Source organism: Mucilaginibacter angelicae, assembly GCF_042434235.1.
GTDB lineage: Bacteria > Bacteroidota > Bacteroidia > Sphingobacteriales > Sphingobacteriaceae > Mucilaginibacter > Mucilaginibacter angelicae.
This window is the reverse complement of the sequence record NZ_JBHLTS010000080.1, coordinates 288,358-346,028: the sequence shown is the minus strand read 5'-3', so window position 1 is coordinate 346,028 and position 57,671 is coordinate 288,358. Positions and strand designations below refer to the sequence as shown.

The following is a 57,671-nucleotide window of genomic DNA, read 5'->3' as shown; positions in this document are numbered from 1 at the left end:
ACTGCACCTTTGAAAATTTTAATGGCAACTTCGCTGGTTTCATTGGCATGCCGCCAGGTAGCTTTGGAGATAACGCCCGATGCGCCTTCACCAAGCAGCTGATTAGTTTCCAGCTCCCGGCTGTCAATTGGTGTAAGTGCCTGTACATTTGGTTTATAACTGAACGGGTTGCCTGAAAAGGCCAGCCAGGATAGTTTTGGCATGGACAGTAGCCATTCAGGAAATTCATTTAGTTGATTGGCGGAGATCCGCAGCAGTTCCAGATTGCGGCAATTGCTAAGCGAAGCCGGTAACTCTGTAAGCCTGTTGCCTGCAAGCATCAATTTTTGCATCCTGCTGCAATTACCTGTTTCGGCAGGTAATCCGGTAACCCTGTTATTGGTAAGGATAAGCCAGCGAAGATTTGAATTAATTGAGCCCGGTGGTACGGTTTCTACCTGGTTTGATTTAAACCCTGCAATATCCAGCAGCGGGCAATCGGCCAATACTTCAGGCAAAACCGTAAACTGATTTTCTGAGCAGAAAAAAGTTTTTAGTTTTTGCAGCCGGCCAAAATCTGCCGGTAGCGCGCTCAGGTTATTGAATGACAGGTCGAGATATTCCAGTGTATCTGCCAGCTCAAAAATTTCAACCGGGAAATGGGAAAGCTGTTCGGATAGCTTAAGTGATATGGCCCCTTTTAATTCTCCGCTTTGTAACTGCTTTAATGTTTGCATAGACTGAAAGCAAAGGAACAAAAAAAGCCTAACATTTATGCCGGGCTTCGTATAGGTGGCTATGGCTACCGGGGGGAATATTCAAGATCCGGTTCCTGGCACGAGTAACAAATAGGATAGGTTTTGGATGTTTATTTATGGATGATAATATCCCTGTTAATTTGTCGTTTGTTGCGAAAGCCCATACGTTTATGCATAAAAAAGCGCGGTTAGCACATATCCGGTATAATACGAATAGTAACGGCCAAAACCAATGCTGGCGTCTTGTTCTTGATGGAGAAGAGGTCCTGGTAGAGTCTGTTCAGATTGAGGCACCGGTATTCACCTCAAGGGATTGGATTGAACCCATTGGTCAGTTTAAGCACCATATATCGGTAAAGGATTGCGATGTTGTTGTAAGCGAAGCAGGCGTTGCCCTGATCACACCAATTACTTAGCCGGGATGAATTTGTAAAATAACCTTTTGGTATTTATTGGAGGGGCTGCTTTTGGACAGCCCCTTTTGTAATTGATATATAATAGGGTATAGTTATCAGGCATATTCAATTATAATATTTGAATATGCCACTGGCAATCCCGCCTTTAAAACTCTACGTGTGCCCTTAACGAAAACACATTTACCGGGCCTCTGTCCTTATTATAGGCAGGGTTCAGTAAAAACTGGTAACCGGGCGTAATCCAGAATTTCTTTTGATAAGCGTTTATTTTATAATCAAGCTCGGCAATAAATTCGGTACCGTAATTAAGCTTGCCATCGCCGATGATAAAACCATAGCCGCCGGCTGCAAGATAGTCGCGATGAGCGTTTGAGATGCCGTTAGCCACAAAAGCCAGGCCCAGCTCATCGTCACCACGGTTCCATGAAGTGCCTTTAAGTACACCTCCAAAGCTCAGTGAGCGGTCAATCTCAGTAAAATACCATGTTTGGGTTTTACCATCGTTGTAACTTACCTTGGCAAATACACCAAAATCTTTGGTTAAATACTGGTCGGCACTAATACCGAAACCGTATTTATGCCTGCCATAAGCCTGGGTGGTATCAACATTTGGCGCAACGGGGCTTTGTGCAAGCGCCAGGCGGTAATCGCCCATTTTGCCATTGTTCCGGAAGCCCAGGATCCTGAACGTGCCTTTTTGGCCGTTAAGGGTATAGCGCTTTTCATATTCTAAAGTCTGGGTATTTGCTTTACCTACCTTCTGATCCCAGATGGCGCCGTTAGCAGTAGTGGTCGACATGGTGAAGGCAAAGCGCAATGTCCAGTTAGGCTGGCCCAGTTCGGTATGGACGCCTAAAACATAGCCACGGGTATTGGCCGGATAGTCCCATGCACCGTTATCCATTAAGCTCCAGTTCATGAACTGCGTACGCGGATCATGGCTAAATTCATTGCCGTCATAAAAATCGGCCATGCCAAACTTACCCACGGTAACCGAAAAGTAGCGTTTACTTTTTAGACCTGCCAGCTGGTTGGCATCGTCGCTTATGGTATCCTTTTCTTTTCCCCATTCAAAGTTTTGGGTAAAATACAAACGGGCTATATAAATCTTGGGTTCAGCGCCGCCAACACGAAAAGTTTCGCCATTAGGGAAACCGGCTGCACCTAACGTTTTGCTCAGGCCCGAACCGCCCGAAAGTTCAGGATTAAAATAAGCTTCGGCACCTTTCCAGAGCCTTGCACCGCCAAAAAGCGTAGTAGTGATAGAGCTTTGTGTTTCCTCACCTGTAAGCAAACTGTTATCGCCTGTATAATCGGCATGAAACGATGGTTTGTATTGAGTAATTACCGTTTGCTGGAAATGAAAATTAAATCGCTGGCGTTTAACCGTATCCTGCCCAAAAACAATGGCAGCAAGTAAAACAGGTATTATGGTAAGTATAAATTTCTTCATGGGCTGTCAATTTTGGCGCAAAAGTAAACTTTCCGCGTAACTATGAGCCACATTCCTCAAAAAACTGCTTCAAATAATCTTCCATAAAAGCATGTCTTTGAGCGGCAAGCACCTTCCCGGTAGGGGTGTTCATCTTATCCTTAAGTAACAGCAGTTTTTCGTAAAAGTGATTAATGGTTGGGGCCGAAGAGTGTTTATACTCCTCTTTGCTCATGTTAAGATTAGGCTTAATCCCGGGATTATATAGCTCCCTCCCTTTAAAGCCGCCATAGGTAAAGGCGCGGGCAATACCAATGGCCCCAATGGCGTCAAGCCTGTCGGCATCCTGCACTACTTCCAGCTCGGGCGAGTGAAAGACTTTTTCATCAAAACTGGCCTTGAACGACATATGCCTGATGATCTGCTGCACATGTTCAATAACAGCGGCATCAACATTCATACTTTGCAGGTAATTGCCTGCCGTACGCGGGCCAATCTCTTCATCGCCGTTATGAAACTTGCTATCGGCAATATCATGCAGCAAAGCAGCAAGTTCAACTACAAGCTGATCGGTTTTCTCTGTTTGGTTAATGAGTTTTGCGTTTGTCCAAACGCGGTGAATATGCCACCAGTCATGGCCGCCTTCGGCATTTTTGAGGGTATCGCGCACAAAATCAACTGTAGCGCCAATGAGTTTATTATGTTCCATCTTTTGCAAAGATACTAAGCAAAAGATGGAACAACAGGATTGTGTATAAAACGTTATGCCGCGGCTATTTTATCTGTATTTATAATTTCGGCAACTTCAACTTCTAAAATAGAAGCAATCTGAAAAAGCCTTTCAACGGTTATTTTTGTATAACCTAACTCTATTTTGCTATACGCATTTTGCGATATACCCAACTTGGCCGCAAGGTACTCCTGGGTATAATTAAGCCCTTCCCTGGTATGCCTGATGTTAGCGGCGATGGCCTTGATCTTGAAATTTAGCATATCTTTCATCCATTTACATATTGATTCAATTATAACTAACGAGAATAATTAGTGCTTGGATTTCAGATTTTTTAATTTTTTTTTGTGAGCCACCATCAAAGAGGGCGATTCTTTATGATTTTTTAATTAAAAATTAACAACAGCACACAATGTCAAGTATAAACATACAGGTTTTAAACAGTCGCGTTAATTAATAGTAAAGAGTAATTTTTTCTATTTTTTTTATAAAAAAAGCGACAAACCGCAAGATCTGTCGCTTCCAAATGCTTTTTACTTTTAAAACTACTCGCTCAAATCGTAGCTAACCGTCACTGTAGGCAATAAAGTTGCCGTTTCAAGCGGTACCTGGTTATAAGATATAATAGGCCTGCGCTTGCTGTAATAATCAAATGCGGCTTTCATGGTTGCATTACTGGTATTGGCCGGAGCGTTAAAGCTGATAGAAAAGGGCAAAATAAAATCATGCAGCTTTTCATGATCGGGAATGATCCATTTATGATTCGATTTTTTGAGCGCATCAATGATAGGCACTACCAGTATGGCATCATCGGCATAGTAAACAATGATCTTTTTAATGGCACCTTTATCATCAGCAGTAAATTTAAACACTGCTGTGCCGGTTGCTTTCTTTTTAATGATCTCGGGCGATACAACAAGACTGTCTTTAAAAAAGCGCGACATGATAGGGCTGCCGCCCTGAAACGGGAATGCTAATTGTGTTTGCGCCTTAACCAGTACTGATGATAAAACAAGTGTTATAAATAACAGGATCTTTTTCATTTAATTTTCTTCTTTCGGTTCACGTTTGCTGCCTTCGTACAGTTCATACTCAAACAGGCGGCAATCAAGCTTACCATTATAAAATTCAATTTTGCGGGCGGCCTTTAAGCCTATCTTTTTGGCCAGATCAGGATTGCCCGTAAAAACATAACCATTATACCCAAGGCATTTCTTTTTCAGGAAATCGCCTACACGTTTATAGGTGATCTCCAGTTTGGTATGTACACCCAAACGCTCGCCGTATTCAGGGTTAAACATAACTACGCCTGCTTCGGCGGGTACCTCGGTATCTTCAAAGTCACAAACGGCAAAATCAATCAAATGTTCTACACCGGCGGTTCTGGCGTTTTTGCGGGCTATATCAACCGCATCTTCAGAAATATCGGTAGCAATGATCTTAAAGCCGGTTTCTTTTTTTGCTTTATCCTTTAAATTGCGGCGTTCGGCAAAAAATACGGTTTCATCATAACCCAATATGTGCATAAAGCCATAATTCATCCTGAACAAACCCGGAGCCTTGTCTGTAGCCAGCAACGCAGCTTCAATAGCCAGCGTACCCGAACCGCACATGGGGTTAATGAACGTGCTTTTCATATCCCATTTGGTAGCCATGATGGTTGATGCCGCCAGTGCCTCCAGCATAGGCGCTTTACCGGGTATTTTACGATAGCTGTGCTTGGCCAGTGTTTCGCCGGATGTATCCAGGAAAATTTCGGCGCGGTCATCCTGCCAGTACAGGTGCACCAGGGTTTTATTAACCTCGGGCCCCGAGTCAGGCCTGATCCCTTTAATGGATTTAATCCTGTCGGCAATGGCATCTTTTACTTTTACGTTGGCAAACAGCGGGGTAAGGATGTGTTCGTTATTCACGTTTGATGATACCGAAAAATAACCGGTAAAATCAATCAGCTTTTCCCATTCAATGGTTACCAGCTCATCGTAAAGCTCTTTTGGGTCGCTGGCAGTAAAAGTTTTTAACGAATACAGGATCTGGCTTGCGCAACGCAGGTTCAAATTAAGCGGAATGGTATCTGCAACGGTGCCCTTTAGCTCAACCCCTGTGGGGAAAACACGGACAGGCTCAAAGCCTAAAGCCTCAACTTCCTTTTGCAGGTAAGTTGAAAGCCTTTTGTTACATGTAATTATGATTTTACTTTCGGTGTGGAAAACTTGCATATTAATTCGGTAAAATTAAGAATTAAAAAGCCCCTATTTTAATTTCTTAACTATTAACTTTACATTTTAAATTATTTGAAGACTAATTATGGAAGTTAAAGGTAAGGTACATGAAGTATCGGCTACCCAGCAAGTAACCGATTCACTTAAAAAACGCGAACTTATACTTGAATATATTGAGAACCCTCAATACCCTGAATATTTAAAGTTTGAAGCTATACAGGATCGTTGCAATTTATTGGATAACGTTAAAGTTGGTGATGATGTAGAGGTTTCTTTTAACCTTAAAGGTCGCCCGTGGACAGACAAAATGGGTAAAAAAAGTTATTTTAACTCGTTACAGCTATGGAGGGTTACTCCGCTGGCTGCCGCTAATAACGCATCTGCTGCTCCGCAATATGCAGCTCCGTCGGCCGATATCAGCTCATCAGCCGATGATGACGATCTGCCATTCTAAAACAGAAAAGCGCAAGCAAGATATTTCAAAAGGCCCTTCATCAGGGCCTTTTGTTGTTTGTAAGATTTTAAATTACAATATTGATGCAGCATCATCTGTAATAAGACAGATCAAAATAATATGGCAACAACTCAAATTCAAACGCAATCCTTGCTCACATGCCCTTTTTGCGGACATCAAAAGAAAGAAACGATGCCCGCTAATGCCTGCCAGTATTTTTACGTATGTGAAGGTTGCCAAACTATACTCAAGCCGCTTGCGGGGGATTGCTGCGTGTATTGCAGTTATGGAACGGTAAAATGTCCGCCGGTACAGGCGGGCACTTCCTGCTGCCGATAAACCGGTCATACTTCCCTGAAAGTTATTCTTATCCGTTTCGTAACATATCTGCATATTCATTCGGGAGCGGGCTGTCTTCAACCGCTTTTGCCGCTTTCTCGATATCGTAGTTAAAACGGATAAACTCAACCTGTACGCTGTCTTTATCTTTTATCGAACTACTTTCATTGATATGCAGCAGCACATAGCCGCCGCGCGGGTCTTTATCTTTTGGCTTGCCGACCGAGCCGATGTTAATAGCATGGCGATAATGCGTATCCTCGGTAATAACCGATGGCAATATCCTGTGATAAGGCTGATGCGTATGTCCAAAGCACATGATATCCGCATCGGCTTGCTCCATAATACGGATCAGGCTTTTTTCGTCGCGATCTTCAAACAGGTACTCGTTTACTTTACGCGGGCTGCCGTGAACCAGCAGCACATTGAGCTTGTCATGATTTAACTGGAACTCCAAACGGATATGGGCGGGTAGGGTACGCAAATAAGCCCGCTGTTCGTCTTTTACAACCTCATTGGTATATGCGATGGATACTTTACCCAAAGCCTTTTCTTCGTCGGTTTTATAGGCACAGCCGCAATCATCACTGTGGCGGCCAATGCCAAAGTCATAGTTACCGGCAATGGTCGGGATACCGCGTCTGCGGATTTCGTCGATCACCTCGTTCGGCCAGATGTTATAGCCTACCAGGTCGCCCAGGCAGTAAATGGCATCGGTGTTTCGGGTTGCCACATCGGCAAAAAAGGCTTCCAAAGCCGGAAGATTGGCATGGATATCGGAGAAAAGTGCAATTTTCATTATTCTACTGCAGTTATAGTTTTAGAGGTGTAATATTTTTTACGGAAGTAAAAAGCAAGGTTTACCAATGCGATCAGGGCGGGCACTTCCACCAGTGGCCCGATCACCCCGGCAAACGCTTCGCCGGAGTTGATACCGAATACCCCGATTGCTACAGCAATCGCCAGCTCGAAATTATTGCCGGTGGCGGTAAACGCAATCGATGTACTTCTTGAATAATCGGCACCAAATGACTTGCCCAGGAAAAACGCGATCACAAACATGATGGCAAAGTAAATTACCAGCGGTATTGCGATCCTCACAACATCCATCGGTATCTGAACGATCAGGTTACCCTTAAGGCTGAACATCACCACAATGGTGAACAGCAATGCGATCAGTGTTATTGGTGAGATGAACGGCACATATTTGGTTTGAAACCATTCCTCGCTCTTGATTTTGATTAAGGTGTAACGGCTGATAACGCCTGCTGCAAAGGGTATTCCTAAATAAATGCCCACGCTTTTTGCAATCTCGCCAATGGTGATGTTCACAGCTAAGCCTTGCAGCCCGAATAAAGGCGGCAATACAGTAATAAACAGGTAAGCATAAACGCTGTATAACAATACTTGGAAGATGCTGTTCAGGGCGATCAGCCCGGCAGCATATTCACGGTTGCCTTCAGCCAGTTCGTTCCATACCACCACCATCGCAATGCAGCGGGCAAGGCCGATCAATATCAGGCCGACCATGTAAGCCGGATGATCACGCAGTAAGGTGATTGCCAGCACAAACATCAGTATAGGGCCAACTATCCAGTTAAGCACCAGTGAAGCGCTCAGTACTTTGGTATCTTTAAAAACCTGTCCCATATTCTCGTATTTCACTTTGGCCAATGGGGGGTACATCATCAGGATCAGACCAATAGCCAGGGGGATATTAGTCGTTCCGCTTGAAAAGGAATTGATGAAGCCGGAAGATGAGGGAAAGAAATAGCCAATCCCTACGCCTATTGCCATGGCAAGGAAAATCCAGAGGGTTAGGTAACGATCAAGAAAACCTAATTTTTTACGTTCGGCCACGGGGGCGCAGTTGTTTGCTGACATGTGATTTACTGTATTGTTAATTTTTTAATGCGAAGTGGGTATTAAAGTAAAGCCCATTCAATCGCTTATTGCATTAAAGCAATATTGCGATTGATATTGGCAAAAAAAAGCTCAGCAACAGCTATCGTCACAATTTACCTCTACAAAGAAGCTGGCAAGCAGCGTTCTGTATTTTGACCAGGTTTTATTGTTGATACAGTAACACATACTGGTGCCTTCTATTTTTCCTTTAATGATCCCGACATCTTTCAGCTCTCTCAAATGTTGGGAAATAGTCGGTTGTGCAAGCCCGAGCAGATCGACCAGGTCGCTTCCTATACATTCATTGGCTTTAATCAGGTGTTCAATAATTGCAATACGGGCAGGGTGCGCCAATGCTTTTAACATGACCGCCAGCTCATTTTGTGCATCTGTAAAATTTGCTGTTTTTGTTACTCCCATATTGCAATATTGCGATTAATTGGTAAAATAAAAAAGCTTTTGCCTTTTTTATTTTACCAACCTTTCCAATCTCATGCTACATTCTCTTTTACAAAGTCTGTCGAAAAGATTTTTATCATATCCCTCACCTCGCGGAACTTATCCATGATCTCTTCCGGTGTACCTGTCGCTTTTGCAGGATCAGGGAAGTTTTGATGAAAGCGCTTCACATTGCCGGGGAAAAACGGACAGGCTTCATTGGCGTTATCACAAACAGTGATCACCATATCAAACGGGACGGCTGAATATTCGTCCACATGGTTTGAGGTGTGTTTTGAAATATCAATGTGATCTTCGGCCATCACCTGTATAGCTTTGGGGTTTACGCCATGTGTTTCGATCCCGGCGCTGTAGATATTTGCTTTCACTCCGGCATAAAACCGTAAATAGCCTTCAGCCAGTTGGCTACGGCAGCTATTACCCGTGCATAGTACTAAAATGTTCTTCATGTTTTCTCCCTTAATTGATCCCTGTAACTTTACTTCTTCTTTCCAGTAGCAATACATCCCGCCACATACCGTTCATTTTGCCGACTTTTTCCCGGTAACCGATTTGCCGAAACCCGTGCTTTTCGTGTAAGGCAACACTTGCGACGTTTTCAGGAAAGATCCCGGCCTGCAGCGTCCAGATATTTTCTGCTTCGGTATCGCTGATCAGTTTTACGAGCAAAGCCGACCCGACTTTTCGCCCCTGATAGGCCGTGCCTACATAAACACTTACTTCGGCAACGCCTGCATAAACGCAGCGGCTTGAAACGGGTGTCAACGCAACCCATCCGGCAACTTTGCCATCAATTTCCGCAACAAAACGGTGTTTCTCCATGTGCGCTTTATTCCATGCCGGGCCATTTGGTGCGCTGGTTTCAAACGTGGCGTTGCCCGTTGCAATCCCTTCCTGGTAAATGCGCATAACGCTTTCCCAATCTCTGGCGGTCATCGGTCGTATTTGCATCATCGTGTTTTTAATTGATATTTACAGAAATCGGTTTGTCTTTAGCAGCAGCCTGATCCCGGCGCGCAGCTCTGTGCAGCCACTGCAAGGTTTTTCAGTTCAACTTTTTGTTTTGCAGGTGCAGGCGTGCAGCATTCTTCGCCCTTGTCATTCGTGCCACAGCTCCCGCCTCTTGTAATAGCTTTGCATTGAACAGCGTCCGGGCTCAGGTCAACGATCAGGTTATCACCATCGATGATAAACTCGCCGGGGAACATCTGGCGGGTATCAAAGTCTGAGTTCCCAAACTCGATTTTAACCGTTCCAAGCGGATTAAGCGGCAATGATTTTTCGACAATAGCCACAATAGATAAGGCCTTGCTCACTTTCATTGATCTTTCCTGTTGCTCGTTTTCCGGCTCCCAGAGCTGTACGATAATTTCTGTCCAGCTATTCATCACACCGCCGCAATCAACAGAAACAATCGGGGCCTGTTTGATCTCGGTAATGTGGTAAGAGGCATCCACCCATTTGCTTTCTGCATACTGGAACTGCAAATTCAGATCAGGGTTCTTTACCAGTTCTTCTTTGAACTGGCTCCAGTTCAGGCTATCTACTTTGTTCATGGTTACATTCTCCTTTACTTGTTTTATTGTAATATTGCGATTGATTTATTCAAATTTTTTTAGCAGCAGGATTTGGCTTTATTGTACGACTGCATGAACTGGCCCAGCTGGTTTTCCAGCTTTTCCCAGGCTTTCGGCTCGATACAGTAGCAAACGCTTACCCCTTCAATGGTGCCTTGTATTAACCCGGCATTTTTGAGTTCTTTTAAATGCTGTGAAATTGTTGGTTGTGCCAAACCCAGTTCATCAACAAGATCACCGCAAATACACGCATTTGTTTTGATCAGATATTGCAGGATGGCAATGCGGGCAGGGTGTGCCAATGCTTTCAGCATTGTAGCTAAAGCATTTTGCTCATCTGTGAATATTTCGGTTTTTGTGAGTCCCATATTAATCGCAATATTGCGATTAATATTTTAAAATACAAATACTATTTTGATAATCTTTATACAAGCTTCAACATCAGGCGTAATAAAACCGTAGAAAACAACACTTTAATATTAATTACATTTGTTAAATTTTGTTAAATGCAATTTTTGTGTGCGGATTTAGGATAATTTTGTTTGTTAACAAATGAAGAAAAGGAGCATAGGTTTAATTATTGGCTTAATGAGCTTTGCGCTGTTGGGCGTAATGGCCATGCAATTTTATTTTTTGCGGCAAGCCTATCAAATGCAATCCGACTCGTTTGACCGCCAGGTTAGGGAGGCCATGAATAACGTGGTGGACAAGGTAACCCGGCAGGATGCCAATAATTTCCTGAAAACAAAAACCCAGCAGGCAGCAGCTATAACCGATAATGATGAGCAGGGAATCCGCAGCATAAATACCAACAAAAATAATCTTAAAAAGCATTCTACAGCCCGCGAGAGGCGGATAGCCCTGCTGCGCGACAGCCTGCAGCGCATGATCCGGCATAAAAAAATTGATGATGAGCTTAACAGCCTGCTGCAAACAGAAGGCACGGTTGATTTTAAGGTGCATGTTGAGGAGTATACCGACGAGTTTGGTGTTGTACATGAGCAGCTAACGCCCGAAATTGTACATACTAATATCACACGCAGGTTAATCCGGCCTAAAAAGCTCCATAAATATGATACGCTGAGGTATGTTTATGTCGACCCCCAGTTTGGCAAGCAAATGATCTCGGTACCGCGCATCAACCCGTTATGGGTGCAGGAACAAACCCGCAAACAAAAGGAAAGGCAATTTCAGCAGATCAAAAAGCTGGTCGAAACTGATTCGCTTGAAAAAGTGAACAGTGCCGGCGCCAAACCAACCGTTATTGAGAACCTGGCCGAAGAATACCGTAAATCGGGCGAGCCATTAAACAAACGGATCAATCCTTTCTGGATAGATTCGTTGCTGCGTTTTGAACTTCATAATAAAGGGATTTTCCTGCCTTTTAGTTATGAGGTAACAACGGCTAACAGCGATTCGCTTATATTTTCAAATGCCAGCGATAGCCAGGGCGATAAGCTGCCTGTATTTGTAGCGGCAAATACATATCAAACCCCCATTTTTACCAAAGAGGTGATCAATGACCCAGGGAAGATCAGGCTTTCCTTCCCTCAAAAAAACTCACTCATATTGAGTAACATGACCGTCACTATGGCTACTACCGGCGGCCTTACCATGGTGCTGGTGCTTTGCTTCGGGTATACCATATTTTCGATATTGAGGCAGAAAAAGATCTCAGAGATGAAGATCGATTTCATCAACAACATGACCCACGAGTTTAAAACCCCGGTATCAACCATCATGATAGCCAGTGAAGCTTTAAGGGACAATGAAATTGCCGAAGATAAAAGCCGGGTGGCCCGTTTAGCCAACATTATTTTTGAAGAGAATGCACGCTTAGGCAGCCATATTGAACGCGTGCTGAATATTGCCCGGATTGAACGCAATGATTTTAAACTGGAAAAAAAACCGGTTGACGTAAACGAAATGGTTAGCATTGTGCTTGACAGCATGGCGTTAAAACTGCAAAAATGCGATGCTAAGACCACGCTGCACCTTGATGCCGAAAACGCCTACATTATTGCCGATGAACTGCATTTTTCGAATGTACTATACAACTTAGTTGATAATGCCATTAAATACAGTAACGAAGCCCCCGATATAACCATAAGCACTTTTGTTAAAAGCGGCCAGGTTGTTATTAAGGTGGCCGATAAAGGTATAGGCATGAGCCGCGATCAGCAATCAAAAATATTTGAGCAGTTTTACCGCATCCCTACCGGCAATGTACACAACGTTAAAGGTTTTGGTTTGGGCCTAAGCTATGTTAATACTATAGTAAAACGCCTTAACGGCACCATAAGCGTAAAATCAGAAAAAGAAAAAGGCTCGGAGTTTGAGCTGAAGTTTGCGATAGCGTAGATACAGTCCGAAAGTCGGGATGTCCGAAAGTCCGTAAGATAAGCTCAGCCTATCTCTCGATATGAATAAAGAACTTCCGGACTTTCCGACCTCGGACTTCCGGACTAAAAAATAAGCATGAAGAAAATACTACTGGTTGAGGATGATGCCAATTTAGGCCTGTTACTGCAGGATTATCTGCAATTGAAAGGTAAGTTTGATGTAGTTTTATGTAAGGATGGCGAAGAGGGCCTGCGCGCTTTTACCAAACAAACGTATGACCTGCTGATACTGGATGTAATGATGCCTAAAAAAGACGGCTTTACACTTGGTAAGGATGTACGTAAGATCAATGCCCAGGTGCCTATTATTTTTGCTACGGCCAAAGGGATGATTGAAGATAAGACACAGGCCTTTAATTTGGGGGGCGATGACTATATAACAAAGCCTTTCCGCATTGAAGAGCTGCTGCTCCGTATTAATGCCCTGTTAAAACGTACAGACAATATCGGTAAAAAGGAAGAGGAAAAACAAACATCTTTTAAGATAGGAAGATATACTTTTGATTATACAACTCAAATGATCACCATTGCTGAAACCCAGCAAAAGCTCTCAACCAAAGAGGCAGAACTGTTACGCCTGCTGTGCGTTCATAAAAATGAAGTGCTTACCCGCGAGGAAGCCCTGCTGAACATCTGGCACGATGATAATTATTTTAACGGCCGCAGTATGGATGTATTTCTGAGCAAGATCCGGAAGTATTTAAAAGATGATCCTAACGTGGAGATCATTAACGTACACGGCCGGGGATATAAGCTGCTGATCAACTGATATCAGGATTTTATTTTCGTTTTAAAATAACCCCGGAAATAATAGGTATGGGTAAAGTGTGTTTTTGTGGGTCCGGTTATGGTTTCTGTAAATTCCGTATCAATATAACCGCTTAGTACTTTGGCTGTATCATAATCCTGCTGATTGAGAATTAATTTGCTTTTGACAACCCGGTAAGTTGTCTTTTGGCCGGCCACAACGTCAGGATAAACCAGTTCCGGCTCAAAGTAATATTTGTTGCTTTGAATATAAACATGATACTCATTTGCATAGGCAGGTAAGCCATCGGCAAAGTTTAACCTGATGCCGGTTTTGTTTTTGGCAGCAAAACAATATTTCAATTTATAGCCGCCCTGTACATTTGTTTTGCAGTTAGCTGTAAAATATAAGTGTGCAGTATCAGCTTTGCTAATATTATTGCCAAGCGTGTTCTCAAATTTGCCGCCGGCCTGTTTGATAACATGCCAGGGATAAGCCCATTTTTCACTGAAAGCAAAATTAGCTTTGACAGTCTTATCTACTATTACAGGGAATTCGGCTTTCGATTGTGCCATAACGCCCAATGCTGCCATCAGCAGGAGATTTAAAATTATCAGAAACTTCATATTAGCCCGTTAATTCTCTTTTTCTGAAATATCCTCACCAAAATGGATAATATTCCCATTATTATCCAATATACTGAACTCTTTTGTTTTCCAGGGCCGTATTTGCAAGTCGGCATTAGGGTGCACTATGCCCAGCGGCTTATATTCGGCATAAAGCTTATCAACCTCAGTTACAAAAATGTAACAGCCGGTATTTTGAGCAATTTCAGGATTATTACATGGCCATAAGTGAATAAACAGGTTATCGCGGTGCATAATAAGGTAGCCGTCCCAGCTTGCATTAAAAGTAAAGCCAAGCTTTTCGGTATAAAACTTAACGGTTTCCTCTTCGTTAAGGGAAGCCAAAACGGGGATAGCAACTTTGAGCATGGTTTGTAATGTATGATATAAAATTATAAAGATTGTTCAAATCTTTACGTTTCCCGGCCACTTTCAGCCAATCAATATGCAGACAGTAATTACTTTAGTAGCGTATTTAAGCTTCTAATAAAGAATTATTTAACCAATGTTGTTACATCCGTTTTGCAGCAACCGTAATAAATAAACAGTAAACCCATAGCTCTTTTTTCATGTAACATGAATAATACACTTGCTTTAGTGTATTAACAGGCAGGCATTTGGTAATTAGTTGAAAGTCACGTAAATTTCATTTTTATAAAAACCTAAATGACAAAAGCACTACTTCCCGTCTTAATTATCACATGGGGCATAATGGCAGGCAGCCTTGTTTCTGCTCAAACAGGTACCGACAGTATAAGCTTAAACCATGTAATTGCCAATTATAATACTGCCATAGGTCAACAATCACATCTGTATAACGGACCGGAATACGAATTTTACGACCCCATAATAAAAGGTAACGCTTATGTTTTTGATGTTAAAAGCTTTGCCCCCGGTACTGTAAACTATAATGGTACAGTGTACAGTAATATACCAATGATGTATGACATTAATAAAGATGTTGCCATAACACTTTTATACAATCATTTTACAAAAATTTCTTTGCTAAGTATATGGGTGCAGGAGTTTTGGCTGCTTGATCACCATTTTATACGCCTAAATACCGATTCGACGGGTAAGGCCGGCCTGGCTACCGGTTTTTATGATCAATTATTTCAGGGTAAAAAAGTGGGGATCCTTGTAAAAAGAGCAAAAACTATCCAAAACAGAACCGCGAGCCTTGATATAGAAACCTTTTTTAGTGAAACGAAGGACTATTATGTCAGAAGAGGGAACAACTATTTCAGCTTTAGCGGCAAAGGGGCACTGTTAGATATCCTGAAAGATAAAAAGAAGGAGCTGCGGCAGTATATAAAAGCAAACAATATTGACTTTCGCGAAAACTTTGAGCAGGCTATTACCAATGTAGCCACTTATTACGATCATTTAACTAATTAATGTATTGCGCCCTGTAAGCTAATAACAGGCCGTGGGAACACTGCATTTAAAATATACGGCAGGAAAATAAAATAACCGGATGAAAAAAATTTACCTTCTAAGTTTCTGTTTTTTGATTTTAATTAAACTGTGCCATGCCCAGCAGGGGCCGGTAAAATCAATTAGCGTAAACTTTCAGCAAGCTACCATTGATCAGTTTGTAACAGAACTGGAGGCAAAATCAGGCTACCATTTTTTTTACGATCCAATGCAGTTTGACAGCCTGAAGATAACCCTGCAGGTAAGCGATAAGCCAATTGAAACCATATTGGGGCAGGCGTTCAGAAACACCGGTTTTAGTTTTGCCATCACCAAACAGCAACAGGTGTTTTTGACTAAAGGGCGCGAAATACAAACCGGCCTGGCCGTAGGTTACTTCGGCATTACGGCGGCTAATGCAACGGCGGCCAACGTAAGTGTTTCCCCGGCCAATGCTGATTATAGCAGCAATGATAAAGATAAAAAGATCCCTGAAGCAACTACCGAAAACAAGCTTTACGAAATTGGGATCAAAACCAATACTATTGAGCAGGGTACAGCAACACTGTCGGGCTATGTAAAAGAAGCTAAATCGGGCGAATCGGTAACCGGGGCAAGTATTTACGTTACCAATACCAAAACAGGTGTAGCTACCGATCAGTTTGGCTATTTTACCATTAAACTGCCAAAAGGCAGGCAGGTTTTAAGCATAAGGGGTATTGGTATGCGCGATACCCGCAGGCAGATCATCCTTTATTCGGACGGTAAGATCATCATTGAAATGCAGGAACAGGTTACCAGCCTGAAAGAGGTAAAAATATCTGCCGAAAAAGTAGCCAACGTTCGTAATGTGCAGTTGGGTGTAAACCGGCTTGATATCAAAAGCATCAAACAGGTACCTACCGTATTTGGCGAGGCCGATATATTAAGGGTTGTACTTACATTGCCGGGTGTTCAGTCGGTAGGTGAAGCTACAACAGGCTTTAACGTACGCGGGGGCTCGGCCGATCAGAACCTGATCCTGATGAATGATGCCACCATTTATAACCCTTCGCATTTCTTCGGCTTCTTCTCATCCTTTAACCCCGATATAGTTAAGGACATTGAACTATACAAAAGCAGTATCCCCGAAAAATTTGGCGGGCGCTTATCATCGGTACTGGATGTTACTAACCGCGAGGGGAACAAAAAGAAATTTACCGGATCGGCGGGTATTGGTTTAATCACCAGCAGGCTTAATGTTGAAGGGCCTATTATTAAGGATAAAACTTCGTTCTCTTTCGGCGGCCGCACTACTTATTCTGATTGGCTTCTTAAACTTCTTCCCGATGCCTATAAACACAGTTCGGCTTCATTTTATGACCTTAACCTGGATATAAGCCACCAGATAGACGATAAAAACAACCTGTATTTAACCGGCTATCTGAGTAAGGATAAGTTTAAACTTAACAGTGATACCGCTTACAGTTACAGCAACAGGAACATCAACCTTAAGTGGAAGCATAATTTTAATAATAAACTGTTTAGCGTTATTATGGCCGGGATAGACAGGTACCAGTATGATGTTTCAAGTGCCGATAACCCGGTTAATGCCTACAAGCTAAATTTTGATATCAATCAAAGCAATTTCAAAACAGATTTCACTTATTACCTTGATCGTAAAAATACTGTTGATTTTGGCTTAAGTTCCATTTATTACAAGCTCCACCCGGGTAGCTTTCAGCCCCTTGGCGCCCAATCATTGGTAGCGCCTGATGTTGTTGCCACACAACAGGCGCTGGAAAGCGCCTTATACCTGGGCGATAAATTCGATGTAACCGACGATCTGTCGATCAGCGGCGGCATAAGGTATTCCATCTATAATTTCCTGGGGCCGCAAACGGTTTACCACTACGCGCCTAATCTCCCTAAAACAAGCGCCAACCTTTTGGATAGCACCAATTATGCCAGCGGCAAGCTTATTAAAACTTATTCGGGCCCGGAAATCAGGCTTTCGGCCAGGTACCAGCTGGGCGATAACCTATCCATTAAAGGCGGTTATAATACACTGAGGCAGTATATCCACCTGTTATCAAACACGACTGCTATATCCCCTACCGATGTTTGGCAACTAAGCGATCCTAATATCAAACCTCAGTATGGCGACCAGGTATCGCTGGGCCTTTATCATAATTTAAAATCAAATACTATCGAAACCTCGGTTGAGGTTTACTACAAACGGCTAAGAGATTATCTTGACTACAAGAGCGGGGCTAACCTGGTATTAAACCACCATATTGAAACCGATGTGATAGGAACGCAGGGCAAGGCATACGGTATTGAATTTTTAATAAAAAAAGCCACGGGTAAAGCCAACGGTTGGATCAGCTATACCTATTCGCGCACGTTTTTAAGGCAAAATGATCCCAATGCCGGCGATTTGATCAATGGCGGTGCCTACTACCCCGCAAACTTTGATAAACCGCATGATTTTAATTTTATTGGTAACTACAGGTTTTCGCACAGGTTTAGCATTTCTGTAAATGTTACCTATAGTACAGGCAGGCCAATCACGCTGCCTATTGCCAAGTATGAATACGGCGGTTCGGAGCGGGTGTTTTATTCAGACAGGAACCAATACCGCATCCCGGATTATTTCAGGTCGGATTTTTCAATGAACATTGAGGGCAATCATAAAGTACACCAGTTAACACATAACTCATTTACAATAGGCGTATATAACTTAACGGGCAGGCAAAACGCATATTCAACATTCTTTACCGAACAGGGCGGGGCTATTAACGGGTATAAGCTATCCATATTTGCCAGGCCAATTCCGTTTATTAATTATAATATCAGGTTTTAACAGTGATGGGAAGCAGGATATACAGGCGGCATAACAGTAACGGTATCAGCAATTATACCGGCCCGGCTTTTTTAAAAGCGGGGGTTTTGGTGCGCCTTAAAATCAGCTTCTCCTCAAATGGCTTTGCGTGGGCTTTGTTGCTTACCGGCTTATTGCTTAACGAAAGCTGCCGTAAATCATTTACTCCCGCAGTCATTTCAGCTCCCAATAATTACCTTGTTGTTGAAGGTTTGATCAATACCGGCGATGATTCGACATTCATAAAGCTAAGCCGTACGGTTAAACTCAATGATAAGGTAACAGTTAGTCCAGAAAAGCAGGCGCAGGTGGTAATAGAGAGTGATAATGGCAGTACTTACCCGCTTGCCGAAATTGCGGCCGGCACTTATACCACCTCCCCTTTACATCTGCAGGCAAGCCACAAATACCGTATCCGTATCAAAACATCAGGAAACAAAGAATATGCATCCGATTTTGTTGAAGTTAAGATAACGCCGCCTATCGACAGCGTATCCTACCGCATTAAACCCGATGGTTTATATATCAATGCCAATGCTCATGACATTAGCAATAATACAAGATATTACAGGTGGGATTATGAAGAAACCTATCAGTATCACGCCCGGTTCGATTCTAAATATAAATCAAACGGAGATACTGTTTTACCAAGAGACCTGATAAATGATCAGATATACAGGTGCTGGCGCAGCGATACCTCAAGTACGATAGTTTTGGCTTCAACCACAAAACTAACAGCGGATGTACTATCACAGGCGCCTATAACCTTCATTGCATCAAGCTCGGAAAAAGTATCGGAGAAATACAGCATTTTGCTAAAGCAGTATGCATTAACCAAAGAGGCTTTTCAGTTTTGGGAAAACCTTCAAAAAAATACCCAGCAACTGGGCAGTATCTTTGACGCACAGCCATCACAACTGATAGGCAATATCCATAACCTTGCCGACACCTTAGAGCCGGTTATTGGTTATATGAGCGCAGGTACCGTTTCAAAACTGCGTAAATTTATACCTAACAGCAGCCTGCCGCCACAATGGACTGTACTTGACTTAAGTGATTGCCTGCTTGCAAGCTTTTATTTCAGACACATTGAAGGCAGCCTGGTAGTCAACGATGAAAATTTTTATTTTAATTATAATCAACCGGGGCCACATAGCCTATATATACCCATTAGCACAATCGAGGTGCCGTTTCAGGGTGTAGTTGGCCATACGGGTGCATTGCCCCCATGTGCCGATTGTACATTAAGAGGATCAAATAAACCGCCTGCTTTTTGGCAATAAAAGAGAAATGATACGAAAGAAAAAGATATGGTTTTTATTACTTGCAGGCTTTGCTTTTATAACTTGTAAAAAAAGTTATAATCCGAAGATTATCAGCGACCCTAACAGTTACCTGGTAGTTGAAGGGATTATAAGCAGCGGTAACGACTCAACCATTGTTAAGCTAAGTAAAACAGTTAAAATAACGGATGATGTAAAAACTGCCGTTGTTGATAACTGCACTGTATCGGTTGAAGATGAAGGAGGAAACGGTATCGCTTTGAAACCGGAAGGAAACGGGTTATATACATCGCCGGTACTTGGCCTTGATGTTACCAAAAAATATCGCCTGCATATCATCACCAGTGACAGTAAAGAATATGCATCAGATTATGTTGAGGTGAAAAAGAACCCGCCTGTTGATAGTATTGGATTTACTATAAAGCAAGGCAATTTACAGATCTATGTAAATACGCATGATGTTACAAATAACACACGTTACTACCGCTGGAGCTATGAGGAAGCATGGCGGTTCCATTCAAAATATTCATCATCATATATTGTTGACCAGATACAAAAGAAAGTGGTGCCGCGGCCATCGTCAGAGCAAAACTATTATTGTTTTACAGGCGATCTGTCAAGTACCATAGTTATCGGGTCATCGGCAAAGCTTACGCAGGATGTTATTTACCAGGCCCCTGTAACTACGATAAGCCCCGAGTCGGAGAAAATTGAATTAAGGTATTCGATCCTGGTAAAACAATACGCTTTAACTAAGGAAGCATACCAGTTTTGGGAAAACCTGAAAAAGAATACCGAACAGCTGGGCAGCATATTTGACGCCCAGCCATCGCAGTTAACGGGAAATATCCACAACCTTAAAAACGCTGCCGAACCGGTAATTGGTTATATAAGTATAACCAATACCCAAACTAAACGGGTATTTATTGACAACGCAGACCTGCCCCGCGAATGGGTTGCAAAATACCCATACGACTGTGAAGCTGATTCGGCCCTGTTTTATAATCCAATTTCGATGCAGGATGAAGTTCGGCTTTTAATTATAGATGGCAATGGCATACCAATACAGGGAATAACAAAATCAGGACAGACAGCCGGGTACACTTACTCAACACTTGATTGTGTTGACTGCCGGATACGGGGACGGGTGCAGGCACCATCATTTTGGATAGAAAGAAAATGAAGATAGTTACCAAACATATACGTTTTGCAGTAATATTAAGCTGCTTTATATGGGGCTGTAAAAAGCCCTATAACCCTAAAATTGTAAACAGCCCTAATAGCTACCTTGTAGTTGAGGGCGTCATAAACACGGGCAATGATTCAACAATAGTAAGGCTTAGCAAAACGGTTAACATTTCAGGAAATGCAAAATCGGCAATTGTAAATAATGCTTCTGTTTCGGTAGAAGCCGAAGGCGGCACCAGCTATAGTCTTTTACCTATGGGCGATGGCAGTTATATATCAACAGGGCTAAATCTTGATATCACAAAGAACTACCGGCTGCATATAAACACTGCCGACAATAAGGAATATGCATCTGATTACGTACCGGTAAAACACACCCCGCCCATTGACAGCATTGGTTTTGCCATTAAAAACAACCAGGTACAGCTATACGTAAATGCGCATGATATTACAAACAATACCCGGTACTATCGCTGGAGTTATGATGAAACCTGGCTGTTCCACGCCAGGTATGAATCATCTTTTGAGGTTGATCACGGGGAAGGAATTGTAATACCCCGCAAACAAAGCGTTTACTACTGCTTTGCCGGCGATAAATCAAGCACTATTGTTTTAGGTTCATCAGCCAAACTGACCCAGGATGTAATATTCCAGGCCCCGTTGACAACTATTGCTCCAACATCCGAAAAAATTGAAACGCGGTATTCGATATTGCTGAAACAATATGCGTTAACAAAAGAGGCTTATCAGTTTTGGGAAAACCTCAAAAAAAATACCGAACAACTGGGAAGTATCTTTGACGCCCAGCCATCTCAGTTAACAGGCAATATCCATAACTTAAAAGATGCATCTGAACCGGTTATTGGTTATATAAGTGTTACCAATATTCAATCGAAAAGGGTTTTTATAGATAATGCTGATCTGCCGCGAACGTGGTCGCCGGAGTACCCCTATGGTTGTGGCCCTCCTGATACGGCATTTTATAGTGATGGCCGTTACCACGGAGAAAATACAGTGAAGGATTTCATTGTTAATGCAGGAGAAAATCCGGTATTAGATATCAACAAGCAAAACACCATAATCGGTTATACTTATTCATCGGTTCAATGTACTGATTGTACAATCAGGGGGGTATTAAAGAGGCCTTCGTTTTGGAAAGACAGATAAACAGGAATTTATAAATAATGCCATAAAAATAAATCAATAAGATCTTGGCTATGAATAAAATTAAAAAAGTTATTACCGCCCCCCTGCTTTTAGGTATGTTACTGATATCATTAAGCAACCAGGCGCAAACTACTATAAATCAAATTTCCGACAGTTTTAATAAATACGGACAAACTACCGTTCAGGAAAAAGTATTTGTGCACACAGACAAAAGTACATATATGACCGGCGAAATTTTGTGGTTTAAGGTATATAACGTTGACGCTACCTATCACAAGCCGCTTGGCCTTAGCAAGGTTGTATATGTTGATGTATTGGATAACAATCAAAATGCCATAATACAAACTAAAATAGAAATGAAAAATGGCCTCGGGAGTGGCTCTGTTTATATACCGGTGTCGGCAAACAATGGTAATTATAAATTAAGGGCATACACCAACTGGATGAAAAATTTCAGTCCCGATTATTATTTTGAAAAGGTTATAGCCATTGTCAACCCGTTAAAATCTCCTGAAACCATGGTTAAACAGCAGCCACTGACCTATGATGTTCAGTTTTTCCCCGAAGGAGGAAATCTTGTTGCGGGTATTAGCAGTAAAGTAGCCTTTAAGGTTACAGCATCAGATGGGATGGGGTTAAACGAATGCCGGGGTTTTATAGTTGATCAGAAAAATGATACGGTAGCGAGCTTTCGGCCCTTGAAATTTGGCATAGGCAGCTTTGTATTTACCCCGGCTGCCGGGAATGCCTATAAAGCCATTATTAAACCGGGCAATAACCCGGCTGTTACCAAAGAACTCCCTGCTGTTAATAGCCGGGGGTATGCCATGACGGTAAAAGACGCGGGCAGCTCGCAGTTAGAGGTTATCGTAAAAGGGACCGGCGTTGAAACCGGCGAACTATATCTTTTTGCACAAACAAGGCAATTGGTTAAAGCAGGCATGGCAGCGCCCTTTAATAACAGTACCGCCAGTTTTATGCTTGATAAAGCTAAATTGGGCGAAGGGGTATCGCACTTAACAATTTTCAATAGCGCCAGGCAGCCCGTGTGCGAAAGACTTTACTTTAAACGGCCCAAACAAAATCTAAGTATTGATGCCACTGCGGATCAGTCCTTATATACCCGCCGTAAAAAGGTAAACATAAACATTGCTGCTAAAGACTTATCAGGGCAGGTAAAATCCACCAACCTGTCTATGTCTGTTTATAAAACTGATTCATTACAAAATATAGACGCCGCTGAAATATTCAGTTACCTGTGGTTAAAGTCAGATCTGAGGGGAAACATTGAATCGCCTGCTTACTATTTTAAAAATACTGATGCAGATGCGGATGCTGCACTTGATAACCTTATGCTGTCACAAGGCTGGCGAAGGTTTCAATGGGATAATGTGCTTGGTAATAAACCCGCATCATTTAACTTTTTGCCCGAGTATGATGGGCACTTAATTACCGGAAAAATAACCAATACGCAAACCGGCAGTGTTGCCAAAGATATAATAGCTTATTTAAGTGTGCCGGGAAAAAGGGTACAGCTTTATGCAGCAAGGAGCGACTCGGCGGGCCGGTTAGCCTTTAATACCAGGCAATTGTATGGCCCCGGCGAAATAGTAGCCCAAACCAACTCGGAAAAGGATACGAGCTATCGCATAGATATTTTAAGCCCTTTTTCTGAACAGTACTCAAAATACCCCTTACCCCAATTTAACCTTACCAGGAGCATGCAAAAGGCCATTGAAGAGGGGAGCCTGGGCATACAGGTTCAGAATATTTACTGGGGCAATAAAACCAAGCACTTTTATGAGCCGGCTGTTGATAGTTCGGGGTTTTATGCAATACCTTATAAAACCTATCTTTTGGATAACTATACCCGTTTTACTACAATGGAAGAAGTGCTGAGAGAATATGTAAGAGAAGTATGGGTTAACAGATCGCAAAAGCGCTACCATATTAAGGTACTTAACGGCAATGGTTTTTTAGATGCTGATCCATTGGTAATGCTTGACGATGTGCCTGTTTTTAATATAGATAAGGTTATGGCTATTGACCCCTTAAAAGTTCGTAAGCTTGAAGATGTTCCTTACCGGTATTATTGGGGGCCGTCTGTATATGAGGGGGTATTAAGCTTTACAACCTATAAAGGCGATCTTGGCGGTGTTGAAATAGACCCGCGGGCTGTTGTGCTCGATTATGAAGGCCTGCAGTTGCAACGGGAATTTTATTCGCCGTTATATGACACTGAACAAGCGGCAAAAAGCAGGATGCCGGATTTCAGAAACCAGCTTTATTGGGCTCCGGATATTAATACTTCAGTCGCAGGCAAAACCCAGATGTCGTTTTATACCTCTGATCAAACAGGTAAATATATAGGCGTTGTACAGGGAATTACAGCACAAGGTGATGCGGCAAGCCAATATTTTAGCTTTGAAGTGAAATGAAATAATTTTTTTTCAAAAAAAATCGCGGAGCAGTATTTCTTAACATTTTCTTTATTTAAATCTGACTACCAATAGTTTACTATTTACAAAAAAGAAGTATGTTAATCAAAAAACACCCTTGAATTTACATTAAACCAACTTTTTTGAAAAAACAATTTGCGTAGATTAAAATGGTTTGTATATTTGCACACCCAAACGGAGGAGTGGTAGTTCAGCTGGTTAGAATACATGCCTGTCACGCATGGGGTCGCGGGTTCGAGTCCCGTCCATTCCGCTGAAAACAATGTCAAAATTGCCTAAAAGCCTGTAAGTCATCGATTTACAGGCTTTTTTGTTTGCCAAAAAACACCAAAATATGCATGTTTTAGCATAAAAAAGGTGAGCAATTCGGTGAGCATATTAAAGCTAAAAAGATGCTCACCAGAAACACCATAAGTAACTGATTTAGAAGATGTTCAGCGAGTGAACATCTTGATTGCAAGTGATAGAATAATCAATTTTGTTTCACTATTTAATTCATTTGTAATGAGAACTAACATCAATTTGCTTTTTTATTTAAAGAAGCGCTCTACCTACAAGAATGGCCCAGTGGCCATCTATCTCCGGTTTACTGTTGAAGGACAAAGAGCGGAAGCTTCAACAGGTAAAACTTGCGAGCCCTCCCGCTGGAATACACAAGCAGGCCGTGCTATCGGCACCAAAGAAGACGTTCGTACCCTCAACTCTTATCTCGACACCTTGCAGGCCAAAGCCCAGGAGTTTCATCGATGGATGACGACTAATGACGAAATGGTTACTGCCGAGAGCCTCAAAAATCGCTTTATTGGCAAAACAGAAAAGGTCCGCACCTTGGTTAGCGTTTTTGAAGATCATAACCAAAAGATGCGCAGCCTGGTAGGACAGGAATTTGAGAAGAGCACATTACAACGTTATGAAACAGCTTTAATGCATACCAAAGATTTTATGCAATGGCAGCACAATGTATCTGATATACCTATCAATAAAATCAATTTTGAATTCCTGAATGACTTTGAATACTACCTGCGGAGCGTGCGCAAGTGTGCCAACAATTCTGCGATCAAGTACATCAAAAACCTTGGGAAAATTGTCCGTATCTGTTTGGGGAACGGTTGGCTTACTGTCGACCCGTATCTGAACTATAAGCCCAAAACCAAAAAAGTTCACCGGGTTGTGTTGACCAAGGAAGATTTGACAGCCATCGCAGAAAAGGAATTTTCTGTAGATAGGCTGCGTTTAGTTAGGGATATTTTCCTATTTAGTTGCTATACAGGGCTTGCCTATGTCGATGTTAAAAAGCTTAAGCGTTCCGAAATGGCTAAGGGAATCGACGGCGACCTATGGATCCATACCAACCGCCAAAAAACAGATACTTTATCCCGCATTCCCATTTTGCCGGCCGCATTAAAAGTTATTGAAAAATACGAAGACAATCCGCAATGCATTGTCGATGACCTTTTGCTACCGGTGATGAGTAACCAAAAAATGAATGCCTATTTAAAGGAAATAGCCGACTTGTGCGGCATTTCCAAATTACTGACTTTCCATATTGCCCGGCATACGTTTGCCACGACCGTAACGCTTAATAATGGCGTTCCGATAGAAAGTGTAGCTAAGATGATGGGGCACACCAGCATAAAGACCACACAAATCTATGCTAAGGTAATGGATCATAAGATCAGTTCTGATATGGCCGCACTTAAAGTTAAGTTGTCGGCAATTAATTAAAACCATCAATTGACAAATATTCACAAATATTAGGCAGTTCGTATAGTTTTTAGTTAATTTTGGGTATGATAAAAGAGATCAATAAAAGAGTAGTATTAGTGCATTGGAAACGCTTTGCAGGAATCGATATTGATGTATTTTCAAGTCTTAAAGGTTTTTGCGACAGCTACCCTGATTTTAATTATCATACCCTCAATAATTACCTTTCCAAGAAAAAAATCCCATTTGAAAATGACGATGTTAAAATAGAGCGGCAGCCATTGATACAAAAAGTCACCAGGCCTAACCTGCCGCCTGTATTATTCTGGGATTTTGATTTTGATAAAATTGATTGGAGAAGGTCAAGGCTGACGATTATGGAGCGGGTGCTTGATAAAGGCGACGAATCTGATTGGAAGGAGTTGATACGATTTTATGGCCATGATAATGTTATCTACGCACTGAAAGAGGAAATTACTTATCTGACTGATATGACAACTGACCTTGTTTGTGAATATTTTCAATTGAGCAAAAAAGAGCTCAAATGTTACACAAAGAAACAGTTAAACCAGGGACACTGGATCTAATTAAAAAGCTGATGCGAGATCAGCAAATTAATTCATTTCATCTTGTCGGTGGAACGGCTATGGCACTACAAATGGGACACCGGGAATCGATAGACATTGATCTATTTAATTCAGGTGATTTTGACTCTGCGCAATTAGCAGATCACTTAAAAACACATTATGATGCCCGGATCAAACGGCAAAATGGCAATTATATTAGCGGAAGTATATTAAATGTTGACTTTGACATAATAAGTCATAAATATCCAACGATTAGAAATATAGATCCACAAGAAGGTATTCGAATAATGTCTTTGGAAGATATAGCTGCTATGAAAATAAACGCAATTGTAAATAGTGGACGCAGAGTCAAGGATTTCATAGATATACATTATTTACTTAAGAAGTTTTCTTATGAGAATATAATGAACTTTTATCACATCAAGTATCCAAAAGCTGATCTCGTTATTGCACGTTTAGCCTTACTTTATCATGGAGAAGTTGACTTAACTGTTCCTGTGATTCTTAAAGACGAAAAGCTCACATGGGAAATTGTGAAAAGTAGTATTAACAGTGCAGTGTACGAATATGATTGGATGCAACACAACCCAGGATTTAATCAAGAGGGTAATGATAATTCTGAAGATACGGGAAGAGGCAGAGGCGGGTATCGAAGATGAGTGATACGGGTACTGCCAGTTTTATAAATGATGCGGAGAACAAGTGTTGTATTCTCCGCAAATTTGCGGAGAAGGAGCCTGGCGGCGTACGAAATACCAACTATGCATTAACAACTTAATATTATTACGAAATAACCAAATCACCAATTTCTAAATTCGCAAATCGCGAATTTAGAAATTGGTGATTATATTCGTATATGAAAGCACATAATGGGATGAGGCCGCATGATTTGGTCTTACTGCTGAAAATAACTTCGTCAGACAAAAACTGGCTGAACAAAGATCTTGCGAATAGTTTATACATCAGCAATTCTGAGATCAGCGAATCCTTAAATCGTTCCATGATTGCCAAATTGATCAGCCCTGATAAACGGGTTGTTTTTAAAACTGCCCTTTATAATTTTATTGAACACGGGTTGAAATTTGTTTTCCCGGCTGAGCCAGGCGCAATTGTTCGCGGGCTGCCAACCGCACACAGCGCTCCAATTCTAAAAAAATACTTTGTATCTGATGAAACCTATGTATGGCCAAGTGCTGATAGGAAATCAAAAGGCCAGGCGATAATACCGCTATACCCCAATCAAGTAATGGCGGCAACGGATGACGAACGGCTATATGATAAACTTGCTTTAGTCGATGCAATCCGCGTCGGTAAAGTTAGGGAGCAAAAAAAAGCCTTAGAGCTGTTAAAAAAATCTTTTGAATTGGTTTTTTGAAGAGGCAATCGAAGCCATTTTTGATAGTCAATTAGATAAATATCCGAATAAATTAAGAAAAGCGGCTGTATCATATATTATGATACAGCCGCTCTGGTGTATTAGAATCAGTTGCCGTTAAAAGATATCCTTATCTCCTTCCGTCATCCATTCATCTTCAGCCATTGTAACTGGGTCGAGCCAATCTGCTTTATGCCTGGCCCAAGCCAGCCAATCATTATTGGGGCTGGGTATTAAAGCAAGGTACTCTCGAATAAGCTGCGCCTGTCTCCAGCGCTTTGCCTGTGTCATTAACTCTTTAAAACTCTCTCGCTCTTCATGCTGGTGTGCATCACGTTTTGCCTGAAGTTTGCGTTGCTTTTCCCAATTCTCTTGCCATATAAGTGCATTTTTTAAATACTCCTCTTCTTGTTTAGCAGATATATCCAACTTCGCCAGTATTTTTGGTAGCTGGTCTTCTAATAGTTTGGTTTTTGAATCTCCCCATTCAGACTTTAACCTGTCATCAAGTCGAAACACTATTTTACCATTTGGCCGCCACTCAAATTCCTGATAGGGTTTATCCGCCTTGAATTTGGTTGTTCGTTCTCGAAAATTGACCCTGAGTTTTACCTCACCAACAACAATATAATTCCCATCTGTAGTTATCTCATAAATGAATCCTCGGGCACGTACGCACTTAATTAACGTATCCATAAAACGAAGTGCCCGCCCAATATTGGATGGTGCCACGCGAATATCCAGTTGCCCTTTTGTGGTTACAGCCATTCCAGGATAATTGATATCAGTCAGTTTTTCCAAACTTTCTTTTGCAGCTATAATTAGCGGATCAGGTTTTATCAACCGTCCTGGTACCTTAAATGGTAATTCCCTCTGAGTTATTTCCTTAACGAGTTGTATTCGTTCGGAAGTTTTTTTAACTGGTTGTTCCTGAGGTCGTTCTTTGAGTTCAATAAAATCTTGTCCATCCCATTGAGCCGGCAGTTTAGGTTGGCGTCTATGATGCCCTGCTTTAACTTTAGCCCAGGAGCCTGTCTTTGGAACAGGAATATTCATACGAAGGCATATTTTACGAAAACCAACATCCGATATCTTATATTTCTTAGCAATCTCTGTCATTGGTAGCTCCCATACCATCTGGTAGATTTCTTTACGTGTAAATCTGATCATAAAACTGGCGCTGCAGACTTTAACTCATCCATATTAAACTCACCCAGGCTTCGCAGATATTTCATCGTTATAAGCACTGATGAATGTCCCATCATTTTCTGAACCATATAAACATCCTTCGTACGGCGAAATACATCTATCGCAGCGGTATGCCGAAAAGAATATAATGTCTGTTTAGGGTATATCAACCCATGGCTCAATAATATTTTCTTTTCCCGTGACCATTGTTTGCTGAAATAATCATCATTAAACGGCTCGTTAATTAAACTGAATATATTGTCATCTCTTTTAATCCTGTCAAGAACAGGATCCAGTTCGTGCCTTACATAATCGGGTACATAGACAACTCGGATCTTGCCACCCTTATTCTCACTACCATCTAAATGGATCTCGGTATTGTTAATCTTAAAATGCTTTTTGGTCAGTAGCCGTATCTCCTCATGGGGGCGTAATAAGCAGCCATAGGTCATCAGGCAGCAGCGATAAAGATTGGTTTGCCTGGCTTTTAGAAAATTGAGCACTGGTTTTAGCTGATCCTTTTCATAAGCTAAATGAAGTGTAGGCTTGATTTTCTGTACTTCTGTTTTCTTAACCGTCATTAAAGATTCATCGATTAGTCGGGTAGCCGCGTTAAAAAGGGAACTCAGTTCACGCCGTTTATTCATGTAGCTCGTTGGAGATGAATTGTAGCGTTGGAGAAATTCTTCAATTGTAGATGTCTTTAATTTCTTGATTGACATTTCACGGCCTTCTGGCCCTAAAAAGATCATGAACTGATTGTAGGCATAGCGAAGGCTATCTCTATGCAGTTTACTAATGTCAGAAGAGAGCTTTCTGTCGAGTGCCTGCTGAAAAAGCAAGCCAATGGATTTGTTATTTTTTTTAATTTTCATCCGGCAAACATGCGCTTATAGCACATATCGACTTTATTAAATTCTTTCTCTTTTTTGACAGCTATGAACAATACAGCCTTAATCATCATGTAAGCAACTAAAAGCAAAGCCGGATAAAATGTCAAGGGCGAGCCAGCTGCTGAAAGCTTACAATACGGCTCGCTTGTATACCCTTGACATTTTATTCCGGCTTGGACTACCTTTGCGATAGTGGTGAGTAAGGTAATCCCACGATAGTAATTTATTCATTGTTGCCCATCTAACCAATTAGGAATTGGGCTTTCTTGCAATATTTTAAGGACTTCCAAGAAAAAATGAGTTGCGATTTTTTTTAAATCCTCCCGGGAGGGCAAGAGACTTTTTGTCATACAAAAAGACATCTTGCAGTTACAAAAGCAACATGTTTTTTGATAATGATTTTAAGTTAATTGAGGCTTCGTAAAACTGAGAGGGTGATTTCAGGAACCATTTAAAAGCCGTTTTCGAGAATCGAAAACGGCTTGTCCAGTTTGGGCTTAGATAGGCGGATAACATGATTGCAAGATTTGCAGATCGTGCGATTTAATGATAATCTGATCGTAAGATCTACGGATTACAAGATCTATCGATTAAGTGATCATAGGATCGGTAGTTCTCAAGATACCCCCTCCTGCCAGGAAATCAGGCTGCCTTTTACAGGATGGTAAGATGGGCTATATTTAATACAGCCCAATTCAACCAACTTCTTAATACATTTATGATAGGTACCGGTAGATCTAATATTACTATAGCACATCAGTTTTCTACGACTGACTGAAAAAAAGGTAATCCCATCATTCTGCAGTAAACAAATAAATAAAGCATTGTAAAGACTTGAATGACTTATGGATAAACTCGGGTCTTCTTTCATTTTCATAACCCGCTCATCGTATGCCTTGAATTTATTGACTTTAACAGCGGGTGTCATTGTTTACCCCCTTCCAGAACTTTTTGAATGTCCTCCAGTTTATAGTACATCATGCCGCCTATCTTCGTAAAGCTAAGCGTGCCATTGATACGCAAATTTTGCAAAGTGCCTGACGAGATGTCCAATAGTTTTCGCACATCTTTGCTCTTTACCCATTGCTTACTTTGTCTTTTTTCAGGCTGAAGAAGAGCTTCAATTTTTTCCAGGATTCTTTTTTCGAAGGCATCCAGAGCCTCTGTTGTTACTAACTCATTTGGTCGCATTTAATTTAGTTAATAAAATAGTTCGTCGCGCCATTCGCTGACCTATGGGAATGGCGGGTTTTAATCTGCAATTGATTTAATCGCAGTAGTTTTTATTTAAAACAAATGTAAAACATTGTTTTGACAAAATAAAACATATCAAAACAAATGATTAATTTTGGCATATTCAATTAGCAAACGACTTAATTAGGATTGATCGTTTTTGGTTAAGCCTGATTAATTATTGCGGTTTAATCAAAAGAAGCGAACATCAAAAGCGGTCAAACCGTATCAAAAAATATTTTTTAAAAAAGTGAATAAGATCAGTTACAAAACATACTTAAATGACCGTTTGAAGCAGGTGGATTTCCATGGCCAGCTAACTCATCCACTATACGTGCAGGTAACTTTTGAGCGGAAAACGATATTCTTTAAGAGCTATTACTTCGAATTGTTTTCTAAAGCCCGGTATTTACTTGATATACCACCATTAAAGCCTAAAGGACCAGAATTAAAAGATGTGATTGCCAAAGAAAACGAAGTGATCGACTTTATAATTGAAAAGCACAAGGATGATTTTTCTTTGGAGATATTCAAAAAGGACTATACTTATTTCAGTCAGGACCTTTGTGATATAACCGAAAGTGGATTTTTGGATTACATGTATACTTTCTTTTGGGATGAGGGAATGCCTTTTATGGGTGACCTGGTTAAATGGGGAGGAAAAAATGTGGTAGCTTACGATTTGGCGGGGGATTTAAAAAGATCGTTTAATAATGTCTTATATGAGAAACTGGTAGAAAATTCATTTTATTACTCACCACCTTATCTTCCTCTTTATGGCTTCATGAAGGAAACTAAAAGATGGCCATTGCTTTGCCTTACTGCGATGGAATGGGATAATATGGAAACAGTTAGGGCTTTTAAAGAATATGTGGAATTGCATTATCCGAAGCTAAAGTCGGCCATATTGATTGAGCAGGTGAATAACTGTCGAAATTATCTTAGATAATTTTGGCAATTTTTAACGATAAAATTACCGTCGAAAAAATATGGTTATAGGTCATTATAATAAGTAAATTAGCTGTATACCAGACATCCTGAAAATTTAAATACCATGTCCTCATATACTGACTCCATGTGCTACGAAGTATTCATCCGTAGAGCTTTTAAATGTGACTACGACGCACATAATTCAAAAAACTCTTACTTCCAAAATCTAATAGAAACAGAGAATGGGGCGACTTCTACGAAACATTTAGGTTCATACGATAAACAACTAGCCGCGATAAAAAAGAATATAGAAAAAGCCATTGATAAATTTCTTAAATCTAAGCCGACCGAAAACGAAGCATTAAATTTAAATGCTTTCAAAACTAAATTGGCATCGGTCTATTCTACGTCTGAAATAAAGAATTTATTAGATCAAGGTGTAGTAAATACAACAAGGTTTAGAGATTTATAAGCCTTATAATGGAGGAAGAATACGATGAGTTGGATGAATATATTGATGCCCTAATCAATGAGGAACGGACTAAATTAATACAGGGCGATATTGGGCTTTCCACGTGCCAGTTTTTTAAAGAGGATGGCAAGGGTGGCGTCACCCCATTTGCGTCAGGTGTAATGGTCGAGTTAGGGCCATCGTCTTATATTTTAACAGCATCACACGTTATCGAAGATTGGTCAAATGCCAGTAAACTGTTTGTCCCTCTCGCTGATACTCATATATCCGTTGCCGGTCATGCGTATGGTACGACTATGGATAAGGAAAACAAGTACGACATTGCTTATATTAAATTAACACCAGAATTAGCAAGACTTTTACGGTACACCTACCGGTTTATGCCTATCCATAAAATGCTGCATCACTGGAAATCATTATTGGAACCTAACTATTGCATATTTGGATATCCTGTTATTAATCAAAAAAAAGCCGATGGAGCAGTTAAAACTTTTGGCTCCGCTTATTTTAGTCTGCCATGTCAGGATAAGGTATTTGAATACTATGGCTTAAATCCGCTCGCACATTATGCATTCGAGTTCCAGGGTAAGGCAGTAAACATCCAAAGCAACAAAGTAGAGAAGATTAAAACCGAGCATTACGGATTAAGTGGTTGTGGCGTATGGTATGTCGATATTGAATTTAAACATAATAAATTCAAGTCATCAGCTCAATTAATCGGGATTATGATGGAATTTCGGAAAGGGAAATATGAATGTTTAATCGGCAACCGCATGGAGATTATTTTGGCCACTATTGAAAAAAACGAAGGAGTTAAAATCAAACGGACCATTTAATGAATATGTCGACTGCTCTGTTCGACTACATTAATGTTGCGCAGCGGAACATCCGATTGGATAAACAGTATTATTTTACGGTAAATTAAACCTAAATCTTACCCACATGGAAGACAATTCTAAAAATTTTCTAAGCCATTTCTTAGAAAAAATATTCTCCGAAAAACTATCAATATTGTGCGGGGCTGGAATTTCATATAATTCGGGGCTGCCAGTAGTTTATCAATTTCTGACCGCGCTTTTTGAAAAATTTGAATTGGCAGAGGAACAGAGGCAACTTATTTATTATTCAGATTATCCTTTTGAAGCGATTATGGAATTGCTACAAAGAGAAACGGATATTACTGATTTGTTAAGAATTTTCGAACTGGGTGATTATAATACAAATCATCTATTCATGGCGTATCTGGCAAAGGAAAAGCGAATTAAGAATATCGTTACTACCAATTTTGATATATTAATTGAGCAAGCATTTGCAGTGGTAGGACTCTACGAAAACATTGACTATAATATATATTCGACTGAAGAAGAGTTTGCAAATATCGGGTGGTCCGGAAATGGCATAAATCTGATAAAAATACATGGCACGGCAAGTGATTTGGAAAGCATGGCCATTAACATGGAAATGGTTGCAACTCAGACTATGTGCATTAATAAAAATAGAGTAATCAAGCAACTTTTCAATAAAAGTCTAAACCCAACTGTTATTATATTGGGTTATAGCAGTTCAGATGTCTTCGATATATCACCGGAAATTAAATTGATTAAAAACAATCAAAGTGCAGTGCTCTACCTTGAACATTCGAAGGATAAAGAATTTCATATTGAGGACATAACATTGAAAGTTGAAAAAAATCCATTCACTGGCTTTGTGGATAGCCATAGGTTATTTTATGACACTGATGATTTTGTAAAAGCACTCTGGTCATTAACGAATCTACCGGATTATAAATTTATTTCAAGGGAAAAAGTTATCTGGAATCCATTGGTTGACAGGTGGTTTGCACAGGCTGAAAAGGTCCTTACAAATGGATTCAAACATCAAATATGCGGTAGACTATTTCATAATATATGCGAATTTGATAGTTCTATCGATCATTATGATAAAGGTATCGCTATTGCTTTGCAGCTAAACGATGAGCAACGCTTTTCAAGCGAATTAGGAAACCTGGCATTGACCTATAATTCTGTAGGACGATTTAAAGATGCTGTTAACTGCCTGAATGCGTCATTAGCAAGTTGTGAACGTATCGGCAATTCGCAAGGGCAGATTAGTCAATTACAATCGCTTGGAAATGTCTATAAGAATATGGGGCAGTACGATATGTCTGAACAATGCTTCCTATCTGCTTCGCGAATTATTGAAAGTCAAGGCGACGAATATGATCTTTGTACAACGTTAGGTAACCTAATTACACTTTATAATAAGACAGGGGATTATGCGAAGACTGTTTTTTATGGAGAAAAGGCACATGAACTGGCTGGGAAGTTGGGGATTAAACAATCTGAGGGAAGCATTCTTTGTAGTTTGGGAAGCGCCTATTATAGCTTAGGTCAAACCAAAAAAGCTATTGATCACATGGAAGGTGGCATAGCAATAGGACGTCTTATCGGCAATAACAATATCATTTGCCTTGGACAAACCAATTTGGCTTTGATTTATACCCATGAGCGTCAATATAACTTAGCGATTGACTTATTAATGACCGCTTTACCACTATCGTTATCGATGGGTACACAACATAATTCTGGGCTCATCTATCTCAGCTTAGGGCAAAATCACGTTGCGCTGGATCAGACTTCTTTCGCTATGGAAAATTTTGAAAAGGCAAAATTAATTTGGGAAAATGTCTTTGACCCAGATCATCCTAATCTAACTATATTGGATAAGGAAATGAGCTCCATAAAGAACCTATGAAACGCATTTAAAATTCGCCTCTGAAATGGGTGGGTTGAACCCTGCAAAACTCATCATATCTTCCTGTAAGTTTAAACATTTGAGGGCTTTGATTAAAGTTAAAAATTCTGTATAAATGATAATTCGCTTGGTTTTCAATGGAAAAATTATACTCGTTCAAAGAAAAATAAAACGGTGATTCTTTACTTAGCTTAGTGGTTTTTACTTCCACATATTTATCGGAACCATTAATATTTTTTGACAATATATCAAAGCCTAGTCCATCGCCCAACTCTTTGGAAATCCATTCTACCTTATCGGCAAGTTTGTCCTTGCCAGCAGCAATTAAACTATATCTTTCATAATTCAAAACAAGTTCTTCACCTTTCAATCCGAGACTTCTATTATCCTGTTCCCTTTCCAAATAATTTATTTTTATAGGTCTTCTAATTGTCTTGATCTTGTTTGGAATCTCCGAAATCTCAGGAGCTGAAACTATCCAAGAAGAAAATTCAACTGTTTTAATGATTTCAGGAATAGCGTCTGAAAACATCTTAAATTTAGATTCAATATTCGCATGAGCCCGAACATAGCGATCAACAACCATTATAAGCTTTGATCGCTGAAAATTGAATCTTGGCTTATAGCCTTTTATAAAAGGATATCCCATCTCGGTAAGCACTGCACTGATATTTTGGTGCTTAAACTCTACAGATCCATCGGATCGATTTTTCAAAAGAGGCATTAAAGCATGACGGTGATTCGTTTTATTTATCTTAATGCCCATGAGTTCATCTATGAGCATTGAAAAATAGTCTGCAACGACTAATTCAACTTCCCGATCAGACCAATCCTCATTCATATTGTTATTTTTTTACATAATCAACGCCTACCCGCAAAGGATGCGAAAAAGCATGATTTGCTATTCTTTGAGCATATTGTTGCCTAAGAGTAAATCGATAGGTTAGGTTAATTTCGAAAGGAGCTCCCTTATGATAATCATGAGCCTTTAATTTTCCTTCAGCAATTGTTCCGTCGGGAATATACAGTTGATTAGGTTTTACATAAATAGGTTTATGCTTATCTGCCTTGTCGCTTTTAGGTGCAACCCATACCCATGATATACATGTTAATTCATCGATATAAGAGATAAAAGCTTCATCGCCTAAGGAAATCGCTTCTTCAATATCATTGAAACTTATACCCTTAACAAAGAAATACTTGTTTTTTATGTTGTCATCCGGATACAAACAATCGCAAAGGGGTGTGATGCACATGTAATAAATGTTATCCCTAAAATGAAATATATCGCCAAAATTCACTTTCCTTTCTTCAGTTAGCGCCGAGCCATTATAAAAAGTATTGATTTTGGCTATTTCTCCGGATGAGGCCTTCGGATATTTTGGAGTGATCGCGGTAAGAAAGTCGTTATCTAAAATGGCAAGTTGCTCTTCTCGTAAGTTTAATTTGGCTTGGGCGATCAGAAGATCCTTTATAAATAATTCAAAAGGCAGATCGTCTAATACTCCATTTATCTGGTGTCTATGATATAAAAACGTTTTAAGCGATATGTTTAATAAATTGGAATCTACAAATGACCCTTTGCGGGCAAAAATGTTTTGCATTTCAATGCCGAGCAATTGAGTAAAACTATTTGTAGAATTGGTAATTTGATTGGATAAGCGACTTACCAGTCTTTTGGGGTCTCTTCTATGATCTTTTTTTATTAGGGTAACGATAGTGTTGTTGATGACAATAATCTTGTTCGCTTTATCGATAATTTCAGGCAGTGGATTAGGCGTTACTGATTTTATAAAAGTAGGGTTAACTGCGATTTTTATCGCAATTAGGGCTTTTTTAATATCTGTTGTATGTGTTGCTGCCAGCGCATCTCTTATAAAACCGTCAATACCAGCTAATGATCCAATCAATCGCTGGTTCTTTAAATGATCATAAATGTCCACATTTTCTAAAACGGGTCTGATCTGATCTAAATAGGGAGTAATGTCAAGCTCAATTTGTTCATACTCGGCCCGAGTTCTACCTGAAAAGAAAGATATTACGTTATCAAATACGTCACTCTCACGAGTAGTTGCAGTGTATATAGCACAAAAGTGTAAGTGGGCGGAGGCAACGACATCGGCTAATAATTTAAGAGAATATTCTTTTCCTGTTGCATAATCTCTATCCAACTCCCAATCCAGTAAAACAAGATCTCTGTTATCAAAAAGGTATCTTATCAGATCTGGTTTACCAAGATCACTTGCTACAAATTTATGAACAGTCAGAGAGGAACCGGCTTGCTTAAATTTATTGAAAAGCTTTATAGAAAGGCTTTCTTCAGGAAGAGGCGTAGCTGGCAGAGGCACATAGGATTCCAGTGCTTTTTCGTCTATAAATACAACGGATTTTATTGAGTCCGTTATGATTTTGTTGGCCGTTTGGTTGTATAAACGGGATGCCATACATTATATAATTTAGGTGATAGGTTTAAGTACAAAACAGGCTCCATTAAGCCTGTTATAATTAGGGTCATTTGTAGCGTAGATCTCAAAGTAGTTGTCAGCAAGACTTTGTTTTGAAAGAAATAAACCGATTCCTCTGCCACCAGGGCGATTTGAGTAAAAGAGTTCAAATATTTTATTCAACCTATGCTCTTCAATTTTAAGTCCGGAGTTCATTATTAATATTTCGCCGGTGTCTTTTTTATAATCAAAAGAGACTTCTTTTTCATCTACACTCCGCAGCCAATAAATAGCATTATTCACTAAATTTATAAAAACGGTATGTATGACTGGTTCTTTAATTTCCAAAGAATGATTTAAAAAACTTTTCGAGGCCGAGAAAGTAATATCATCCTCCCGAATTTTTCTTTCAAAAAAGTCTTTTAAATATTCAAATATGGACTTACAGGTGATAAGTTTCGCGTTAATTCCCGATATGCGATATAAAGGTGAAAGCAGGCCGTATTTATCTTCCAGGCTTTTAAAGGATTTTTTAAGATTATTGAAAAGAACGGTAATCTTTTGAGGGATCTCCGAATCTAATTTCTCAATCACCGAATTGATTTGTGAATACAGCACGTTGAATTCATGATCAATTATTTCTACTGCAATTCCCAATTGGGCTGCATCCCTTGTTTGCTCCCATTGGTATTTTATATTTTCATACTCAGCTCGGTAAGCACCTTGAACTAATTCTTCATCAATATCGAAAGAGAGTTTTTTAATATGCTCAACCAATGGAGTAATTTCTGCACTCACCTGTTCGGAGAGCTGTTCAAACTTCCTTTTAATGCTTATGGTGTTATTAATAACATCATCCTTACTAAGGATGGATGATTCGAGATCTTCCTTGCTAAATTTAAGGTCATCTAATATTGAACTGGTTTTATTTTCAAATTCCCTCGTAATAGCACGGAACTTATCGTCAAGATTCTGTTTATTTTGGTATAAAACAGTCTCCAATTCTGCATGATAACGATTATATTGCTTAACGAACTCAATTTTAAGCTCTTTGATCTGAAGTTCTTTTTGAACCTTGATTAGAAGTTCTTCACTTTCCCTTTTTATCGTATCATTAAACTCAATAACTTCACTTTCATATTTGTACAGGCGATCTAATTGAAGATCAGTCGGCTGGTAAGCCTTTGAAACCTGGGGAATTAGGTTTTTAAATTCAAGATCGAGTTGTTGTATACTTTCTAAAAGTTCCTCCAGTTCCTGATAAATCACCTTTGACTTATATAATTTTGATTGCAATTCACTAAGCAACCTTTTATATTCCTCCTGGTATTTTTTAAATCTTACCGGGTAGTCGCTCAAGCTTTTTGAAAAAGCTTTTTTGGCTTCCGTTTCGCGTTTTTTATCTTTTTTAAGCGCCTCCGACTGGTCTTTTAGTTCGTTTTTCTTATTTAAAAACAGGCTTTTTTTCGCTTCAGAGCCAAAATATTCTTTGGCGAGATCCATAAAAAAAGCTTCTAAATCGTTTTTGAAAGCGCGATAAGGAGCATTGTTAATAAGCCCTTCCCTGCTCGATTTGTCTTTTAAGTTTTCATTCGCTTTTCTCGCAAGCTCTATAAAACCGAACATCCGGCGATGCCCAAAGAACCAAGTACCCGCGCGCAAAGCTCGTCGCTTCTCAAACTCTAAGAAATCGTACTCAGGTCTTCCATATGGAAGCACCCTGAAACCGTCTCTATAAAGATATAATGCGCCGTACTTTTCAACTTTTCTGTTTATTTTATCATACAACCCTCTTTCAAGCTTTGATTCATTGAAATTACCCTGGGAGTATCCTAGTTTGATTGGAAATGCCCCATAATTGCTGCGAATATCTTTTTTTCTTGAATTGGTAAAGTTGTAGGAAATCGTTTCGTTGTAGATTTTTAATTTGCCTTTAAAGCCTCCATCGCCATCAAAATTGCCCTCGATTACAATGTCTGCCAAATCATAATCCTCGGGAACGAAAAAATTTCCGGCTTGGTTAAGAAAGTCCGAATCATTACCCGTCTCACGATGAATAGGAAATGAGGTACTTATGGGCAATCTGTCTTTCTTTTCCTTAAACTGATTTGTAAATCCGGCTAAACTCGTTCTGACAAATTCATTGTCATTATTGTCGGCAGTGCCTATAAGATTTAATATTTGCTCTTCAGGTTCAAAAATCACGAATTTGGTGCCATGATCATCAACAAGGTCTATAATATTACTGAGGATTTCCGTCTCAAAAAATTCGGGTAACTGAACTTTTGTAGTTGATTTAATAATTCTATCCTTCAAAGAAATTTGCGTCTTCTCCCAAATGGGATTTCCGTCAATGTCTTTTACTTTCTTGAAATTTAATAAAAATTCATTCTTTAAATCTTCGAATCGTTCCCTTAATTCATCTAAATCTTCTATCTCGATAACAGGTATTTGAATATCATCTAAAAACAAATTATAGTTTTCAAGAAGGCGCCAGTCGAAATACATGGCTTGGAGATTGTACCCAAGCTTTTTAGTGAGCATCAGCATAGGAGATCCTAAAAAAGCAACTGATAAGCGACCGATACCCTTTTCACCGGCTTTGATCCTTGGCTTTTTAAAAAGTGTTTCTACCCCCTCTTCGTCAACTCCATTTGTCCTGCTTTTTGAATCGGTGCCTAATACTAACCACTTATCAAAAATATCTTTATTAGACATCCCCTTTCCATCATCCGTCATTACAAAGATTGGTTCAGGCAAATCACGATAGCCTTTCAGATAAATTTCTGCCGTTAAATTATCAGCGTACGCATCAAAGCCGTTTTTCCATAATTCGGTAATTGCGGTCGGTAAATCAGCGATTTGTCCTTTACCCAATAAGTCTACAGCTCTTGCTTTGGTCCTAAATGGCGGCATCCGAATTTTGTTTTATGGCTTGTCCTATAGATTTTGCATATTCAGGAGGAACAGCGTTGCCAATTATTCGGGCTATGGAATCGATGCCTTTTCCGAAAAACTTGTAGTCTTTTGGAAAAGATTGAAGAACCGCCCCTTCACGTAGAGAAAGCGCTCGATCTTCTTCGGGATGAACAAATCTCCCGTTTGAAATATTATAAAATTTTGTTGTAATAGTTGGCGAGGGGCGGTCCCACCATAGACGCCCAAAGGTATCTCTAAAAGATTTTTCTCTCCCAATAAAGCATTTTAATTGAAGTCGAGGGTTATCGGCGAAACCAAATCGATTACCGCCATCTTTTTTCACAAATGTTAGACGTTCAGCGTTAACTTCGCCGAGCTTCATAACCGAATGAAGAAACGGGGTTTTATCAGTATGACCATCCTTAATGGATGGAAAACCGTTATCGAGACCCAAGACATCCCTTACAGTAAGTTTTGGGCCTTCTGATTTGATCGGTTGCAGTTCAATATTCGATACTCTGTTAGCAATCAATGTAAACCTTTTTCTACTTTGGGGCACGCCAAATTCATTGACATTGTGAACATTGAAATGAACTTTATAGCCGTTCTCTTCACTTTCTAACCACTCTATAAAGTCTTTTAATCCACTTTCTTCTTTCTTGCGCAGCACACCAGGAACATTTTCAACAACCACATAACCTGGGTTGAAATATCTTACAAAACGAGTAAATTCGATGAGTAGGTTTTTTGATTTTTTTGACTTCTCCTTGTCGGTATTAATTATACTCCAAAATTGACAGGGGCTGCATCCGATTAGGACCAGATTATCATCGTTCCTTTTTAATTTCAGGCTTTTCTCTAAATCGGTTTCTTTCAGTTCAAAGACATCCGCTTGTATAAACTGGGCACCTGTTATATTTGCTTCGTAAGTTTCTTTACATTTAGGCTCGTAGTCAATTCCGGCAATAACCTTAATGCCAGCTTGGAGCATTCCATAACTCATTCCTCCTCCACCACAAAAGAAATCGACCGCTTTCAGTTCGGTATTGTTTGTATATGTAGTATTTTTTTTAGACACAGTTCAGGTAATATAAAATTTTATACCAAAGTATAAAATTTTATTCAAAAAAGCTCCTAAGATAGATTTTTTGTTGAAATAATGAACAGATGTTGATAAGAACTACGTTTTGCCAATGGTTATTTTATTCGGTAGTTCTTCAAGTGTTTTAACGCGCTGCTTCAATTTTAACTCGCATCCCCAGATTACAATTACCCGCCAGCCTTCGCCTCTAAGTTTATCTTGAGCTGATTGATCGCGACAAATATTGTTGCTAATTTTTGCATGCCACCATTCTGTTCTGGTTTTTGGAATTGTGGCATAACTACAGTTTTCGTGTCCGTGCCAAAAACATCCGTTAATAAATACTATAGTTTTATACTTAGGAAGTATAATATCCGGTTTGCCGGGGAGATTCTTGTCGTGTAGCCTAAATCTAAAGCCTTTTGAGAACAAAAATTTTCTAACCAAAAGTTCCGGTTTTGTATTCTTTCCTTTTACTCGGGACATATTATAACTTCGAGTTTCCTTGCTATGGTTATCGGCCATTACATCCACATAAAAATATAAGCTACCTACTCTTTATCAATCTTCTTCTTCTTCGGTGAATTCTTCAAATACAGCGATAAGCTCCGGACAGGCAGCTGTTATTTTACCTGCCTCAACATCATCCAGAAATTGGTTAACTTCTTCGATAGTGACGTTCTCTTCGTCTTCATCATTTCCTGTATATCCATATAGACATGAAATATCGTATAAAGTTTCCGCTAAAGCTTCAGGATCAAAATTTTTTATTTTAAATGTATAGCTAACAAACTCAGAAGGTAAACTGAATGTGTATTCGAAATATTCAGTGTCTTCAGAAATTAATTGGCCTGAATAAGCTGCAAATGCGTAATCATAGGCAATATCCTCGCGCTCACTAAAAAATTGCTTTGATGTTCTAGGTAAGTATAATTCTAGAAACTCATCGGTCTCTGTTTTGATGAGTTCTTGGATTTCGGTTCTGTTAAACAACTTGATTTTAGGTAAATCAATCATATTAAAGATTTAAAAGTGTTAAGAGTACTTTTTAAAAATATCCGCATTCCCGGTTTATCACCCACGCAAGCCCAGTTCATCAAATTCTCCGAAATTATTGGTGTAGCCAACAAAAATGCCCTTGTCGTTATTGAAATAGCTATTAAGAGTGTCGAAATTCCTTAATGTTAATGGTAAAAATAAACAATTATTGTATATCCCCTTTTGATATTTCCCAACGTAGCGGTATAGGTTTCTGATTTTAATGCCTTTCAACCTATAAAAAGACTTAAGATTATAAAGATCAATATCGAAATCTATTGACGATCCGTTAGTCGCTGTAAAACTGATGATATTTTCAGAACCTTCATCGAAATCAAAAGGCGCCTTTATCTCGCCGTAAACTTCCTTATACTCACCGTCCAAATCAACAGGAAAATAGAATTCATTATAAAATAGAGCGTCATTAATTCGTTCATAATTAGGCCTTTCATTTGTAAAGCCTATAGGCAAGGCGATCGCAAAGAAAAAAGTCTGAACTTCAACATCAGATTCCCCCGGAAAAACGAAGCCAAATTTTCCTTTATTAAGCCCGTATGTAAATTGAAAAATAGGAAGTTTCATATCTATAGTATTTGGGCCATCAGTGAATTATTAAGAAGATCTTCTGCTTTCTTACTTTCGAATTTATATTGATGTGCAAATGAAAATGTAGCGAATGGAGCGACTACAACATCCACACCGAATTTATGACTGGCTGTGGTATTTTGCTGAATAAGCATATTCCAATGCTGTCGAACCAAACCTGAAGTTTTGAGTATTTTACTGGAAAGTAACATAAGTTTTGGCTCATCGACCGAAATCTTCAGCACGGATGCCGCCTTATCATATCGCCCTTTTGCAAGCATCGCCGCCATTAACGGTTCTGTCCCCAAATAAAATCCCTGGCCCAGTTCTCCTCGTCCCTTTGTAACATCGATAGAATGGGGTGGGCCTAAAATTTCGGTTGCATGAGTACTATTGGTACCGTGATAGATTTCCATATAAGTTTATTACTTTTAATTGTGTAAGGATAATTTTAAAGTTACAATCTTGTATCAATAAATTATTTAATTGAAAAAGCTATTTCAACAATATTAGTAAGCCAGCATATAGAAGACGACATCCATAGATTGCAAAATAAAGATTCGGAGTTGTTCCTTTACCCTTATTATCTGCCAAAACATATTAAAATCAACCCTAACTCTGTGACACGTTGATAATTTGAAGACCTTTTCGAAAAATATTCTGATATAAATGATATTATTCTTAATTTTGATGTAACCCATTTGCATTCAATTAGTTGCAAAAAATAGGTGAGCATCTGGTGAGCGCCAGGTTTTTAGAAAGTAAAAACATTGAAATTCAACAATATAAGGGCATGGTTCGAGTCCCGTCCATTCCGCTGAAAACAATGTCAAAATTGTCTAAAAGCCTGTAAATTATCGATTTACAGGCTTTTTTGTTTAACCGAAAGCACCAAAATATACTATGTAATTCTTGAAGACGAAAAAAGGGATCAGTCAGAAAAGTTGTGGCAAAAAAGTATGTAGACAAAATACATAAATGTCAAAGGTTAGGCGAAAATAAAAAAGCCTAACAGAGATGTTGGGCTTTTTGTGGGAGCTACTGCACATATATCGAACCATTTCCTTTCTGATTTGCGTTTAATAGTAAATTTAGCCTGAAAAGCTTTTTGGTTCAAGTCGTAAATGTGGCAGGTTTCTGATACTACCCTTTCATAATTGGTAGAAGGCTTGATATATTATTTCTGCAACTCCAACAAACTCGATTTAATTTCATTTGATGTGGGGTTTAACTCGTTGGCTTTTTTGTACGAAGCGATGGCTTTTTGCTTTTCTCCTTTCATAGCATAAGCTGCGCCCAAAGCGGTAAAGGCTCTTGAAGAAAACGGGTAATTAATTGTATTCATTTCCAGTAGCTTAATGCCATTATTTAGGGTTGCCGGATTTTTTACTAACCATTGTGCCCAGTCGTTGAAGTATGCTTCGTCAGGCAAAATCGGATACCCAAACCTTTGCGATAATCCTTTATAGTGTTTCATAATGATCTCCGGATTGACCTCTTCATCACTTACCGGAGGAAGCATCCATTGGTGATAGATAAATCGAAGTCCGTCATAGTATGATTTAATAGGAACAGTCATATGACTCTCAATCGGATAGGCCATATATTCGAAATCTAATCCTTTGATATTTAGCTTTTTGAGCAGGGAATCAAACTTTAAAACATTGGTATGAAACGGTGATCCTGGTGAAGAAGAATCTTCGTTGCCATCGCTAAAAAAAAGCGTTTTCGATAAAGTTGATCCTGCTTTCAATTTTTTATCCGCGAGCTTCAGAAGGAATTTTTGATCCCACCAGAAGGATGGGCTCACGGCAATGTATGCGTCAAACATATCTGGATAATTAATCAGGCAATTGATGATTGTCAGAGCTCCGAATGAGTGTCCCGCAAAGATGCGGTAAGGTTGAGTTTTGTAATTTGAAATGACATAGGGCATGAGCTCTTTCTGAATGAATTGAAAAAAATGCTCATTTCCCCCGCTGTTCTTATACGGGGAATTAGCGGTGGTATCCGTTTTTCCAGAATAATCAACATTGCTGCGAGATGGAGTAAGGTCACGGTTACGGTCTGTATTTGTTATTCCTACAACGATAAGTTGAGGAATAACAGATACATCTTGCCGGCTGAGGTATTTAGAATATTCTACCATCTGGGCGAAATGATTGTCGGCATCCAGAACATAGATCACCGGATATTTTTTCTCAGGATTGGCAGAATCTTTCGGTGTGTAGATCAGTATCCTTCGATCTTCTTTAAGAATGTCGGAATGCATCATTACAACTTCTCCCTGATCAGACTTAATTGGTTCTGTCTTTTGCGCATTTGCTTTAAATGAAAAAAAAAGCGGTATAATAAAAAACACTAATGTGAAATTCTTTTTTAGGAAACGGGATTTCATATGATTGGGAATGGTGAATCAACTCCAATAATAAAGTTTTTCCAGATCATTAACCCGGTTTGGTTGCTGTAAAATTTGCAAGCGATTTGCACGCACTTTGAAAGGACAGAAAAGTTAGGGAGCAACAAAAAACCCCTTAGATATTATCTAAGAGGCTTTTGTTAAGTGGGAGCTACTGGGTTCGAACCAGTGACCCTCTGCTTGTAAGGCAGATGCTCTGAACCAGCTGAGCTAAGCTCCCTTTGTTTTTAATTTACCGTTATAGTTGGTAAAACCGAGCGGCGAATTTAAATCACTTTGATATATAATGCAAATACTTTTATAAAGTATTTTTCATTTAAATGAGTTTGAGGCGGATAAATAAGTTTAGAAGCCTTCATGTACTGGCTGCAACTAAGTAAAATCTTTCTTTTTCATCGCATTTACAGGCTACAGTAATGTTTCTATATTTGTTTATCACAATTAAACATATGCGTAAAATATTTATTTTACAGGTAATTGCCTTATTAAGTTCATTAACGCTGCAGGCTCAGCATAAGCAGCAATTTGATTTGGATGCCCCTGCTGTAAAGGTTAAAAACAGCCGCTATAATGCTATTAAACTTATTGATATCCGGAATGATACAACCAATATAGGTTTTGTTCAAACCGGGATGCTCAACCGAAGGGCCCTGGTGGTGCCGGGAAAGCCACTCGTTAATCAACTATCCGGCTTATTAAACAGCATCACTGATTCATCGGCCACGCACAACGAGCTTCTGATGGAGTTAAGACAATTTAGTTTTGCTGAAATGACCGGAGCAATGAGCGAAAAAGGCTATTGTTGTTTAAGGGCAGGGTTATATACAAAGGTTGCTGATAAATACTGGCTGATAGGTGCTATAGATACATTGGTGCAGGTTAAGGGCATGGTAGATGTAACCAAAGCTTTGTTGAAAACCGGGGGAGAAACCTTGTGTAACTTTATTGCATATAATTTATTGAAACAACCGGAAGGAACAGAAGCTTTCACTGTACACGAAATTTTAAATATCGATAGTGTTGAAAAAAGCAGGATCAAGCTTTATAACGTATCAGCTTATAAAGATGGCTTATATACAACCTATAAGCAATTTATGGATCAGGAGCCTGATAAGCAGATTGTAGTAGATGGATACGAAATATATCCGGATGCCGTAAAAGCAAAAGATAAGGATAACAAGCTGAGAAAGGTAAAATCTCAAAGTATATACGCCATTGTTTATAATGGCCAGCCTTATATTGCCTCGCGGGATGAATATTCTCCGCTTAAAAAAGTGGGTAGTGATTTTCTTTTCACGGGTAATGCAAAAGTTTCACCCAGTATGGGCGAGCAGGTCACTGCTTCTATGATGCTGGGGCTTTTGGGCAGCCTGATGGTTTCAAATGCTGAAGGAAGGTTTGAAATGAAAATTGATCACAAAAACGGAAGCTTTATAAAGCTAAAAGAAATTATTGAACCTGAAAAACCGGCCTATAGCGAATAGGAATTGAATGTAGGGTAATAGTTACCTCATTGCTTTATCACTTTAAAAACATTTTCGTTGCCATCCAAAGTTAGGTGCAGCGTATAAACCCCGGTTTTAAAGGCCGTAACATCCAATTGCAATACTCCGGCCTGGTTGGTGAATTGTTTGTTATATACTGGTCGGCCATCGCTTACGGCATATAGTTGTACCGATACGTTGCTTACCGGCGTAAGGCCAATATTTACATTTAGCGTGTTTTGAAATGGTACAGGGTACGGACTGATAATGCCTGACAGGTTTATCAGTTTTTGTATTATGCCCTGACATTCCTTGTCGGTGCTTATGCTGAGTTTGTTGTTACCTGCATTAAGCGGTAAGTTGATACTGTTGTTAGTGGTAGTATAGTTGGTGCCATTAAGGTTGATATTATATACAGATCCACCAGTAAGCGCCAAATTTACTGTTTTGTTTTCCGTGTTCACGGTTGAATATAGTGTCAGGTCCTTAGGTTCCACAATCACCACATCGTAACATTGCTTGTAATCACTTTGTTCGGCCATGGTGATGCATAAATTGTAGGTGCCGGCGGGCAGATTGTTAAATGCACCTTTTGTTGTAAATGGCAGTGTTTTAGTTAAACCGTTTCCAGTAAGCGCGGCAGTATAGGTAAAGGCTTGATTTGCGTCGATATTAACTGAGCCATTATTGCTGCCTTTACAAGTAGCGCTTACGGTTGATACGGTAAAGTTAGTGTTAGGCAAATTAAGCTGGATAATGCTATTTTTAAATATGGTAGCATTGTTGCCAAGGTAATTGGATACAATTAATTCAGGGGCCTGATCGCCGTCAAGATCGGCAGCAACAATGCTGCCCGGCTGGTAGTTGGTATTATAATCAACTTTTGCGGCAAGGCTAATAGCGCTTGTCGTGCTTGTATTTTTTAATACCGATATGCTGCTGCTACGATTAGCAACTGCAATATCGGGTAAGCTATCGCCATCCAAATCGGCAACGGCAATTGATGACGGGCTTGTGCCGGTTGCAAATTCAACACCTGTTGCAAAGATTATACCGCCTTTGGTGCTTGTGTTTTTAAAAACCGATATGGTGTTTGATTTGGTATTTGGCACAATGATCTCCGGCCTGCCATCATTATCCATATCGGCGATAATGGGTTGTCCGGTGTTTTTGCCGGCGTATAACCTTGCGGGAAACACTACTGGCGTAAAAGAAACCCTCCCGATAGTGCTGGTGTTTTTAAAGACCGAGATATAGCCATAGGCATCCAACTTTGAATAGTCAGGCAGTATGACTATCACATCGGGTTTGCCGTCGCCGTCAATATCGGCCAGGTTAGCACCCAGCGGAAAACTATCATTGGTAAGTATAATGGCGTCATCAAAATAAGTATAATTTTTTTCGGTGCCACCGTTCCTGAACAAGGCTATGTTAAAACCACCATTGCTGATAGATAAAATATCGGGCCGGCCGTCGCCATCAACATCTCCTACTGATGCTTCAAAGGAATAATCCGCGGGTTGTATGACTTGTCCATAGGTGAGGAACGAAGTATTGCCTGGTGTGCTATTGTTTTTGTAAGTATTGATAGCTACCCCGGTAGCCATCACCAGCTCAGCTTTGCCATCACCATCCAAATCACATGTGGTTAAATATTCTCCAGTCTGATCCCTGTTAAAATTTGTTTTGAAAGACAGGTTATTTTTTGTGCTGGTATTGCTTAAAACCGCTGTACCGCCGCCGGTAACTATTACATCAGGCTTGCCATCGTTATCCATGTCTTTTACGCTTACCGCTGATGCCTGGGTAACACTGCCAACATTCTGTTTTACAGCAAAGGTAGTTGGAGTAAAAGTATTTTGCGATTTAAAGGTGACGTTGAAAACTCCGGATGCAAAGGCCGTTAATTGGTTTACGGTTACAGTGAGGGGAGCAGCAGTAGCACCTACGGGCACTTTTACGGTGAGAATGCTATCGGTAGCGGTAATGACCTCGGCTGTTACTGCCCCCAAATAAACTAAATTGTTGGCTGCAGTTGTGCTAAAGTTTTTGCCTTTGATGGTTACGGTTGAATTAACATCGCCAAAAAAGGGTGAAAAAGAGTTAATAACAGGTTGCGGTGCTGTATATGTAAACTGGCCAAATGCGGCAGTGCCGTTAGGAGTAGTTACACTTACAGGGCCGGTTGCCCCTTTGCCCAAAGTTGCTGTAATTGTTGTTGGCGAAACCACCGTAAACGATGCCGCATCACTGGTGCCGATTTTCACTGCCGAGACGTTGCTGAAGTTATAACCATTAATAGTAATTACTGTTCCGATACTGCCAACGGTGGGCAATATTGTGTTAACTACCGGAGGCGCTGCCTGACTATCCACGGTTTTGGTGCGAACATAAACAGGGCCATTTGTATAGGCGTATACCGGATCGCCGTTGGGTGCAAACGCTATGGAATGATTGGTTCCTGTATATGGTACCATCCCGTTGCTGCCTGCATCAGCCCATGTCCCCTGGTTTAATTTAAGTAGTTGCCCGTTAGTGTAATTATCTACTGAATTAGATTGTAAAAATGCAAGGTACAGTTGGCCGGCTGGGTTAAACTGCATTTTTGGTATACTGGCCAACGCGAATGATCCTGTAGGGCCGCCAATAACCTGCCAGCTATTATTGCTAAATTCGTTAACAATAATTTCTTCTGCACTGATATCATAAAACGCCATATAAGGTGTGCCATTGGCCCCTATTACCAAATTGATATCCCGTACGGCACCATGTGTAAAGTTTTCGGCTCCCATGGTTACCCAGGTAGTGCCGTTAAAGCGCTTAGCGTTTGGCTTGTTAGATGAAACATCCAAATAGGCCACATATGGCACATTATTTTTATCAACTGCAATATTGACGTTAGAAACAATACCAGCAGAAAATGCAGCCTTGCCCACAAATGTCCAACTGCCATTGCTGAATTTTTGAACCGATATTAAACCACCATAGTTAGTATCGGAATAAGCTATATAAGGCGTGCCGTTGGGTGCGATAGTTATTTTGAAAAAAATACCGCCATAGCGGGCTATATTACTGCCCACATCTACCCAGGCCGTACCATTGTATTTTTTAACCACGCACGAGTATTGGCTTGAGTCCCTGTAAATCACATACGGTGTTCCATCCGGTGCCAGGTCCATGTCCAGATCAGTCAGAAAAACGCCTGCCTGCGATAGGGTTGGCAGGCCTACATACTGCCAGGCACCCGATAGATATTGCTTAACCGATACTTTTCCATTATTAAATGCATCATTAAAGGCCACATAAGTTGCGCCTGTTTTTGCCACTTTTAAAATTACATTATTTGATGACTGGATAGATACGTTACTTGCGCCTACGTTTGTCCACTGGCCGTTGGTAAACATTTTCACAACTGCTTTTGCGCCCAAATCATAATCAGAATACGTAAGATAGGGCGTGCCGTTTTTTGATATGGCTATGCTGGTGTAATTTGCCTTATCTGCAGGTAAATACGCCGGGCCAACGCTTGTCCAGTTGCCGCCGCTTAATTTTTTTACTACCGGTTTGTTTTTGTCGCCGGCATCGCAAAAAGCAAGGTATGGTGTGCCATCAGGCGCTATAGCCATATTAATATAATTGGCAGCGCCTTTTGAAAGCCCTGTTGGACTAACCACTGTCCATGTTCCGTTTTTAAACTGCTGCACTACAGCGGCGCTCCCTGCAGTCGAATCCTGGTATGCTACGTAGGGCGTAGCATCGGCAGTTAGAGCCATGGTGACGTTATTAGCCCCGGCATTGCTAAAACCATCAGTGCCAACAAGCTGCCATTTGCCGGCAACCAGCTTTTTTACCGATACTTTATTTCTGTTTTTAATAGCTGCATAGGCTGCGTAAAGTGTACCATCTGCTGCAACGGCTATTTTATTGTAAGTTAGTGGCGACCCTGATACATTATCCAGGTCGCCGGCGTTTTCCCAGGTGTTGGTAAACTTTCTTACAGCTAACCCGCCACCGTAAGCTACAGAAAACCCCGAATACAACACATTGTTGGGGTCAACAGCAAGGCTGGGGTATATCCCTGTACCGATAGGATAACCAACTCTTGCCCAATTGTCGCCAACCAGTTTTCGGATTGTTACAGTAACAATATTTTTATCGGCAATGCTGGGCACGTAAGCAAGATATGGCGTGCCATCGGTGCTAAATGCAAGTGCTGGGTCCGACGAATAATAGCCTTCGTTAATGGTGATGCCCACCTGCACCCACCTTTTACCATCATATTTTTTAACGGTAATTGTATTGTTGTTGGTATTGTCGGTAAAAGCGATATATGGAGTGCCATCGGGTGAAATGGCAATGATATTAGAAGACGTAAAACCCAGGCTGGGGGCGCTGATCTCCTCATCTGCGCCGAAGGGTTTCCATGTTTGCGCGGATAATAATGAAGGACAGGCTATAAAGAAAAGTAGGGAAAGTAACGCGTAAAATTTATTCATAATGGGATAAGGTTGGTATAAATATATAAAACCCATTATGATTAAGCAAATTGAATATGGTTAATTGAGGCAAGGCTAAATGGGTAGCTAAAAATAAAAAAGCCTAACATTTCTGTTATGCTTTCGTGGGGCAGCCTTTAATTATAACACGCCATTTTTTTCTATTATTTGAAGCAATTGGCAGATTTGAACCTAAACTAATATTGATTTAAATATGCTTCATATCGGCTATCTCTCTTTAATTGTTTTTATCTTTCAGCTTATTGCAAATTTCCTTTAATATCTTTTTTTGCCGGCTCGTTCCAGTTTTAAGCACCTGGTCAATTTGTCCGCGAAATGCATCCACAAATAGGCTATCATTTTTAAAATCTCCAAAACAGGCTATCTTTTTTGCAGTTAAATCTTCTGTTTCCTTTTTGTAAGATGGAATATTTAATTTGTAAGTCAGCGTTTTAGCATCCCATGAGTACCATGCACTGGCATCTCCTTTTATCAATGAGATGTCTGATGGTTCCGGAACTGCGCTTTGATAGTTGGGAGTATAAAAAAAATCATAAACATAATTAACCAAAAGCCCGTCGCTGTTGTCTGCGCTAAACTTAAAATTCATTTTTACATTCTGATTCAGAAACGGTGACCATCCACAGGTATTGGCTTCGTTCACCAATTCAAGGCAGCGGTAAACTTTATTGTGGATTAACTTGTAAAAACAATAACCATCGGCATAAGTGCACGTTCCTCTGCCATACAAATGCCTGCAATAAAAAACCTTGTTCTTAGAAAAGTTATTGGCAACAGATAGTTCTGTGCCTTCGTTAAACATCCAAATATCTTCAAAATATAACAAATACCACTGGCCTTCAATTTGCTTAAATACCCCCAGGTAAGGCGACCCTATATCCCAGGCTAATAAACAGATTAGTTCTTCTCCCGGCTCGCCATCAAGGTTAACAAACAATGGATTAAGCACCCGGCCGTAGTCCGGATCAATATGATGCCCTCCCTGGTTGATCAGTGTATCCGGCTTTATAAAGCTTTCAAATTCATGCAACAGGCCTTTGGTGTTCCGGCTATAATCAAACCGGCGTATTTTTTCAATCCAGTAGCTCGGTACCTTTATCCTGACGTTATAATTGCCATGATCACTTGTGTCCCGGTAAATATTTTTCCCGGTTACAACATTTTGGTTGTGAGGTGCACAGCCTGTTAAATAAATTAATAAAACCAAAAAAATGATGAGCAGACGTGACATGGGATGGCAAATAAATCAGTATAAATATAGCCAATGTTGCTCAAACCCCTCTGGAAGCAGCCCCAAAAGTATTGACTTTAGCATTGAAAAGTTTTGCCGGAGTATTATAGGATCACGCGGCCGGTAAACTCAAATAAAACGTAGTGCCCACTCCCATAGTTGTTTCAAACCAGATTTTGCCGTTGGCATTTTCGATAGAATTTTTGATGAAAGCGAGGCCTAAACCAGTTCCGGAACTTTTGGTGGTAAAGTTTGGCTCAAAAATCTTTTCGCGCATTTCTTCAGGGATACCGTTGCCATTATCTTTAATAGTAAGCAGGATATTTTTACTGGTTACCAGGTAATTGATATCTATAATACATTTCCTGTCGTGCGGGGTAGCTTCAATGGCATTTTTTAGCAGGTTGTTGAAACAACGTAATAGCTGGTCGCGGTCGGCATTAATGTTAAAAGCATTTTCGGGTTGCTGATAAGCAATTTGTACGTTATCCATTTGTTTAAAAATGATAACCGCCTGGTTCAGCATATCAAAAATATTGATCTGTTCTATCCGGGTATCAGGCATCTTGGCAAATGCCGAAAATTCGGACGCTATTGATGACAGGCTTTCTATCTGCTCAACAAACGACTTGCTGAAACGTTCAAATTTCTGATCAAACTTAGGGTCTTTATCCTTCCATGACTTATCAAGCAGCTGCAAGCCCAGTTTTAGCGGCGTCAGCGGGTTTTTAATTTCATGTGCAACCTGCTTGGCCATTTCACGCCAGGCGCTTTCACGCTCCGACTGAGCCAGTCGCTGGGCACTGTTTTCAAGTGCCGAGATCATTTTATTATACTCTTTAACCAATGCCCCGATCTCATCATCGCGCGACCATTTGATCTGCTCGTTCTTTTTACCGTAAATGGTTTTACTGAGGCTTTGCTGTATAAAGTTTAGCGGCGCGGTTATTTGCCTGGCAATGATGATGGCAAACAAGCCTATGGCTATAAAAACTATAGCATAAACGTTTATCATCACGTTAAGCAAGGAGCTGATCCGCTCACGATAATCGGCTTCATTACTAAAGTAGGGCACCTGGATATAGGCTACCGTTTTGTTTGATGATGTAAGGGTTATTGGGGCATATGCGGCCTTGTAACTCAATTCGCCTATCTTTTCATCATTTACAAACTCGGTTTTTTGCAGCTTGCTTAAAAAGATGAATGCACGGGCGTTCATCCGTTTGGCAACCAGGCCGTTTTCGTAAATTTTAGGCTGGGTGGTTAGCAAAGGCACGCCGTTGGTATCAAATACGGTAAGGTCGGTTGCATAGGTATTGGCCAAATCATTAAAATGAACCTGGCTCTCTTCGTTTACGTGCTCAACGTACTGGGTAAAAAGACCGTTTTCAAATGCCGATGATATGCGGGTTATTTTATCCCTGATCATTTTTTCCTGCTGCGTGTGGTACTGGTTGCTTATGGATAAAAAGGTAATAAAGCCAACCAGCACTAATGTAACCACCACCGCCAGGATCATTGAAATCTGGATGCGGGTTTTATACAATACCTTATCAAAATTTATCCTGAAGTTTATCTTCAGCCCATCTTCGGCTATGTTAAAGATCTTGATACGGGCCCACGACCATTTTAAGGTGATGATAACGGCACTGAAGATCAGTATTACTACCAGGAAAAAGGTAAGCGAAGTAACCGCGTAATAAAGCGAGTTTTCCTCCCTGCTAACAACAATCAGGTTCCTTTCGCTGGGCCTGTATATCAGGTGATTGTACGTTGTAAAGCTTTCATACCAAGCAGTGCTGTGGTTTTGGGTGGTTTTTTCTGTATATTTTTTCAGGTCACTTTTAAACTCAAGGTTATCGAGCGAATAAACATAGGTACCGCGCTGGCTCAGCAGCTTGTTATCGCTGTAAAAAGCATACGAATAATCTTTAAAATCATTTTCAGGGCTGATATTGCCATCAATGAGCAACTCGGGAAAAGCGCCTGATGATTGCAGCGGCTTCGATTTAAGTTCAATTACAATAGTACCCAGTTGCTTGTTACTGGTATTTACAGGCAATATGGCAAAGTAATTCTGATACCCGAACGATTCGTTTTCGCGGTAAAAATAGTCTGATACTTTAAATGAACTATACAGCACCAGGTCTTTAAAAACACTCAGCGAGTAGTTTTTATCTGCCGATGTAGGTTGCTCATTGGCATCATACTCATGCACCTTGAACTCATATTTTGAAAGATAGCCATCAAAATAAAGTTTCTGGAAACGGGTTTTAAGATAATCGCCATTATGCAGGCCATTAGTAAAATAACGTACTATAGCGGTATCCGTTATAATCTGGTTCTCTACCTTTTTAAAAATATAATCAGCCGTGGCATCATCAGGAATTTCCAGCTTTTGTACCAGGGCCTTCCTGGTTTCGTGTTCCTTCAGGTCTTCAAAATGGTTAAGCTTAATGGCTGCTATCAGGGCGCAAATAAATACAATACCTAAAAACGAAGTTGCAAAAAGTTCCTCTTTGTGATAAACAAAATTATAGGCCCGTATTAATACCAATATTGCCCATAATATATAAAACAGCGTAAATTCCTGGTAATAAGCAAATACAATAGTAGTGACGGTAATTCCGCATAAAAACAGGAACAGCTGATGTGTTCGCGGCACAGTAAGCTTAAGGCATATGGTTAAAACAACCTCGTTCAGCAGGTAAAATATCAAAAAGCTGAAGCACAGCATCAATACCCCCAGTAAACTAAAACCCGTTAAGCTAAGGACATTATTTACATCAAAATTGATTTTCGAGTTAAAAACCAGGCCGTAAAACAAACGTAATAGTGATGTTGATACTACTATAAGTGTTAAAATAGAAGTAACCACTACAAAATAGCCGGTTGTCTTACTTTGTACATCATTTAAAAACCCGCGGCGCTGCTTGTACACATAGGTTACAAACCAAAAAATGACCAGGATATTGATGCAAAAATCGCCCAGCGAAGGATAAACCAGGCTCGAACCATAAAATATGGGATTGAAAATGCTGAGCTTATAAGTAAAATCGGGCAGGTTATAATGCAGGTTAATAAACCTGAACAGCACAATATATAAAGCCAGGAATATGATGGATAAAACTACATACCCCTTAGAGGCAACATAATTGCAGATGTTATGCATCAGGACACAAAGCGTAATAGCTGTCAGGATCCAGAATGAAAGCTCGTAGTAAACAAAATCATTATTGGTATCATTATTTTTAAGCTTTACCGAAAACAGGTAATCATTATCGCTGCTGTGAACCTCGTAAACGTTGATATCTGTAAAATCGGCTATATCAATGTTGTCATCATCAAGCAGATCTTTGGCAAATTTATTTTGAAGGTATTTATTCTGGAAAGCGTAATTGATTTTTACCGGGATAAAGAAAATAACGGAAAAGTTCCCCTCCGTTTTCCGGAAAGTTTCATAATATCCGTTAGATTGCTGAATAAATGAATAACCTTCCTTAATGGTATTTGTACTATCGGGCAATACTTTTATCCCGCTCCAAAAGCTAAGTTTGTTATTGGTTAGGGTAATAAACCAAATGCTGTTTCTGGTAGTAAAGTTTTCAATGGCATTAATAGCATCCTGCTCATTATTGCGCAGGTTTACCATCTTTTTAAATCCCCAGTTGCCGTTAAGCTGTTGGTTTATAAAGGCCTCCTTACTGTGAAGATTATCTTCCAGTACCCGTGCAGACTGTACAAGACTGTTTACCGGCGTATATGTTTTTTGAACAATAATGGCAGTAAATAGCAAACTAAGCCCCAAAAGGGCAAGCAACAGGCGTATTTTTCCGGAGGTAGTCAAGATGTTGCTATACTATGGATTTTTTGTTTATTACAAGCCTATAACAAAAATAAAAGCCACATGTTGTATGTGGCTTTTAAAAATTATTGCGGTAAAACAGCGCTTGCTGTTATCACGGTTTTATCAACCTTTTTAACAAGCCCCTGCAGTACGTTGCCCGGCCCCACTTCGGTAAATGATGTGGCGCCATCTTCAATCATGTGCATTACGGTTTGTGTCCATCTAACAGCACCTGTAAGCTGGGCTATCAGGTTTTGTTTGATCAGCTCAGGATCGGTATACGGTTTGGCATCAATGTTCTGGTAGATAGGGCATACCGGGGCTTTGATCTCGGTAGCCACAATGGCAGCTTCCAGTTCAACCCTTGCCGCTTCCATTAAAGGTGAATGGAACGCGCCACCCACTTTAAGCTTTAAAGCACGTTTGGCGCCGGCTTCGGTCATTTTAATACAAGCCTCGTCAATACCGGCAATGGAGCCTGATATTACCAACTGGCCCGGGCAATTGTAGTTTGCAGGCACAACCACCTCGCTTATGCGTTCGCAAA

General features: G+C 40.2%; 51 protein-coding genes and 2 tRNA genes (2 of these 53 only partly in view). 21 read left to right on the top strand and 32 right to left on the bottom strand.

All coding sequences use genetic code 11. The annotated features are described in order from the left end of the window. Positions 1 to 716, bottom strand: partial view of a leucine-rich repeat-containing protein kinase family protein gene (locus ACFFGT_RS32840; RefSeq protein WP_377026748.1) — the 5' portion only. 583 nt of this gene lie to the left of the window's left edge; only the first 716 of its 1,299 coding nucleotides appear in the window; it begins with the start codon at positions 714 to 716; its stop codon lies beyond the left edge, outside the window. A gap of 137 nt (positions 717 to 853) precedes the next feature. Between ACFFGT_RS32840 and ACFFGT_RS32835 the strand changes: the two genes are divergently transcribed. Further along, positions 854 to 1,153, top strand: coding sequence for a hypothetical protein (locus ACFFGT_RS32835; protein WP_377026747.1), 300 nt, complete (start codon positions 854 to 856; stop codon positions 1,151 to 1,153). A gap of 145 nt (positions 1,154 to 1,298) precedes the next feature. Here ACFFGT_RS32835 and ACFFGT_RS32830 read toward each other — a convergent pair whose 3' ends face one another. The 5 genes from ACFFGT_RS32830 to ACFFGT_RS32810 all read right to left on the bottom strand — a co-directional run bounded on the left by ACFFGT_RS32830 (position 1,299) and on the right by ACFFGT_RS32810 (position 5,534). Beyond that, positions 1,299 to 2,606, bottom strand: a complete 1,308-nt coding sequence (locus tag ACFFGT_RS32830) for a carbohydrate porin (protein WP_377026746.1) — start codon at positions 2,604 to 2,606, stop codon at positions 1,299 to 1,301. A 40-nt stretch (positions 2,607 to 2,646) separates the two neighbouring features. Further along, positions 2,647 to 3,294 carry an HD domain-containing protein gene (locus ACFFGT_RS32825; RefSeq protein WP_377026745.1) on the bottom strand — a complete coding sequence of 216 codons (648 nt, stop codon included), beginning with the start codon at positions 3,292 to 3,294 and terminating at the stop codon, positions 2,647 to 2,649. A gap of 53 nt (positions 3,295 to 3,347) precedes the next feature. Beyond that, positions 3,348 to 3,587, bottom strand: coding sequence for a helix-turn-helix domain-containing protein (locus ACFFGT_RS32820; protein ID WP_377026744.1), 240 nt, complete (start codon positions 3,585 to 3,587; stop codon positions 3,348 to 3,350). 273 nt (positions 3,588 to 3,860) lie between these two features. Then, positions 3,861 to 4,358, bottom strand: a complete 498-nt coding sequence (locus tag ACFFGT_RS32815) for a hypothetical protein (RefSeq protein ID WP_377026743.1) — start codon at positions 4,356 to 4,358, stop codon at positions 3,861 to 3,863. Continuing rightward, complete coding sequence (locus tag ACFFGT_RS32810) at positions 4,359 to 5,534, bottom strand: THUMP domain-containing class I SAM-dependent RNA methyltransferase (RefSeq protein WP_377026742.1); 1,176 nt, start codon at positions 5,532 to 5,534, stop codon at positions 4,359 to 4,361. An 88-nt stretch (positions 5,535 to 5,622) separates the two neighbouring features. Here ACFFGT_RS32810 and ACFFGT_RS32805 point away from each other — a divergent pair, with 88 nt between their 5' ends. Together ACFFGT_RS32805 and ACFFGT_RS32800 are read left to right on the top strand one after the other, a co-directional pair. Then, entirely contained in the window at positions 5,623 to 5,991 is a 369-nt protein-coding gene (locus ACFFGT_RS32805; protein ID WP_091208925.1) for a DUF3127 domain-containing protein, read from the top strand. Positions 5,992 to 6,111: 120 nt separating this feature from the next. Beyond that, positions 6,112 to 6,330 carry a GDCCVxC domain-containing (seleno)protein gene (locus ACFFGT_RS32800; RefSeq protein WP_377026741.1) on the top strand — a complete coding sequence of 73 codons (219 nt, stop codon included), beginning with the start codon at positions 6,112 to 6,114 and terminating at the stop codon, positions 6,328 to 6,330. Positions 6,331 to 6,358: 28 nt separating this feature from the next. Here ACFFGT_RS32800 and ACFFGT_RS32795 read toward each other — a convergent pair whose 3' ends face one another. The 7 genes from ACFFGT_RS32795 to ACFFGT_RS32765 form a co-directional block, all read right to left on the bottom strand. Beyond that, positions 6,359 to 7,129 carry a metallophosphoesterase family protein gene (locus ACFFGT_RS32795; RefSeq protein WP_377026740.1) on the bottom strand — a complete coding sequence of 257 codons (771 nt, stop codon included), beginning with the start codon at positions 7,127 to 7,129 and terminating at the stop codon, positions 6,359 to 6,361. Then, positions 7,129 to 8,214: an ACR3 family arsenite efflux transporter gene (gene arsB, locus ACFFGT_RS32790; protein ID WP_377026739.1), complete on the bottom strand. Its 1,086-nt coding sequence runs from the start codon at positions 8,212 to 8,214 to the stop codon at positions 7,129 to 7,131. The genes ACFFGT_RS32795 and arsB overlap by 1 nt, the downstream gene beginning before the upstream one ends. 111 nt (positions 8,215 to 8,325) lie before the next feature. Then, positions 8,326 to 8,655: an ArsR/SmtB family transcription factor gene (locus ACFFGT_RS32785; RefSeq protein ID WP_377026738.1), complete on the bottom strand. Its 330-nt coding sequence runs from the start codon at positions 8,653 to 8,655 to the stop codon at positions 8,326 to 8,328. A gap of 71 nt (positions 8,656 to 8,726) precedes the next feature. Continuing rightward, complete coding sequence (locus ACFFGT_RS32780; protein WP_377026737.1) at positions 8,727 to 9,143, bottom strand: arsenate reductase ArsC; 417 nt, start codon at positions 9,141 to 9,143, stop codon at positions 8,727 to 8,729. Positions 9,144 to 9,153: 10 nt separating this feature from the next. Beyond that, positions 9,154 to 9,648 (bottom strand): GNAT family N-acetyltransferase, encoded by a 495-nt coding sequence (locus ACFFGT_RS32775; RefSeq protein ID WP_377026736.1) that lies wholly within the window; start codon positions 9,646 to 9,648, stop codon positions 9,154 to 9,156. A 38-nt stretch (positions 9,649 to 9,686) separates the two neighbouring features. Next, positions 9,687 to 10,250 carry a DUF6428 family protein gene (locus tag ACFFGT_RS32770; RefSeq protein ID WP_377026735.1) on the bottom strand — a complete coding sequence of 188 codons (564 nt, stop codon included), beginning with the start codon at positions 10,248 to 10,250 and terminating at the stop codon, positions 9,687 to 9,689. 59 nt (positions 10,251 to 10,309) lie between these two features. Further along, positions 10,310 to 10,639, bottom strand: a complete 330-nt coding sequence (locus ACFFGT_RS32765) for an ArsR/SmtB family transcription factor (RefSeq protein ID WP_377026734.1) — start codon at positions 10,637 to 10,639, stop codon at positions 10,310 to 10,312. Between the two features lie 184 nt (positions 10,640 to 10,823). Between ACFFGT_RS32765 and ACFFGT_RS32760 the strand changes: the two genes are divergently transcribed. Together ACFFGT_RS32760 and ACFFGT_RS32755 are read left to right on the top strand one after the other, a co-directional pair. Then, on the top strand, positions 10,824 to 12,632 hold the full coding sequence (locus ACFFGT_RS32760; RefSeq protein ID WP_377026733.1) for a sensor histidine kinase: 1,809 nt from the start codon (positions 10,824 to 10,826) through the stop codon (positions 12,630 to 12,632). A 117-nt stretch (positions 12,633 to 12,749) separates the two neighbouring features. Further along, a complete protein-coding gene (locus ACFFGT_RS32755; RefSeq protein ID WP_377026732.1) occupies positions 12,750 to 13,442 on the top strand; it encodes a response regulator transcription factor in 693 nt (230 codons plus the stop codon). A 2-nt stretch (positions 13,443 to 13,444) separates the two neighbouring features. Here the strand turns inward: ACFFGT_RS32755 and ACFFGT_RS32750 are convergent, their stop codons facing one another. Together ACFFGT_RS32750 and ACFFGT_RS32745 are read right to left on the bottom strand one after the other, a co-directional pair. Further along, complete coding sequence (locus ACFFGT_RS32750; protein WP_377026731.1) at positions 13,445 to 14,047, bottom strand: hypothetical protein; 603 nt, start codon at positions 14,045 to 14,047, stop codon at positions 13,445 to 13,447. A gap of 9 nt (positions 14,048 to 14,056) precedes the next feature. Next, entirely contained in the window at positions 14,057 to 14,416 is a 360-nt protein-coding gene (locus ACFFGT_RS32745) for a bleomycin resistance protein (protein ID WP_377026730.1), read from the bottom strand. 297 nt (positions 14,417 to 14,713) lie between these two features. Here ACFFGT_RS32745 and ACFFGT_RS32740 point away from each other — a divergent pair, with 297 nt between their 5' ends. From ACFFGT_RS32740 to ACFFGT_RS32690, 11 genes are all read left to right on the top strand, one after another. After that, positions 14,714 to 15,445: a hypothetical protein gene (locus tag ACFFGT_RS32740; RefSeq protein ID WP_377026729.1), complete on the top strand. Its 732-nt coding sequence runs from the start codon at positions 14,714 to 14,716 to the stop codon at positions 15,443 to 15,445. Positions 15,446 to 15,524: 79 nt separating this feature from the next. Beyond that, the gene (locus ACFFGT_RS32735; RefSeq protein WP_377026728.1) at positions 15,525 to 18,308 is read left to right on the top strand and encodes a carboxypeptidase-like regulatory domain-containing protein; all 2,784 of its coding nucleotides are present in this window, start codon (positions 15,525 to 15,527) and stop codon (positions 18,306 to 18,308) included. Between the two features lie 5 nt (positions 18,309 to 18,313). Then, complete coding sequence (locus ACFFGT_RS32730) at positions 18,314 to 19,609, top strand: DUF4249 domain-containing protein (RefSeq protein WP_377026727.1); 1,296 nt, start codon at positions 18,314 to 18,316, stop codon at positions 19,607 to 19,609. Positions 19,610 to 19,616: 7 nt separating this feature from the next. Continuing rightward, positions 19,617 to 20,792 (top strand): DUF4249 domain-containing protein, encoded by a 1,176-nt coding sequence (locus ACFFGT_RS32725; RefSeq protein WP_377026726.1) that lies wholly within the window; start codon positions 19,617 to 19,619, stop codon positions 20,790 to 20,792. Beyond that, positions 20,789 to 21,964: a DUF4249 domain-containing protein gene (locus tag ACFFGT_RS32720; RefSeq protein ID WP_377026725.1), complete on the top strand. Its 1,176-nt coding sequence runs from the start codon at positions 20,789 to 20,791 to the stop codon at positions 21,962 to 21,964. The genes ACFFGT_RS32725 and ACFFGT_RS32720 overlap by 4 nt, the downstream gene beginning before the upstream one ends. Positions 21,965 to 22,014: 50 nt before the next feature. Continuing rightward, the gene (locus ACFFGT_RS32715) at positions 22,015 to 24,402 is read left to right on the top strand and encodes a hypothetical protein (protein WP_377026724.1); all 2,388 of its coding nucleotides are present in this window, start codon (positions 22,015 to 22,017) and stop codon (positions 24,400 to 24,402) included. A 200-nt stretch (positions 24,403 to 24,602) separates the two neighbouring features. Then, positions 24,603 to 24,676: transfer RNA gene (locus ACFFGT_RS32710), tRNA-Asp, on the top strand. A gap of 251 nt (positions 24,677 to 24,927) precedes the next feature. Beyond that, the gene (locus ACFFGT_RS32705; RefSeq protein ID WP_377026723.1) at positions 24,928 to 26,148 is read left to right on the top strand and encodes a site-specific integrase; all 1,221 of its coding nucleotides are present in this window, start codon (positions 24,928 to 24,930) and stop codon (positions 26,146 to 26,148) included. 65 nt (positions 26,149 to 26,213) lie between these two features. Further along, the gene (locus ACFFGT_RS32700) at positions 26,214 to 26,714 is read left to right on the top strand and encodes a DUF6922 domain-containing protein (protein WP_147054148.1); all 501 of its coding nucleotides are present in this window, start codon (positions 26,214 to 26,216) and stop codon (positions 26,712 to 26,714) included. Next, positions 26,672 to 27,373: a nucleotidyl transferase AbiEii/AbiGii toxin family protein gene (locus tag ACFFGT_RS32695; protein ID WP_377026722.1), complete on the top strand. Its 702-nt coding sequence runs from the start codon at positions 26,672 to 26,674 to the stop codon at positions 27,371 to 27,373. Before ACFFGT_RS32700 ends, ACFFGT_RS32695 begins: the two co-directional genes overlap by 43 nt. Positions 27,374 to 27,570: 197 nt before the next feature. Beyond that, a complete protein-coding gene (locus tag ACFFGT_RS32690; RefSeq protein ID WP_377026721.1) occupies positions 27,571 to 28,089 on the top strand; it encodes a hypothetical protein in 519 nt (172 codons plus the stop codon). Positions 28,090 to 28,206: 117 nt separating this feature from the next. Here ACFFGT_RS32690 and ACFFGT_RS32685 read toward each other — a convergent pair whose 3' ends face one another. The 3 genes from ACFFGT_RS32685 to ACFFGT_RS32675 form a co-directional block, all read right to left on the bottom strand. Next, positions 28,207 to 29,208 carry a hypothetical protein gene (locus tag ACFFGT_RS32685; RefSeq protein ID WP_377026720.1) on the bottom strand — a complete coding sequence of 334 codons (1,002 nt, stop codon included), beginning with the start codon at positions 29,206 to 29,208 and terminating at the stop codon, positions 28,207 to 28,209. A 47-nt stretch (positions 29,209 to 29,255) separates the two neighbouring features. Then, the gene (locus tag ACFFGT_RS32680; RefSeq protein WP_377026719.1) at positions 29,256 to 30,152 is read right to left on the bottom strand and encodes a tyrosine-type recombinase/integrase; all 897 of its coding nucleotides are present in this window, start codon (positions 30,150 to 30,152) and stop codon (positions 29,256 to 29,258) included. Positions 30,153 to 31,094: 942 nt separating this feature from the next. Further along, positions 31,095 to 31,361 carry a helix-turn-helix domain-containing protein gene (locus ACFFGT_RS32675; protein ID WP_377026718.1) on the bottom strand — a complete coding sequence of 89 codons (267 nt, stop codon included), beginning with the start codon at positions 31,359 to 31,361 and terminating at the stop codon, positions 31,095 to 31,097. Between the two features lie 292 nt (positions 31,362 to 31,653). Here ACFFGT_RS32675 and ACFFGT_RS32670 point away from each other — a divergent pair, with 292 nt between their 5' ends. The 4 genes from ACFFGT_RS32670 to ACFFGT_RS32655 all read left to right on the top strand — a co-directional run bounded on the left by ACFFGT_RS32670 (position 31,654) and on the right by ACFFGT_RS32655 (position 35,559). Next, complete coding sequence (locus ACFFGT_RS32670) at positions 31,654 to 32,352, top strand: hypothetical protein (RefSeq protein ID WP_377026717.1); 699 nt, start codon at positions 31,654 to 31,656, stop codon at positions 32,350 to 32,352. A 126-nt stretch (positions 32,353 to 32,478) separates the two neighbouring features. Further along, positions 32,479 to 32,805, top strand: a complete 327-nt coding sequence (locus ACFFGT_RS32665) for a hypothetical protein (protein WP_377026716.1) — start codon at positions 32,479 to 32,481, stop codon at positions 32,803 to 32,805. Positions 32,806 to 32,813: 8 nt separating this feature from the next. Further along, positions 32,814 to 33,641, top strand: a complete 828-nt coding sequence (locus ACFFGT_RS32660; protein WP_377026715.1) for a hypothetical protein — start codon at positions 32,814 to 32,816, stop codon at positions 33,639 to 33,641. A gap of 106 nt (positions 33,642 to 33,747) precedes the next feature. Then, complete coding sequence (locus ACFFGT_RS32655) at positions 33,748 to 35,559, top strand: SIR2 family protein (RefSeq protein WP_377026714.1); 1,812 nt, start codon at positions 33,748 to 33,750, stop codon at positions 35,557 to 35,559. Positions 35,560 to 35,566: 7 nt separating this feature from the next. Here ACFFGT_RS32655 and ACFFGT_RS32650 read toward each other — a convergent pair whose 3' ends face one another. The 10 genes from ACFFGT_RS32650 to ACFFGT_RS32605 form a co-directional block, all read right to left on the bottom strand. Then, the gene (locus ACFFGT_RS32650) at positions 35,567 to 36,400 is read right to left on the bottom strand and encodes a protein NO VEIN domain-containing protein (protein WP_377026713.1); all 834 of its coding nucleotides are present in this window, start codon (positions 36,398 to 36,400) and stop codon (positions 35,567 to 35,569) included. 4 nt (positions 36,401 to 36,404) lie between these two features. Beyond that, complete coding sequence (locus ACFFGT_RS32645; protein WP_377026712.1) at positions 36,405 to 38,003, bottom strand: response regulator receiver domain; 1,599 nt, start codon at positions 38,001 to 38,003, stop codon at positions 36,405 to 36,407. 12 nt (positions 38,004 to 38,015) lie between these two features. After that, positions 38,016 to 40,919, bottom strand: coding sequence for an ATP-binding protein (locus tag ACFFGT_RS32640; protein ID WP_377026711.1), 2,904 nt, complete (start codon positions 40,917 to 40,919; stop codon positions 38,016 to 38,018). Next, entirely contained in the window at positions 40,906 to 42,000 is a 1,095-nt protein-coding gene (locus ACFFGT_RS32635; RefSeq protein WP_377026710.1) for a DNA cytosine methyltransferase, read from the bottom strand. The genes ACFFGT_RS32640 and ACFFGT_RS32635 overlap by 14 nt, the downstream gene beginning before the upstream one ends. Before the next feature lie 102 nt (positions 42,001 to 42,102). Continuing rightward, on the bottom strand, positions 42,103 to 42,528 hold the full coding sequence (locus tag ACFFGT_RS32630; RefSeq protein ID WP_377026709.1) for a very short patch repair endonuclease: 426 nt from the start codon (positions 42,526 to 42,528) through the stop codon (positions 42,103 to 42,105). Positions 42,529 to 42,564: 36 nt separating this feature from the next. After that, positions 42,565 to 43,020, bottom strand: coding sequence for a hypothetical protein (locus ACFFGT_RS32625; RefSeq protein WP_377026708.1), 456 nt, complete (start codon positions 43,018 to 43,020; stop codon positions 42,565 to 42,567). Between the two features lie 57 nt (positions 43,021 to 43,077). Further along, the gene (locus ACFFGT_RS32620) at positions 43,078 to 43,623 is read right to left on the bottom strand and encodes a hypothetical protein (RefSeq protein ID WP_377026707.1); all 546 of its coding nucleotides are present in this window, start codon (positions 43,621 to 43,623) and stop codon (positions 43,078 to 43,080) included. 2 nt (positions 43,624 to 43,625) lie between these two features. Continuing rightward, complete coding sequence (locus tag ACFFGT_RS32615) at positions 43,626 to 44,042, bottom strand: hypothetical protein (RefSeq protein WP_377026706.1); 417 nt, start codon at positions 44,040 to 44,042, stop codon at positions 43,626 to 43,628. 761 nt (positions 44,043 to 44,803) lie between these two features. Beyond that, positions 44,804 to 46,024 carry an alpha/beta hydrolase-fold protein gene (locus ACFFGT_RS32610; RefSeq protein ID WP_377026705.1) on the bottom strand — a complete coding sequence of 407 codons (1,221 nt, stop codon included), beginning with the start codon at positions 46,022 to 46,024 and terminating at the stop codon, positions 44,804 to 44,806. Between the two features lie 166 nt (positions 46,025 to 46,190). Beyond that, positions 46,191 to 46,265: transfer RNA gene (locus ACFFGT_RS32605), tRNA-Val, on the bottom strand. Between the two features lie 229 nt (positions 46,266 to 46,494). On the opposite strand from ACFFGT_RS32605, the gene ACFFGT_RS32600 reads away from it, so the two are divergent. Then, positions 46,495 to 47,529: a hypothetical protein gene (locus ACFFGT_RS32600; RefSeq protein ID WP_377026704.1), complete on the top strand. Its 1,035-nt coding sequence runs from the start codon at positions 46,495 to 46,497 to the stop codon at positions 47,527 to 47,529. Between the two features lie 26 nt (positions 47,530 to 47,555). On the opposite strand, the gene ACFFGT_RS32595 is transcribed toward ACFFGT_RS32600, so the two are convergent. The 4 genes from ACFFGT_RS32595 to fabD all read right to left on the bottom strand — a co-directional run. After that, entirely contained in the window at positions 47,556 to 52,025 is a 4,470-nt protein-coding gene (locus ACFFGT_RS32595) for an FG-GAP-like repeat-containing protein (protein WP_377026703.1), read from the bottom strand. A 238-nt stretch (positions 52,026 to 52,263) separates the two neighbouring features. Then, entirely contained in the window at positions 52,264 to 53,277 is a 1,014-nt protein-coding gene (locus ACFFGT_RS32590) for a hypothetical protein (RefSeq protein WP_377026702.1), read from the bottom strand. A 112-nt stretch (positions 53,278 to 53,389) separates the two neighbouring features. Next, positions 53,390 to 57,124, bottom strand: a complete 3,735-nt coding sequence (locus ACFFGT_RS32585) for a sensor histidine kinase (protein WP_377026701.1) — start codon at positions 57,122 to 57,124, stop codon at positions 53,390 to 53,392. An 83-nt stretch (positions 57,125 to 57,207) separates the two neighbouring features. Further along, on the bottom strand, positions 57,208 to 57,671 hold the 3' portion of the coding sequence (fabD, locus tag ACFFGT_RS32580) for an ACP S-malonyltransferase (RefSeq protein WP_377026700.1). It continues 424 nt past the right edge of the window; only the last 464 of its 888 coding nucleotides appear in the window; its start codon lies beyond the right edge, outside the window; its stop codon occupies positions 57,208 to 57,210.

Bases quoted from the DNA above. Each gene is read 5' to 3' on its own strand.
- ACFFGT_RS32835 (WP_377026747.1), top strand. From the start codon at position 854: ATGGATGATAATATCCCTGTTAATTTGTCGTTTGTTGCGAAAGCCCAT.
- ACFFGT_RS32830 (WP_377026746.1), bottom strand. From the start codon at position 2,606: ATGAAGAAATTTATACTTACCATAATACCTGTTTTACTTGCTGCCATT.
- ACFFGT_RS32825 (WP_377026745.1), bottom strand. From the start codon at position 3,294: ATGGAACATAATAAACTCATTGGCGCTACAGTTGATTTTGTGCGCGAT.
- ACFFGT_RS32820 (WP_377026744.1), bottom strand. From the start codon at position 3,587: ATGAAAGATATGCTAAATTTCAAGATCAAGGCCATCGCCGCTAACATC.
- ACFFGT_RS32815 (WP_377026743.1), bottom strand. From the start codon at position 4,358: ATGAAAAAGATCCTGTTATTTATAACACTTGTTTTATCATCAGTACTG.
- ACFFGT_RS32810 (WP_377026742.1), bottom strand. From the start codon at position 5,534: ATGCAAGTTTTCCACACCGAAAGTAAAATCATAATTACATGTAACAAA.
- ACFFGT_RS32805 (WP_091208925.1), top strand. From the start codon at position 5,623: ATGGAAGTTAAAGGTAAGGTACATGAAGTATCGGCTACCCAGCAAGTA.
- ACFFGT_RS32800 (WP_377026741.1), top strand. From the start codon at position 6,112: ATGGCAACAACTCAAATTCAAACGCAATCCTTGCTCACATGCCCTTTT.
- ACFFGT_RS32795 (WP_377026740.1), bottom strand. From the start codon at position 7,129: ATGAAAATTGCACTTTTCTCCGATATCCATGCCAATCTTCCGGCTTTG.
- arsB (WP_377026739.1), bottom strand. From the start codon at position 8,214: ATGTCAGCAAACAACTGCGCCCCCGTGGCCGAACGTAAAAAATTAGGT.
- ACFFGT_RS32785 (WP_377026738.1), bottom strand. From the start codon at position 8,655: ATGGGAGTAACAAAAACAGCAAATTTTACAGATGCACAAAATGAGCTG.
- ACFFGT_RS32780 (WP_377026737.1), bottom strand. From the start codon at position 9,143: ATGAAGAACATTTTAGTACTATGCACGGGTAATAGCTGCCGTAGCCAA.
- ACFFGT_RS32775 (WP_377026736.1), bottom strand. From the start codon at position 9,648: ATGATGCAAATACGACCGATGACCGCCAGAGATTGGGAAAGCGTTATG.
- ACFFGT_RS32770 (WP_377026735.1), bottom strand. From the start codon at position 10,250: ATGAACAAAGTAGATAGCCTGAACTGGAGCCAGTTCAAAGAAGAACTG.
- ACFFGT_RS32765 (WP_377026734.1), bottom strand. From the start codon at position 10,639: ATGGGACTCACAAAAACCGAAATATTCACAGATGAGCAAAATGCTTTA.
- ACFFGT_RS32760 (WP_377026733.1), top strand. From the start codon at position 10,824: ATGAAGAAAAGGAGCATAGGTTTAATTATTGGCTTAATGAGCTTTGCG.
- ACFFGT_RS32755 (WP_377026732.1), top strand. From the start codon at position 12,750: ATGAAGAAAATACTACTGGTTGAGGATGATGCCAATTTAGGCCTGTTA.
- ACFFGT_RS32750 (WP_377026731.1), bottom strand. From the start codon at position 14,047: ATGAAGTTTCTGATAATTTTAAATCTCCTGCTGATGGCAGCATTGGGC.
- ACFFGT_RS32745 (WP_377026730.1), bottom strand. From the start codon at position 14,416: ATGCTCAAAGTTGCTATCCCCGTTTTGGCTTCCCTTAACGAAGAGGAA.
- ACFFGT_RS32740 (WP_377026729.1), top strand. From the start codon at position 14,714: ATGACAAAAGCACTACTTCCCGTCTTAATTATCACATGGGGCATAATG.
- ACFFGT_RS32735 (WP_377026728.1), top strand. From the start codon at position 15,525: ATGAAAAAAATTTACCTTCTAAGTTTCTGTTTTTTGATTTTAATTAAA.
- ACFFGT_RS32730 (WP_377026727.1), top strand. From the start codon at position 18,314: ATGGGAAGCAGGATATACAGGCGGCATAACAGTAACGGTATCAGCAAT.
- ACFFGT_RS32725 (WP_377026726.1), top strand. From the start codon at position 19,617: ATGATACGAAAGAAAAAGATATGGTTTTTATTACTTGCAGGCTTTGCT.
- ACFFGT_RS32720 (WP_377026725.1), top strand. From the start codon at position 20,789: ATGAAGATAGTTACCAAACATATACGTTTTGCAGTAATATTAAGCTGC.
- ACFFGT_RS32715 (WP_377026724.1), top strand. From the start codon at position 22,015: ATGAATAAAATTAAAAAAGTTATTACCGCCCCCCTGCTTTTAGGTATG.
- ACFFGT_RS32705 (WP_377026723.1), top strand. From the start codon at position 24,928: ATGAGAACTAACATCAATTTGCTTTTTTATTTAAAGAAGCGCTCTACC.
- ACFFGT_RS32700 (WP_147054148.1), top strand. From the start codon at position 26,214: ATGATAAAAGAGATCAATAAAAGAGTAGTATTAGTGCATTGGAAACGC.
- ACFFGT_RS32695 (WP_377026722.1), top strand. From the start codon at position 26,672: ATGTTACACAAAGAAACAGTTAAACCAGGGACACTGGATCTAATTAAA.
- ACFFGT_RS32690 (WP_377026721.1), top strand. From the start codon at position 27,571: ATGAAAGCACATAATGGGATGAGGCCGCATGATTTGGTCTTACTGCTG.
- ACFFGT_RS32685 (WP_377026720.1), bottom strand. From the start codon at position 29,208: ATGACAGAGATTGCTAAGAAATATAAGATATCGGATGTTGGTTTTCGT.
- ACFFGT_RS32680 (WP_377026719.1), bottom strand. From the start codon at position 30,152: ATGAAAATTAAAAAAAATAACAAATCCATTGGCTTGCTTTTTCAGCAG.
- ACFFGT_RS32675 (WP_377026718.1), bottom strand. From the start codon at position 31,361: ATGCGACCAAATGAGTTAGTAACAACAGAGGCTCTGGATGCCTTCGAA.
- ACFFGT_RS32665 (WP_377026716.1), top strand. From the start codon at position 32,479: ATGTGCTACGAAGTATTCATCCGTAGAGCTTTTAAATGTGACTACGAC.
- ACFFGT_RS32660 (WP_377026715.1), top strand. From the start codon at position 32,814: ATGGAGGAAGAATACGATGAGTTGGATGAATATATTGATGCCCTAATC.
- ACFFGT_RS32655 (WP_377026714.1), top strand. From the start codon at position 33,748: ATGGAAGACAATTCTAAAAATTTTCTAAGCCATTTCTTAGAAAAAATA.
- ACFFGT_RS32650 (WP_377026713.1), bottom strand. From the start codon at position 36,400: ATGAATGAGGATTGGTCTGATCGGGAAGTTGAATTAGTCGTTGCAGAC.
- ACFFGT_RS32645 (WP_377026712.1), bottom strand. From the start codon at position 38,003: ATGGCATCCCGTTTATACAACCAAACGGCCAACAAAATCATAACGGAC.
- ACFFGT_RS32640 (WP_377026711.1), bottom strand. From the start codon at position 40,919: ATGCCGCCATTTAGGACCAAAGCAAGAGCTGTAGACTTATTGGGTAAA.
- ACFFGT_RS32630 (WP_377026709.1), bottom strand. From the start codon at position 42,528: ATGGCCGATAACCATAGCAAGGAAACTCGAAGTTATAATATGTCCCGA.
- ACFFGT_RS32625 (WP_377026708.1), bottom strand. From the start codon at position 43,020: ATGATTGATTTACCTAAAATCAAGTTGTTTAACAGAACCGAAATCCAA.
- ACFFGT_RS32620 (WP_377026707.1), bottom strand. From the start codon at position 43,623: ATGAAACTTCCTATTTTTCAATTTACATACGGGCTTAATAAAGGAAAA.
- ACFFGT_RS32615 (WP_377026706.1), bottom strand. From the start codon at position 44,042: ATGGAAATCTATCACGGTACCAATAGTACTCATGCAACCGAAATTTTA.
- ACFFGT_RS32610 (WP_377026705.1), bottom strand. From the start codon at position 46,024: ATGAAATCCCGTTTCCTAAAAAAGAATTTCACATTAGTGTTTTTTATT.
- ACFFGT_RS32600 (WP_377026704.1), top strand. From the start codon at position 46,495: ATGCGTAAAATATTTATTTTACAGGTAATTGCCTTATTAAGTTCATTA.
- ACFFGT_RS32595 (WP_377026703.1), bottom strand. From the start codon at position 52,025: ATGAATAAATTTTACGCGTTACTTTCCCTACTTTTCTTTATAGCCTGT.
- ACFFGT_RS32590 (WP_377026702.1), bottom strand. From the start codon at position 53,277: ATGTCACGTCTGCTCATCATTTTTTTGGTTTTATTAATTTATTTAACA.